Source organism: Agromyces sp. NPDC058104, assembly GCF_042884835.1.
Classification (GTDB): domain Bacteria; phylum Actinomycetota; class Actinomycetes; order Actinomycetales; family Microbacteriaceae; genus Agromyces.
In genome coordinates, this window is the sequence record NZ_JBHVTD010000003.1 from 629,749 (window position 1) to 687,419 (window position 57,671).

The following is a 57,671-nucleotide window of genomic DNA, read 5'->3' on the forward strand; positions in this document are numbered from 1 at the left end:
GCGCAGTCGCACCTCGCCCTTCCGCGACTGGTACGTGTGGCGGGACGACCCGCCGACGCAGCCGAACGCCGTCTTCCCCGGCGAGGAGCAGTCGGTCTGGGAGTTCGACGAGCGCACGGGCCAGTACTACCTGCACAGCTTCTACCGGCACCAGCCCGACCTGAACATCGCGAACCCCGCCGTGCGCGACGAGATCGCCCGCACGCTCGGCTTCTGGCTCCAGCTCGGCATCTCGGGGTTCCGCGTCGACGCGGTGCCGTTCCTCATCGAACCGCCCGACGGGGTCGACATCGGCGATCCGCACGAGTTCCTCCGCGACCTCCGCCGGTTCCTGCAGCGCCGTTCGAGCGAGGCGGTCCTGCTCGGGGAGGTGAACCTCCCGTACGACGAACAGCTCGACTTCTTCGGCCGCAGCGGCGACGCGGCCGAGCTCACCATGCAGTTCGACTTCCTCGGCATGCAGGCGCTGTACCTGTCGCTCGCGCGCGAGGACGCCCGCCCGCTCGCGGAGGCGCTCGCATCGAGGCCCCCGCTCGAGCCCGAGGCCCAGTGGGCGAACTTCGTGCGCAACCACGACGAGCTCACGCTCGACAAGCTCTCCGATGCCGAGCGCGAGGAGGTGTTCGACGCGTTCGCCCCCGAGGCGTGGATGCGCGTCTACGACCGGGGCATCGTGCGGCGGCTGCCGACGATGCTCGACGGCGACCCCCGCCGGATCAAGCTGGTCTACAGCCTGCTCTTCTCCCTCCCCGGCACTCCGGTGCTCTTCTACGGCGAGGAGATCGGCATGGGCGAGAACGGCGCGCAGGAGGGGCGGCAGGCCGTGCGCACGCCCATGCAGTGGACCGATGAGCGCAACGGCGGGTTCTCGCGGGCGGTTCCGTCGCGGCTGGTCGCCACACCGCCGGGCGACGGGTACTCACCCGAGCACGTGAACGTCGAGGCCCAGATGCACGACCCCGACTCGCTGCTGTCGTTCATCAGGCAGCTCGCGACGCGGTACCGCAGTTCACCCGAGATCGGCTGGGGCGCGCTCGACGTGCTGACCACCGGGCTCGACGGGGTGCTCGCCCACCGGATCACCGCCGACGTCGGCAGGTTCATCGCCGTGCACAACTTCGCGTCCGCGCCTGCGCTCGTGCCGCTCGAGCTCGGAGCGGTCGCGGAGGGTTCCGTGCTCTCCGACCTGTTCGCACCCGACACCTTCCCGCTCGACGAGCGCGGGCGGATCGAGGTGCACCTCGACGCGTACGGCTACCGATGGTTCCGCATCGTGGAGCCCGACGACCGCCGGCTCACCTGAGCGAGAGCTCACCCGAGCGAGAACTCACCCGAGCGAGAGCTCACCCGAGTGCGCTCGCGCGCGCCTCGGCTCGGCTCGGCTCGGCTCGGCTGAGCGTCAGCTGGCCTGCGCCTCGCGCTCCTCGCGCACGCGCTGCCCGACGACCGCCGAGACGCCGTCCTGGCGCATCGAGACGCCGTAGAGGGCGTCGGCGATCTCCATCGTGCGCTTCTGGTGGGTGATGACGATGAGCTGGCTGGCGTCGCGCAGGCTCTCGAACGTCGTGAGCAGGCGCCCCAGGTTGGCGTCGTCGAGCGCGGCCTCGACCTCGTCCATGATGTAGAACGGGCTGGGGCGCGCCTTGAAGATCGCCATGAGCAGCGCCACCGCCGCGAGCGATCGCTCGCCGCCCGAGAGCAGCGAGAGGCGCTCGATCTTCTTCCCCGCGGGCTTCACGCTCACCTCGATGCCGGTCGTCAGCATGTCGTCGGGGTTCGTGAGCGAGATGCTGCCGGTGCCCCCCGGGAACAGCACGGGGAACACCTCGGCGAACGCCGCCTTCGTGTCGTCGAAGGCGCTGCGGAAGATCGACTCCATCCGCCCGTCGATCTCCTCGATGATCGTGAGCAGGTCCTTGCGGGTGTTCGCGAGGTCGGTGAGCTGCTCGCTGAGGAACTGGTGGCGCTGCTCGAGCGCGGCGAACTCCTCGAGCGCGAGCGGGTTCACCCGGCCGAGCTGGGCGAGCTTCCGCTCCGCGCCCGCGAGCCGGCGCTGCTGCTCCTCGCGGCGGAACGGCCGCGGCTCGCCCTCCTCGTCCTCGGCGGGGATGAGCTCCTCGGGGCCGTACTCGTCGATGAGCACCTGCTCGTCGAGGCCGAGCTCCGACTCGGCGCGCTCGACGAGCCCGCCGACGTGCAGCTTCTTCTCGTAGATGCGCAGCTCGAGCCCGTGCACGTCCTCCGTGACCGAGTGCAGGCGCTCGCGCACCGCGGCCTCCTCGCGGCGCACCGCCTGGAGCTCCTCGTTGCGGCTCGAGCGCTCGGCCTCCGCCCGTCCGAGGGCGACGCGGGCCTCGGCGACCGAGGCGTCGACCGATTCGAGCGCGGGCGGCAGCGCCTCGGCGACGCGCCGCGCCGCCTCGAGCTGCGCCCGGCGGATCACCGCGCGGCGGGCGGCCTCGACCGCGGCCTTCCGCTCGGCGTCGTACTGCGCCTCCATCGTGCGGATGCGGGCCTCCTCGGCGCGCACGCGCTCCTTGGCGGTCTCGAGCCGAAGCTTCGCCTCGACCTCGGCCTCGCGGGCGGACTCGACGGTCGCGAGCGCCGCGTCGCGCACGGAGACGTCGAGCACCGGCCGCGGCACCGCGCGGGCCGACTCGAGCGCGGCCTTCGCCTCGCCCGCCGCCTGCTCGGCCTCGGCGACGCGCTCCTCGGCGTTCGTCGACGCCTGGCGGAGTCGTTCCGACTCGGCCTCGGCGGCCTCGGCCTGCACGCGGGCGCGGTTCAGCCGCTCGGTGCGCTGCGCGAGCTGCGCGTCGAACTCGCGGAGCGCGGCGAGCGCGCGCTTCGACTCCTCCTTCGACGCCTCGACGAGCTGCCGCTGCTCGGCGAGCTCCGCCCGGCTGCGCTCGATCTCGCCGCGCACCTCCTCGAGGCGTGCTGCAGCGCGATCGCGTTCGGCGATGAGCTCGATGCGGCTCTGCTTGCGACCCGAACCGCCCCGCACGACGTACCGGCCGATGACGGTGCCGTCTCGGGTGATCACGGTCGCCGGGCGGGATGCCTCGACGAGCGCCGGCTCGGCGGCCCGCGCCGCGGCGAGGTCGTCGGCGATGAAGATCTCGGCGAGCAGCCCCCGCACCCCGGCCGGTGCGGTGACGACGGAGGCGGCGGCGGTGAGGCCCGCGACCGAGGTCTGGGCGTCGGCCTCGCCGCCGGGTTCGGCGACGGCGAGTGCGACGCGGCCGAGCTCGCCCGACTCGGCCCGCCCGAGCGCGCGGTAGGCGGCGTCGCGGTCGTCGACGAGCACGGCATCGGCGAGCGAACCGAGCGCGGCCGCGATCGCGGCCTCGTAGCCTGCGGCGACCTGCATCGACTCGGCGAGGAGGCCGCGGACGCCGGGGACCCCTGCGGCGACGAGCGCGGCCGAGCCGTCCTTCTGGTCGAGGGCGAGCGAGAGCGCCTGGGTTCGGGCGCTGAGTGCGCCGTGCTCGCGCTCCCTGCCGTGGAGCTCGTCGCGGATGCGCTCGATCTCGGCCTCCGCCTCGAACAGGGCCCCCTGTGCGAGCTCGTAGGCCTCGTCGAGATCGGTCTCGGCGGTCTGCTCGATACCGGCGGCCGCCTCCGCCTCGGCGAGCGCGGCCGCGGCCGCCTCACGACGGCCGGCCGAGGCCGCGAGCGCGTTGGCGTGGCGCAGCACCTCGCCGCGCACGGCGGCGAGCTTCGAGGCGGCGGAGTCGGCCTGGCCGGTGAGCTTCGAGAGCTCGAGGTCGTAGGCGGAGACGAGCGCCGACTGCCGGGCGATGCCCTCGTCGACCGAGTCGAGTTCGGCACGGGTGCGCATCGTCGCCTCGTGGGCGAGGTCGAGGGCGGATGCCTCGGTGCCGATGCCGTCGCGGAGCCCGTCGAGCTCGGCGACCGCGCCGTCGATCATCTCCCGGGTCACGCTCGGCGCGGCATCCGATTCGTCGGAAGCGCCCTCGAGGAGCGCGATCCGCTGACGGGCGAGCGAGTCGAGCGAACGCAGGCGCGACTGGGCCTGCTCGAGCGCGAAGCTCGTCGAACGGGCGCGGTCGACGTCGTCGCCGCCCTGCGCCTCCTCGAGGCGCGTGACCTTGGCCTGGTGCTGCTCGAGGCGCTCCTGCAGCACGAGCCGCTCGGAGTGCCGCTCGTGCTCGCTCTTCCCGTGCTCCTCGAGCGCGCGCCGGAGGCCGACGACCTCGTCGGCGAGCAGTCGGGCCTTCGCATCGCGCACGACGGCGGCGATCGTCGCGGCCTCGCGGGCGACCTCGGCCTGACGGCCGAGTGGCTTCAGCTGTCGCCGGATCTCACCGGCCAGGTCGGAGAGGCGGGTGAGGTTCGTCTGCATCGCGTCGAGCTTGCGGAGGGTCTTCTCCTTGCGGCGGCGGTGCTTGAGGATGCCCGCGGCCTCCTCGATGAAGCCGCGCCGGTCCTCGGGGGTCGCGCGCAGCACCTGGTCCAGCTGGCCCTGCCCGACGATGACGTGCATCTCGCGGCCGAGCCCCGAATCGCTGAGGAGCTCCTGCACGTCGAGGAGGCGGCACTGGTCGCCGTTGATCGCGTACTCGCTCGTGCCGTTGCGGAACAGGGTGCGCGAGATCGTCACCTCGCTGTACTCGATGGGCAGCGCACCGTCGGAGTTGTCGATCGTGAGGCTCACCTCGGCGCGGCCGAGCGGGCCGCGCGTCGAGGTGCCGGCGAAGATGACGTCCTCCATCTTGCCGCCGCGGAGGGTCTTCGCGCCCTGCTCGCCCATCACCCAGGCCAGCGCGTCGACGACGTTCGACTTGCCCGATCCGTTCGGGCCGACGATGCACGTCACGCCCGGCTCGAAGGCGAAGGTCGTCGGCTGTGCGAAGGACTTGAAGCCCTTGAGCGTCAGGCTCTTGAGGTACACGTCCTACCCTCCCCTGTGCGCGAGAACGCTGCGGACTACCGTATCCGAGGATTCCGCCCCCGAAGCGCACGCGCGCCGCTCCCCGCGGGATTGCACCCTTGTCGCCGTCCGCGGTGCTCGGTAGTCTGGGCGGCTGCCCACCGGGCGGCGCATCGTCCGACGCACCACCGAGAGGAGTCGAGCATGACCGTCGAGATCCGACCGATCACGCTCCCCGAACGGCTCGGCACGCCCGAGGCGGCCGAGTTCGAGCGCTACGCCGACTTCGCGATCGACATCGAGGTCGAGCGCTGGGGCGACGACCGCTTCGCGTACACCCGCGAGGAGATGCTCGCCATGTACCGCGACGACGACTACGAGTTCCGGCAGGCGTTCGCCGCGTGGCACGGCGACGCCTGCGTCGGCCGCTCGATCACGTGGGGCGAACGCGACGCGGCCGCCGAGAGCGGCATCGTCATCGTCGAGGTGGCCCCGGCCTTCCGTCGCCGAGGCGTCGGGAGCCGTCTCCTCGAACGCGCCGAAGGTGTGCTGACCGACCTCGGCCGCCGGCGCAACACGGGCTGGATCGACTTCCCGCTCGATCAGCTCGACACCCCGGGCGAGCGGCTGCACCCGCCCGACGGCGACGCCTCCCTCCCGGCCGAGCTGCCCAGCGTGCGATTCGCGATCCGGCACGGCTACGTGCTCGGCCAGCTCGAGCGGGCGAGCGTGCTCGAGATCGGCGGCCGCACCGCGGAGTTCCGGGAGGCGTCGGCGCTGCGCGAGGCCGAGGCATCCGACTACCGGATCGTCACCTGGACCGACCACGTGCCCGACGACCTCGTCGACGGCTATGCGGCGGCCCGGGCGCGCATGGTGCTCGACGTCCCCGCGGGGGGCCTCGATCTCGACCCCGAGATCTGGGATGCGGAGCGTGTGCGCGTGCACGAGTCGCACGCGACGCGAGGCGGGCGCACCCTGCTCGTCGCCGCGGCGGTCGCGCCCGACGGCTCGATCGCCGGCTACACCGAGCTCGAGCTGCCCCCGGGCAAGCCGCTCGCCTTCCAGTCCGACACGCTCGTCGTCGCCGCGCATCGCGGCCACGCGCTCGGCATGCGGGTGAAGCTCGCGAACCTCGTGCGCCTCGCCGAGCTCGCGCCCGAGCGCACCGCGGTCTACACCTGGAACGCCGACGAGAACGACCACATGCTCGCGATCAACGTGGCGCTCGGGTTCGAGGTCCACGGCTTCGGCGCCGAGTTCCAGCGCGGCTGATCGGCCGATCAGCCGCCGGTTCGCGCGCCGTACCTGGCCACGATGGTCAGCGCCCCCTCATGCACGACGCGGCGCGTCTCGGCGTCGCTCTGCGACCAGCCGCCGTGGAGCAGTCTCGGCCAGAAGGCGACGGTCGAGATCATGCCGAGGAACTGCGCGGACGCCGTGTCGGGGTCCTCGACGAACGCGTCGCCGGCGGCGCTCGCGGCGACGAAGCAGCGCCGCACCGCCGCGAACAGGGGCAGGGTGCCGAAGTCGAAGATCCGTCTACTCGACGACGCTGGATTCGGTCTCGAGCGAGCCGACCCGCATCGAGCGGAGCTTCGACCCGGAGGCGGTCCGGCGACTCAAGGCCGAGTCCGATCACGACCTCTCGGTCGACGGCCCGAACTCACCGCTTACGCTGGCATTTCGGGCAGCGGTGCGAGGAGCGGTTCATGAAGGGCTCGCGCACCATCGCGGTGCCGCACCGCGGGCACGGCTTGCCCGCGCGCCCGTACGCGTTCAGGGAGTGCTCGAAATAGCCCGAGGCGCCGTTGACGTTGACGTACTGCGCGTCGAAGCTCGTGCCGCCTTCGGTGAGGGCGCGTCCGAGCACATCGCGCACGGCTCCGAGCAGTTCGCGCACGCGCCGGGGGCCGAGCGACGCGGCGGGCTGCTCGGGGTGCAGGCGAACCGCCCACAGGGACTCGTCGGCGTAGATGTTGCCGATGCCGCTCACGATGCCCTGGTCGAGCAGCACCCGCTTGATGCCCGTGCCGCGACGGGCCAGCTGCGCCGCGAACCCGTCGTCGGCGAACTCGGGATCGAGCGGATCGCGGGCGATGTGGGCCACCTGGCTCGGAATGAGCCGAGCCCACTCCCCCGTCGTCGCGGCCGAGAAGCCGCCGAAGCCGCCGTCAGCGGTCGGCAGCATGCGGTCGACGGCGAGCGAGCCGAAGATGCGCTGGTCGACGAAGTCGACGCGCAGCTCGCCGTGCGCCGGATGCTCGAGGTGCAGGCGAACCCGCGCATGGCGGTCGTCACCCGGGTGGTCGGGGGTGCGCAGCAGCATCTGCCCGCTCATGCCGAGGTGTCCGACGATCGCACGTTCGTCGAGCACGCCCTCGAGCGGCAGCCACAGGAACTTGCCCCGTCGCACCGCGGCCGCGATGCGCGCGCCCGTGACGAGTCGCTCGAAGTCGCCGATGAGCGGATCGTGCCGCTTCAGCGATCGCCGGTCGAGCACCTCGACCGCGCTGACGACGGCACCGGTCACCGCGGGCGCAAGCCCGGAGCGGACGACCTCGACCTCGGGGAGCTCGGGCACCTCAGGCCGCGCCGTTGATGCGCGTCCAGGCCTCGAGTGCCGCGGCCATCTCGGCCTGCTTCTTGCTCGAGCCCTCGCCCGACGCCTGCACGAGGTCGCCGACCGTCACGGTCGCGACGAAGTGCTTGTTGTGATCGGGCCCCGACTCCGCGACGGAGTACGACGGAGCGGGAGCGCCACGACGTGCCGCGATCTCCTGCAGGCTCGTCTTCGGGTCCATCGCGGCGCCGAAGCGCTCGGGGTCCTGCATGAGCGGGGTGATGAGACGCAGCACGAGCTCGGTCGCGGCGTCGCCGCCGGCGTCGAGGTAGACCGCGCCGATGATCGCCTCGACGGTGTCGGCGAGGATCGACGGCTTGTCGGCGCCGCCGGTCATCGTCTCGCCGCGGCCCAGCCGGATGTACGAGCCCACGCCGATCGTGCGACCGACCTCGGCGAGCGCGACGCTCGAGACGAGGCTGGCGCGCCGCTTCGCGAGCTCGCCCTCATCGAGGTCGGGATGGTCCCGGAAGAGCCTGACCGTGACGGCCTGGCCGAGGATCGAGTCCCCGAGGAACTCGAGGCGCTCGTTGGTCGGGATGCCGCCGTTCTCGTACGCGAACGACCGGTGCGTGAGCGCGAGCAGGAGCAGGGAGGGATCGATGTCGACCTGCAGCGTTCGCTGCAGCTCGTCGAGCGTACGATCCTCGAGCGCGGTGCGCCCGCCTCCCATGCGTTCCGTTCGCGTCACGACCGGTCGTCGGTGCGTCTCGGGCCGACTAGACGTCGGCGACCTTGCGGCCCTTGTACTCGAGGAAGAGCGGGGTGCCCGCGGAGTCCTCGACGACCTTCGCGCGGTGCGGGAGGCTGTAGGTGACCTTGCCGTTCTCGACGGTCTTGACGAGCGTGGGGACCTCGGCCTTCCACTGCGAACGGCGCGCGTGGGTGTTGGCGCGTGACTTCTTCCGCTTGGGAACAGCCATGACTATCTCTCTTCTCTCTGCTGGTCGGCGCCGGATGACGCATCCGGACCGTTGTCTTCGGAAGCCTGGAACCCTGCGAGCGCGGCCCAGCGCGGGTCGTTGTGCTCAGGGGTGACGAGTTCCGGATGATCGGCCAGTCGGAGCCCGGTCTCGGGGTCGAGACCCGGGCAATCCGGTCGGCACACCGGCTGGAACGGCAGTGACAGCACCACCGCATCTCGGATGAGTGGTTCAAGATCCACGTGGTCGTCTTGAACCTCATACTCGATGGCTTCCCCGCCATGATACCCGAAGAGCTCTTGGAACTCGACTTGGACGGGCACGGCGAGTTCGATCAGGCAGCGCCCGCATTCGCCGTCGGCGGTCGCGTCGACCTCGGCGGTGACGAGGATGCCCTCGTGCACGGACTCGAGCCGGACGTCGAGATCGATCGACGACCCCGCCTTCACGGCGACGAGTCCTTCGCCGAGCTGCTCGGGCGCGGGCGCGCTGAAGCGCTCCTCGCGCATCTCGCCCGGACGGTTCACGAGATCGCGCACGCTGAGGTCGAACGCGGAATGCTTGATGGCCACGATCGACGATTCTACGCGTCGACGGGTGGACGTTCGCCGAACGTCGGCCGTGCCCGATCGATGAGCGAACGCGGCACGAGCGTCGCACGCCATCTGACGAGCAGGGACTCCCCCTCCGCGAGCGCGGCGCAGGCGATCGCGAGCGCGTCCACGAGCCCGTCGGATGCCGCACCGCCGCCGTCGGCCCGACCGGCCGGCGCGGCCGCACCGGCACGGCGCGACGGCTCAGCCGGTCCGTAGCGCTCGCGCTCGACGGCGTCACGGAGCACCACGAGTGCCGCGCGCGCGTCGTCGTCGACGAAGCCCTCCCGCTCGTCGAGCCGCCGCGCGATCGCACGCGGGGTCGAGGTCGGTTCGAGCCGGATCCCGAGGTCGCGTGCGGTGGCGACGAGCTCGTCCCACGCGGCATCCGCCGGACGGTCGCCGCGTGCGATCCGCCGCCGTCGCGAGGCGCGCTGGCCCGCGCGCAGCGTCGCAGGCGCCAGGAGGAGGCCGGCGACGAGGAGCAGCGCGACGCCGCCGCGGAACCACCACGAGTCGGCCGGCGACGCCGAGCCGTTCCCGCCGGCGAGGTTGCGGTCGGGGTCGAGCTCGGGGCGCCCGCTCAGCGGGGCGCTCGCGCTGCCCGACGCGGGCGAGGGCGTCGCCGCCGCGTCGCCGGCCCCGGGCCGCGAGTAGTCGGGCACCGTGCCGCGACTCGGCGTGGGCTCGAACGGCACCCATCCCACGCCCTCGAAGTAGAGCTCGGGCCACGCGTGGAGGTCGTGCGAGTCGACCTCGACGCGCTGCACGCCGCCGACACGCTCCTGCGTCGAGGTGCCCTGGGTGTAGCCGACGGAGATACGCGACGGGATCCCGACCTCGCGGGCGAGCACCGCCATCGTCGAGGCGAAGTGCACGCAGTAGCCCGTGCGCTCCTCGAGGAACCGGGCGATCACGTCGAGGCCGCCGCCGTCGTAGCCCGCCTCGACGGGCGCCTCCGTCGAATACTCGAAGGCCGAGGAGCGGAGAAACGCCTGGATCGCGACGGCCGCGTCGTACTGGGTCGCCGCGTCGCCCGCGACGGCCGACGCGGTCTCGGCGATGACCTGCGGCGCGTCGTCGGGCAGTGCGAGGAAGTCGTCGTACTCCTCGCCGGCCCGTCCGCCCGCCGATCTCAGCTGCGACGGGGTCGGATCCACCTCGAGCCAGGTCGCGCGATAGCGCTGACCGCCCGTGTCGGCATCGACGCTCCGCACCGTCAGCGAGCCGGCGTCCCAGAACCACGATCCGCTGAGCCCCTCGACCTGCCGGGTGGGGTACGGCAGGGGCAGCCAGGTGGTCCGCACCTCGTCGACGACGATGTCGATGGGATGCTCCGTGGCGGAGACGTCCGAGTCGAGGCCGTCGGGAAGGGGCAGGGCGTCGACGGTGTTGTCGGCGTCGACCGGCCGCTCGGTGACACCCCAGGCCTGTCCTTCGAATCGATCGAGCGTCAGCACCGTGAAGTACGGGCGGTCGTTGTCGCGCGCGAAGTAGTGGAACGCCGGCCGGGGATCGGGCCGGCGCAGGTCGCGCCCGAGGTCGATGAACGGGCTCACGCCGCGCGCGAAGCTCGTCGCCGGCGCGCCCGACCCGAGCAGCAGGCTCGAGGAGATGCTCGGGGTCGAGGCGGTGAGCACCGCCGCCGTGAGGATGCCCACCGCGGTGAGGCCGAGCGTCGCGCCGAGGGTCGAGACGATCGGCACCCGCGCCGGCGGGATGACCGTGGTGCCGCCCGTCTCGTCGTTGCGCTCCGCCGCGGCGAGCAGCGCGCGGCGGCGGGCGCGCACGTCGATGCGGAGGAGCAGCAGGTAGGAGGCCGCCGAGAACACCAGCGTCGGCACCTCGGCGCCCGATTCGATGATGAAGCCCGGGATGAGGATCGGGACGAGCGCGGGCGCCGCGGCGAGGGCAGGCATGCGGACGGTCTGGACCAGCACGTCCATGCAGACCGCGAGCACCCCGACGCCGAGCGCCAGGACGAAGTTGAGCGCCGGGACGGGGATCGCGGGGACCGACTGCTGCTGGATGGTGCGCTGGGCGCCGTCGAAGAGCTCGCCGAAGTGCACGAAGGTGTCCTGGGTGGGCACGATGAGCGCGAAGCTCGTCGAGCCGCCGAAGAGGAGCGTCAGCAGGAAGAGCAGGACGACGATCTCGAGCACCGGCACGAGCGAGGCGGGCACCCGCACGGCCCGGAGACCGGCGCCGCCGAAGAGCGTCCCGGCGGCCACGAACGCGCAGAGCCACCACCACCCGCTGCCAGAGATGAGCGGGCCGAGCGCCATCGTCGCGACCGAGAGCAGGAGGAGGCTCGCCGCGGTGAGCGCGAGTCGCTGTCCGCGCGTGAGGGGCAGTGGCTCAGGACGCATCGCGTCCTCCTGCCGACGGCGTGCTCGGGCCGCGGCGCGCAGACCCCGACGCGCCGTCCGACACCGCCGCCGTCGCGCCCGTGCCGCTCATGGGATCGCGCTGCGCCGCACCGGCCCACGCGTCGCCGATCGCGGCGGCCCGCCGCACCCGCACCACGCGCCAGTCGGCCTGCTCCAGCGCGTCGACGACGCGCGCGGCGACGCCCTCGCCGACGAAGGCGACCGCGGGCTCGAAGCCGGTGCGCAGCGAGACGAGCGTCGCGGCATCCTGCTCGTCGGGGTCGACGAGCACGGCGAATCCCGGCATCCTCGCCTCCCGGGCGCGCACCTCGCCGCGCCCGGTGCCCTCGGCGATCCGGCCGCCGCGCGCGGCCGCGCCCTCGTCCCGGTCGACGCGGTGCGGGGAGTCGAGCCGGGCGAGGTCCTCGAGCAGCAGGTGGTCTCCGCCCGGCATGCGATAGGCGCCGGGCACCCCCTCGCCGACCCCGCCGCGCCCGGGGTCGCCCAGCGGGTCGCAGCGGACGCGGAACCCGCGCTCGAGCAGGTGGACGCCGATCGAGGCCGCCACCTCGACGCCGAGCTCGAAGCCGAAGTGCACCCGCTCGGCCGACTCGGGCCGCGTCCCGCCCGTGCGGAACTGCCCCGAGAGCGTCGTGTCGAGGAGGATCCGGACCTCGGGGTCGCCCCGCTGCTCCTCCTCGCGCACCATGAGCTCGCCGCGCCGGGCGGTCGCCGGCCAGTTCACGCGTCGCAACGGGTCGCCGTAGCGGTACTCGCGGGCGATGAGCTCGTCGGAGTTCGGGTGGGAGCGCCGCTGCAGCCCGTGCAGCACGCCGTCGACGCTCGCGGCCGAGCCGAGCGCACGCTCGAGGGGCGTCACCCGCGGGGTCACGACGACCTCGTGCCGCGGGCCCGCGTCGCGGTCGATCCGGGCGAGCCCGAAGGGGTCGGCCACGCCGATCCGCATCGGTCCGATGCCGTAGACGCCACGACGGGGCAGTCGCAGCCGGTACTCGAGGTGCACGGTGTCGTCGCCCGACGGCAGCACGCCCTCGTACGGCCCGAGCGCGGGCAGCACCGCCTCGGCGGGGGCGTCGAGCCCCTCGGGCACCCGGTCGCGCCAGTGCGCACCGTCGAGGGTGCGGCGCGAGCGGTTGCGCACCGCGATCGCGACGCCGGTCGACGAGCCGGCCGCGACGACCGGCGGCGAGAACCTGCGGGTCACGCCGAGCCGCGGCACGCGCAGCGTCACGAAGAGCGCGGCGACGCCCGGCATCGCGATCCCGACGAACGCGAGCAGCATGACGTCGCGCAGGTCGAACCAGAGCGAGACGGCGAGGAGCGCGGCTCCGACCATCAGCAGCGCGCCGCCGCGCCGGGTGAGTCGCGGCCAGGCCGCGACGCGCAGGGGACGGGGGCGCCTCATGTCAGTTCCTTCGTGCGCTGCCGACCGGAACCGGCGTCTCCCCCACGATGCGTCGGACGATGGCGTCGATGAGCGGGCCCGCATCGCGGTCGTGCGCGCCGAGCGCCCGGCTCGTCGGCACGAGCCGGTGCGCGAGCACCGGCACGGCGAGGGCGTCGATGTCGTCGGGCAGCACGAAGTCGCGGCCGTGCATCGCGGCGTGCGCCTTCGCCGCGCGCACGAGCTGGAGCGTCGCCCGCGGGCTCGCGCCGAGCCTGAGCTGGCGGTCCTCGCGGGTCGCTCGGGCGAGTTCGACCGCGTACTCCTGCACGGGCTGCGAGGTGAAGACCTGGTGCACCGCGGCGATCATGGCGCGGAGCTCGCCGAGGGAGACGACGGCGTCGAGCGCGTCGAACGGGCTCGAGGTCTCGCGCGTCGTGAGCATCGCGAGCTCGTCGGCCGACGCCGGGTAGCCCATCGAGATGCGCGCCATGAAGCGGTCGCGCTGCGCCTCGGGCAACGGGTAGGTGCCCTCCATCTCGACGGGGTTCTGGGTGGCGACCACGGTGAACGGCGGATCGAGGCGATAGGTCGTGCCGTCGGCCGTGACCTGGCGCTCCTCCATGCACTCGAGCAGGGCCGACTGGGTCTTCGGGCTCGCCCGGTTGATCTCGTCGCCGATGACGAGGTTCGCGAAGACGGGGCCGCGCTTGAACTCGAAGCGCCGGCTCGACTGGTCGAAGACCGACACGCCGGTCACGTCGCTCGGCAGCAGGTCGGGGGTGAACTGGATGCGGCTGACGCTCGCGTCGACCGACCGCGCGAGCGCCTTCGCGAGCATCGTCTTGCCGACGCCGGGCACGTCCTCGATGAGGAGGTGGCCCTCGGCGAGCAGCACGGTGAGGGCCGCGGTGACGGCGTCGCGCTTGCCGGCGATCACCGTCTCGACGTTCGCCACGATGGCCGCAGCGAGCGAACCGACCTCGTCGATGCCCATGGTCGCGGCGCGCGCCGCCGAACCCGACCCGCCCGTCACCGCGACCTCGCTGCTCATGGCGTCATCGCCACCGCGAGGTAGTCGGCCACGACGGCCGGCACGTAGGGAGCCACGTCGCCGCCGAGGGAGGCGACCTGCCTCACGAGCGAGCTCGACACGTGCGCGTTCGCCGGATCGGGCAGGAGGAACACCGTCTCGACGCCGGCGAGATGCCGGTTGACGATCGCCATCGGCGTCTCGTACGCGACGTCGAGCTGCGAGCGGACGCCCTTGACGAGCACGCTCGCGCCGACGTCGGTGCAGTAGTCGACGAGCAGGCCCATGCTCCAGGCGGCGACGACGATGCGGCCCTCGATGCCGGCGTCGGCGATCGACTGCTCGATCAACGAGACCCGCTGGGCGATCGGCAGGAGCGCCGACTTGTCGGGGTTGTGGACGACGACGACGTGCAGCTCGTCGTAGAGGCCCGCGGCCCGCGAGATCACATCGAGGTGGCCGCGCGTGACGGGGTCGAACGATCCGGGGACGACGGCGATCCGCTGCATACGCACCAGCGTAGCGCCAGCGGAGGCCCCGTCGGAGCCCGGCCGAGAGTCTCAGCCCTTGCTCAGGTAGCCGCTCGCCTCGTCGTCGAGCCGACGGCGGACGGCGGCGGCCAGCGCGGGGTGCCGCTCGAGCGTCGGATCGGCCGCGAGGATCGCCTCGGCCTCGGCCCGCGCGTCGGCGATGACCTCGCCGTCGCGGACCACGCGCAGCAGCTTGAGCGAGGAGCGCCCGCCCGACTGCATCGCCCCGAGCACGTCGCCCTCCTGGCGGAGCTCGAGGTCGACGCGGGCCAGCTCGAAGCCGTCGAGGGTCGCGGCGACCGCCTCGACGCGCTGCAGCGCGAGCGAGTTCGGCGGCGCACCCGTGACGAGCAGGCAGAGGCCCGGAACGGCACCGCGGCCGACGCGGCCGCGAAGCTGGTGCAGCTGGGAGACGCCGAAGCGGTCGGCGTCGACCACGACCATGACGCTCGCGTTGGGCACGTCGACGCCCACCTCGATGACCGTGGTCGAGACGAGGACGTCGAGCTCGCCGGCGGCGAAGGCGCGCATCGTGCGGTCCTTCTCGTCGGCGCTCATGCGACCGTGCAGCGGCGCGACACGAAGCTCGGCGAACCGGGGGTGGGACTCGAGCTCGGCGAGCACCGACGCGACGGATGCCACAGGGCCCGCGCCCGCGCCCTCGCTCTCGCCCTCCCCCGGCGCGACCTCGGCGCCGTCGTCTTCTGCGACGCGCGTCTCGATCGCGGGGCACACGACGAAGCCCTGCCGGCCGAGCGCGACCTCCTCGGCGAGGCGCTCCCACACGCGCGGGCGCCAGGCCGGGCGGATCGCGAGCGGCACCACCTGCGACTCGATGCCCGCGCGGCCGGCCGGCAGCTCGGCGATCGTGGAGACGTCGAGGTCGCCGAACACGGTCATCGCCACGGTGCGCGGGATCGGCGTCGCCGTGAGCACGAGGACGTGCGGCGGCTCGGCGCCCTTGAGCCGCAGCGCCTCGCGCTGCTCGACGCCGAAGCGGTGCTGCTCGTCGACCACGACGAGCCCGAGGTCGGCGAACGTCACCGTGTCGCCGAGGAGCGCGTGGGTGCCGACGATGAGCCTCGACTGGCCGGCCGCGGCGCGCAGCAGGGCCTTCTTGCGTTCGGCGGCGGGCAGCTGGCCGGTGAGCAGCGTCGGGATCAGCTCGGCGGAGAGCTCGGGCCCGAGCATCTTCACGATCGAGCGGAGGTGCTGGGCGGCGAGCACCTCGGTCGGGGCGAGCAGCGCCGACTGCCCGCCGGAGTCGGCGACCGCGAGCATCGCGCGCAGCGCGACGACCGTCTTGCCCGAGCCGACCTCGCCTTGGACGAGCCGGTTCATCGGCACGGGCTCGCCGAGGTCGTGGGCGATCTCGGCGCCGACCTGCTCCTGGTCGCCCGTGAGCGAGAACGGCAGCGCGGCGTCGAAGCGCTCGAGGAGTCCCCCGGGCACCGGGCGCCGGGCGAGGGCGTGGCGCGCGCGCAGGGCGGCGCGCCGCTCGAGGAGGGCCGACTGGAGCACGAACGCCTCGGTGAAGCGCAGGGTGCGCCGCGCCGCCTTCCAGTCGGACTCGCGCTCGGGGCGATGGACGCGTTCGAGCGCCTCGCGATGGCCGAGGAGCCCGCGGCCCTCGCGCACCGAGCCCGGCAGCGGATCGTCGACGCGGCCGAGCCCGTCGAGCAGCATCCCGATCGCCTTCGCCAGCTGCCAGCTCGCGAGCGTCGACGTCGCGGGGTAGATCGCGATGGGCGCCTCGGCCCAGCGCCTGGCCGCCGCGTCACCGACCTCGGCGGGCACCTCGTCGTCGAAGAGCTCGTAGTCGGGATGCGCCAGCTGGCGATTGCCGCGATAATCGCCGACCTTGCCCGCGAAGATGCCGCGGCGCCCGGGCCGCAGGTCGTTCTCGCGCCACCGCTGGTTGAAGAAGGTGAGCGTCAGCACGCCCGTGCCGTCGGTGATCTTCGCCTCGACGATCGACCCCCGGCGCTGGCGCATCTCGCGGACACGCACCTCGATCACCTCGGCGACGAGCGTCACGTTCTCGTCGAGCGGCAGCGACGCGAGCGCCGTGAGCTCGCCGCGCAGCGCGTAGCGGCGCGGATAGTGCGCCAGCAGGTCGCCGACGGTGACGTGGCCGAACGCCCGCTCGATCGCCTGCGCCGTGCGCCCGCCGAGGGCGCCGGCCAGCTTGGAATCGAGCGTGTAGCTGCCGGGGATCGCCTCCTCGGGGGCATCCGCTGGTCGTGCGGTCATGCCTCGATCGTAGGCGGCGCCTCCGTCAGCGCCGCGAGCTCGGCCTGCACGTAGGGGTCGTCGGGCCGCTCGGCCGCGAGCGCGCGCTGCAGCTCGAGCGCCTCCTCGGCGCGCCCGAGGCTGCGGAGGCACCGCGCGACCGACCACCTCGCGACGTGCCGCTGCTCGGCGGTGCCGTAGGCCTCGGCCGCCTTCGCGGCCTCCTCGAACTGCATGAGCGCGCCGGTGAGCCGGCCCGAGTCGTGCAGCGTCCAGCCGAGGTTGTTGTGGAGCGCGACGCCCCAGCGGAGCAGCCGCGGGTCGCGCGTGCCGTCGAGCACGTCGAAGCCCTCGGTCGCCCATTCCTCCTCGTGGCCGACGTCGTTGAGCGCGAGCATGTGCAGGGCGTCGAGCACGAGGAAGGTCGAGCCGGACAGGGCCGCCTCGCGCACCCCGCGGGTCAGCTCGGGGACGGCGTCGGCGGGCCGGCCGTCGGCCGCGGCGAGGCGGCCCCGCTCGATCGCGACGCGGGCGCGCAGCTCCCTCGCGAAGGCCTCGGGCTCGCGCTCGTCGACGGGCATGCCCGCGACGTCGTCGAGCACCGCGAGCGCCTCGTCGCGCCGGCCCAGCAACCCGAGGGCCCTGGCGAACTGGGTCTGCATGACCGCGCGCGTGTGCGGGGCCTGCGCCGCGTCGCCCGCGAGCTCGCGGAACCGTTCGGCGCTGGCGCCGGGGTCGGCGAAGTCCCACAGGCGATCGATCAGCTGCTGCTCGCCTCCACGGTGTCGGGACGGTTCGGCGGGCACGTGGTCGGTCGAACCGGTCTCTTCGTCAATCGGGGCTGGCACCCCTCCATCATGGCAGCGCTCGGCGGGCGTCGATATGCTGCCGGGAGCATGACCCGCATCATCGCCGGATTCGCCGGCTCACTCAGCCTCCAGGTCCCGCGCTCCGGCACCCGTCCCACGAGCGACCGCGTGCGCGAGGCGATCTTCTCCGCGCTCGAGGCGCGCGACGCGATCCACGGCACGCGCGTGCTCGACCTCTACGCGGGCTCCGGCGCGCTGGGCCTCGAGGCGGCGAGCCGCGGCGCCGCCGACGTCGTGCTCGTCGAGCGCGCGAAGCCCGCCGCCGACGTCTGCCGGCGCAACGCCGACGCCGTGGCCCGCGCCGACGGCGGGAGGCACGCGGTGCGCGTGCGCGTCGTCGCGCGCGCCGTCGCCGCCTACCTCGAGGGGGCGGCCGGGCCGGTCGACCTCGTGTTCATCGACCCGCCGTACGAGCTCTCGGAGCCCGCGCTCGCGCACGACCTCGAGCTGCTCGTCCCGCTGCTCTCCGACGACGCGGTCGTCATGGTCGAGCGCAGCAGCCGCTCGCCCGAGCCCGTCTGGCCGGCGGGGCTCGCCCCCGGGCGGCGCCGCGACTACGGGGAGACGACCCTGTGGTGGGCGGCGGCCGATCAGCCCGCGCGGCCGTCCCAGCCCGAGTAGGGGTCCCACCCCTCGGCCGCGATCGGCCCGCCGTCGACCCGCAGCTCGCCCGGCGCGTCGATCACGCGGCCGATGACCTCGAAGGGCGCGGGCACCGCCGTGCCGGCGGGGAAGGTCGCGAGCAGGCCGTGGTCCTCGGCGCCGGCGAGGGCGAGGCGCACCTCGGCGCCGAGCGCGGCGCCGTCGAAGTCGAGGCCGACCCCGCTCGCCTCGGCCAGCCGTCGCGCGTCGCGCGCCAGCCCGTCGGAGACGTCGAGCATGGCGGTCGCGCCCGCCTCGGCCGCGGCGACGCCGGCCCCGACGGGCGGCGCGGGCGCGAGCTGGGCGGCGATGAGACGCGGATGCCTCGCGCGGAGCGCGGCGGTGCGTTCGGGATCGGGCTCGCCCGAGGCATCCACGCCCTCGGCGAAGAGGAGGGCGAGCCCCCGCGCCGCCTCGCCGCGGACGCCGGCGTGCGCGACGAGGTCGCCGACGCGCGCACCCGACCGCGTCACCGGGGTGCGCCCCTCGAGGTCGCCGAACGCGGTCACGGCGATCGTCAGCACCGAGGAGGCCGAGAGGTCGCCGCCGACGACCCCCGCTCCCGGAGCGAGCGCCGCGAGCCCCTCGCGCAGCCCGTCGGCGATGCCCTCGAGCACCCCGACGGCGAGGCCGGGCGGCGCCGCGATCGCGACGACGAGCGCGGTCGGCCGGGCGCCCATCGCGGCGACGTCGGTGAGATTCGTCGCCGCCGCCTTCCAGCCGAGCTCGAACGGCGTCGACCACGCGAGTCGGAAGTCGGGACCGTGGATCATCATGTCGCACGTGACGACGAAGCGGCCGTCGGACGCGGCGAGCACGGCGGCGTCGTCGCCGGCGCCGAGGAGCGCCGCGTCGCCGGGCCGCAGCCGCGGCAGGATGCGGGCGAGCACCGCCTGCTCGCCGAGCGAGCCGATCGTCTCGAGATCGGCGTCGGTGCTGGGGCGATCGTCGGGCATCCCCTCAGCGTAGGTCACGGGCGAGCGTCGGATGATGTGTAATGGTTCTTTACGAATTCGGCGTCGATGCCTACGCTGGGTTCGCGAACAACCCGATCGCGGTGGACGAACTCGCCCACCGCCCTGCGATGGAGCAAGCGTGAGTCGACGGAGCGAACGAGCAGCGAACCGTCGACGGCGTCGCCGGACCACGATCGCGGTCGCGGCCGTGTCGTCCACCGTCGCCCTGGTCGCGGTCGCCGGCGTCGCAGGCGTCGCCTGGGCGAGCGGCGAGTTCGAGCGCTGGCAGAACCCCGAGATCCCATGCACCTCGCCCGCCGAGCTCAGCGTCGTCGCCGACCCCGCGATCGCCGCGACCGTGAAGGCGATCGCGGCCGACTACGACGCGAGCGAGAAGTCGTGCTCCCGCACCGAGGTGGTCTCGCAGGCCTCCGTCGACACGGCCGCGATGCTCGCGTCGGGCAACGCCGCGGGGCTCGACGCCTGGATCCCCGACTCCCCCGTCTGGCTCGTGCGCATGTCGAGCACCGCGCGATCGCTCGGCCGGCCGGTGCCGAACTTCGCCCTCGAGCGGTCGATCGCCTCGAGCCCCGTCGTCTTCGCTGGCGCCGCGGAGCGGGCCGGCGAGCTCGGCGATGCCGCGCCGGGGTGGAACGCGCTGATGAAGGGCGAGTTCACGGCGCTGCTCGCCGACCCCGAGGCCTCGTCGGCGAGCCTCAGCGCGCTGCAGGCCATGGAGCGCCGCGCCGACATCGGCGCGCCGCGGCAGTTCCAGACCGCGATGATCGGGCTCAACGACACCGTGCTGCCGACGGCCGCCGACGCCTTCGCCGCGCTCGGCTCGCGTCCGGCCGGCACCTTCGCGATCGCCAGCGAACAGCAGATCGCGCTGCACAACCGAGAGGCCGGCTCGTCCCCGCTCGTCGCCCTCTACCCCTCCGACGGCACCCTCGCCCTCAACTATCCGTTCCTCCGGGCCCTCGACGAGGCCGAGCTCGCGAAGAACCTCCCCGCTTCCGACGCCGAGCACGCACCCGAGACGGCCGAGTCGCGGGCGCTCGCGCTCCGGGCGCGCGAACTCGACGGCCTGAAGCTCGCGCTCTGGGGCGCGAAGGACGCCTTCGCCGCCGACGGCTTCCGCGACGGCGTGGGCTCGGGCGAGCTCGAACAGGAGGGCGTGCTCGCCGAGGCCGTCGCGGTCGACACCGCCGCCGCGGGGGCGCAGGTCTCGATCCTCCGCACCTGGGGCGTCCTGAGCCTCCGCTCCCGCATCCTCTCGGTCATCGACGTCTCGGGCTCGATGGAGGAGCCGACCGTCACCGGCCTCCGGCGGATCGACCTGCTCACCCAGGCGACGAGCTCGACGCTGGCCCAGTTCTCGGGCGACGTCGACCTCGGCATGTGGGTCTTCTCGACCGAGCGTGCGGGCGACCGGGACTGGGAGGCCCTGGCACCCATCGAGCGCCTCGGCGACGAGGAGCACAAGGCGGCGCTCGGCAACGCAATCGCCTCGCTGCCCGGCCGCCTCGGCGGCGCGACCGGTCTCTACGACACCGCCCTCGCCGCGGTCGCGCACGTCCGGGCGAGCTACGACCCCGGCAAGGTGAACTCCGTGCTCCTGCTCACCGACGGCCGGAACGAGGACGAGAACGGCATCTCGCTCGACCAGCTGCTCGCCCAGCTCGCCGAGATGGACGACCCGGCCAGGCCGGTGCCCGTCATCATGGTCGGCATCGGACCCGACACCGACGTGAAGGCGATGCGGGCGATCGCGAAGGCCACCGGCGGGGCGGCGTACTCGGCGGCCAAGCCGCAAGACCTGAGCGTCGTGCTCACCGACGCCCTCTCGCAGCGCGCCTGCCGCCCGAACTGCTGACCGGCGTCGCAGCCGGCACTCGGGATGGGCCACTACCCTGAAGGGGATGGAACACCCGACCGGCCGCCCCCACCGATCCCCGCGACCCCGCCGACTCCGCTTCGCCGCGCTGTTCGTCGCCGGCGCCGCCGCCCTCGCCCTCGCCGGGTGCAGCCAGGCGGTGCCGATCGACCCGGCGGCCGGGGCGAGCGACCCCGACTGCGCCGCGGTCGTCGTGCGCCTTCCCGACTCGATCGCCAAGGACACCGGGCAGGAGCAGGGCGAGCGCGAGACGAACGCGCAGGGCACCGGCGCGTGGGGCTCCCCCGCCTCGGTCCTGCTCCGGTGCGGCGTGCCCGAGCCCGGCCCGACGACCGATCGCTGCGTGAGCGTGAACGGGGTCGACTGGGTGATCGACGAGTCCGACGCGCCGAACTTCCGCTTCACGACCTACGGGCGCACCCCCGCCGTCGAGGTGCTCGTCGACAACGACGTTGTCTCGGGCACGACCGCGATCACCGAGCTCTCCTCGGCCGTCTCGGTCATCCCCGCCGACGGCGGCTGCACCGACGTCGACGAGGCGACGGCGGGCTGACGCGCGCCTGATGCCGGGGCGACTCCAGGACGACCTGGACGCCGGGACGCGCGGACTCCGGACGCCCGGCTCCGGTCACACCGCAGCGCTCCCGGGCCCCGCTAGCGCGGACCGGTCGCGAAGCCGACCTCGATGAGCTCGGTGATGAGCTCGGGGTAGCTGAGCCCCGAGTTGAGCCAGCACGTCGGGAACATCGAGATCGGGGTGAAGCCCGGCATCGTGTTGAGCTCGTTCACGACGAAGCCCTCGTCGGTGAGGAACACGTCGACGCGCGCGAGGCCCTGGCCGCCGATCGCCTCGAACGCGCGGCGCGCGATGCGCTGCAGCTCGAAGAGCTCGCCGTCGCCGAGGTCGGCGGGGCACACGAGCTCGACGCCCGGGGCATCCAGGTACTTGGCCTCGAAGTCGTAGAACTCGCGGCCGGTGACGACGACCTCGCCCGCGACGCTCACCCGGGGGGCGGTGCCGTCGCGGCCCTCGAGCACCGCGCACTCGATCTCGCGACCGACGACGCCCGATTCGATGAGCACGCTGCCGTCCTCGGCGAAGGCGACGTCGAGCGCCGCGTCCAGCTCGGCCCAGTCGCTCACCTTCGTGACGCCGACCGAGGAGCCGGCCCGCGCCGGCTTCACGAACACGGGCAGGCCGAGGCTGCGCGTGCGGCGCTGCCAGAGCTCGGGGTCGGCGGCGAGCGCCGCACGGGTCACGGTGACCCAGGGGGCGACCGGAATGCCGGCGCCCTCGAGCACGGTCTTCGTGAAGTGCTTGTCCATGCCGAGCGAGGAGGCGAGCACGCCGTTGCCGACGTAGGGCAGCCCGACCAGCTCGAGGAGCCCCTGGATCGTGCCGTCCTCGCCGAAGCGCCCGTGCAGGATCGGGAACACGACGTCGACGTCGCCGAGCGAACGGGTGCCCGAGGCATCCGTCACCGTCAGCTCGCGCGACGCCGTCGACTCGGGCCAGTGCACCCGGGTGCCGTTGTCGACGACCTCGGGCAGGTGCGCCGGGTCGAGCGCGAACCGCGCCGGATCGTCGGTCTCGAGGATGTAGGCGCCGTCGCGGGTGATCCCGACGGGGATCACCTCGAAGCGGCTACGGTCGATCGCCCCCAGTACTCCGCCCGCCGTTGCGCAGCTGATCGAGTGCTCGCTTGAACGCCCGCCGAACAGCAGAACCACCCTGAGCTTGTCCATCGTTCGTCCTTTCGCCCTGGGGCTCGTCGTCGGTCGTGAGGTGGGGCGCGATGTCCTTCGGGTCGAGCGTGCCCGCGAGCACCTGACGCACCTGTTCGACGATGGGCATCTCGACGCCCTTCGCCCGCGCGAGTTCGAGGATCGGCCCGACCGAGGCGAGCCCCTCCGTGGTCTGCTGCATCTGGTTCACCACGTCGTTCAGGTGATACCCCTGGCCGAGCAGCCGGCCCGCGGTGTTGTTGCGCGAGAGCGGCGACTGGCTCGTCGCGATGAGGTCGCCGAGCCCCGCAAGGCCCGACAGGGTCTCGGGGTGGGCGCCGAACGCGACCGCGAAGTCGGTCATCTCGACGAGGCCGCGGGTGATGATCGAGGCCTTCGTGTTCTCGCCGTAGCCGGCGCCGTCGACGATGCCGATCGCGACGGCGATGAGGTTCTTCAGCACGCCGCCGAACTCCGTGCCGATCACGTCGGTGTTCACGAAGGAGTGGAAGTAGCGGTTTCGGGCGACCGAGGCCACCGCCTGGGCGGTCTCGAGGCTCGTCGACGAGACCACCGCGGCCGTCGGCTGCTCCTTCGCGATCTCGAGCGCGAGGTTCGGGCCGGAGATGACCGCGATCTGCGACTCGTCGATCCGCAGCACCTCGGCGATGACCTCGCTCATGCGCTTGCCCGTCGACTTCTCGACGCCCTTCATGAGCGAGATGACCGTCGCCTGCGCGTGCAGGTGCGGCGCGATGAGCTTGAGGTTGTCGCGCAGCGACTGGCTCGGCACCGAGACGTAGACCAGCTCCGCACCCGCGAGGGCGAGGTCGAGCCGGTTCGTCGCGCGGAGCCCCAGCGGCAGGTTCACACCGGGGAGGTAGTCGCTGTTGCGCTTGGCCTCCTGGATCTCGCGCGCCATCTCGGGCCGGCGCGCCCAGAGCACGACGTCGGCGCCGCCGTCGGCCAGGATCTTCGCGAAGGTCGTGCCCCAGCTGCCCGCGCCGAGGACGGCGACGCGCTTGCCGACGGGCTTTCGCGCGGTCTGCTTAGTCTTCAAGGCGCCCCGTCTCCTTCTGGCCGTGGGCCACCGGATCCCAGCGCTCGGCCGGGGCCGGCTCGTGGCGGACCTCGGCGAGGAGTGCGGCGATCGCGTCCATCAGCTGCGCGGTCGCGGCGAGGAGGGCCGCCTGGTCGACGGGCTTGCCCCGGTACGCGCTCAGGTCGAGCGGTTCGCCGATGATGACGTCGATCGTCTTGCGCGGGAAGAGGCTGATCTTCTTGCCGTAGCGGGGCATGAGTGCCTGGGTGCCCCAGTGCGCGGCGGGCACGATGGGGATGTCGCGCTCCAGCGCGATGCGCACCGCCCCCGTCTTGCCGCGCATCGGCCACAGGTCGGGGTCGCGGGTGAGCGTGCCCTCGGGGTAGACGACGACCATGCGCCCCTTCTCGACGAGCTCCTCCGCGGCGCGGAGCGCCGCGTGGCCGTTGCTGCCCGCGCGCTCGACCGGGATCTGCCCCGAGGTGCGCAGGAACCAGCCGAGCACGGGGTTCTTGAAGAGGGAGGCCTTCGCGAGGAAGCGCGGTGCGCGCCCGAGCTTCCAGCTGGCGGCGCCCATCACGACCGGGTCGATCTCGCTGTAGTGGTTCGGCGCGAGCACGAAGGCCCCCGCCGCGGGCATGCGCTCGCGGTGGTGGAACCGGTACCGCACCGCCAGGTTGATCACCGGCAGGATGAGGACGGCGAGCACCCAGAAGAACGAGGGGCGGCGGGTCTCCGAACGCACCTTCGCGGTGGTCGTCGGGGACGAGTCGTCGTGTTGCACTCCCCTATTATCCTTCGAGTTCGAAGTCCGCCCCGAGCAGCTCGAGCTTCGTGATGAAGTCCTCGTACCCGCGCGCGATGATTCCGACGTTCGAGACGGTCGAGCGACCCTCTGCGGTGAGCGCGGCGATGAGATGGCTGAAGCCACCGCGGAGGTCGGGCACCTCGACGTCGGCGCCCGCGAGCTTCGTCGGGCCCGAGATCACGGCGGAGTGCTGGAAGTTGCGCTGGCCGAAGCGGCAGGGCCGCCCGCCGAGGCACTCCTTGTGCACCTCGATCGACGCGCCCATCTCGACGAGGGCGTCGACGAAGCCGAAGCGCTGCTCGTACACCGTCTCGTGCACGATCGAGACGCCCTTCGCCTTCGTGAGCGCGACGACGAGCGGCTGCTGCCAGTCGGTCATGAACCCGGGATGCACGTCGGTCTCGATGATGACGGGCTTCAGCTCGCCACCGGGGTGGTAGAAGCGGATGCCGTCCTCGGCGATCTCGAACGCGCCGCCGACCTTGCGGAAGACGTTGAGGAAGGTGAGCATCTCGGCCTGACGCGCGCCGCCGACGAAGATGTCGCCGTCGGTCGCGAGGGCGGCGGCCGCCCAACTGGCGGCCTCGTTGCGGTCGAAGAGGGCGCGGTGCGTGTAGCCGTTGAGCTTCTGCACGCCCTCGATGCGGATCACCCGGTCGGTGTCGACCGTGATGATGGCGCCCATCTTCTGCAGGATGTTGATGAGATCCATGATCTCGGGCTCGATCGCCGCACCCGAGAGCTCGGTGATGCCGTCGGCGAGCACTGCCGTGAGCAGCACCTGCTCGGTCGCGCCGACGCTCGGGTACGGGAGGGCGACCTTCGCGCCGTGCAGGCCGTTCGGCGCCGACATGCGGATGCCGCTCGGGAGCTTCTCGACGATCGCGCCGAAGTTGCGCAGCACCTCGAGGTGGTAGTCGATCGGCCGGTCGCCGATGCGGCAGCCGCCGAGGTCGGGGATGAACGCCTCGCCGAGCCGGTGCAGGAGCGGCCCGCAGAAGAGGATCGGGATCCGGCTGGAGCCGGCGTGCGCGTCGATGTCAGCCATGTGCGCCGTCTCGACGGCCGAGGGGTCGAGGATGAGCTCGCCCACCTCGCCCTGGGTCACCGTGACGCCGTGCACTTCGAGGAGGCCGCGCACGATGCGGACGTCGCTGATGTTCGGCACGTCCTTCAGGACGCTCGGGGTGTCGCCGAGGAGCGCCGCGACCATCGCCTTGGTGACGAGGTTCTTGGCCCCCTTCAGTTCGATCCGGCCGCGGAGCGGTTTGCCGCCGTTGATCGTGATCTTGTCGACGTTCAACCCGACTGCCGTCCCGTGGTTCTTGGCATCCTGCCCGAGTGTGTTCACAGACTCCCTGATTCCGCCGGCTCCCGGATGGGGAGCGTCTTGGGCCGCCACGCCGCTCGATGGGTCTCGAATTCGGCGATGGCTGCTTCGTCCCGGAGAGTGAGGGCGATGTCGTCCAGACCCTCCAGAAGCCTCCATCGAGTGTAGTCGTCGATATCGAAGGCCACTGTGAGCGCGCCTGCGCTCACCGTTCGTGCAACGAGGTCGACCGTCACGTCTATTCCCGGGTCGGCCTCGACGACCTCCCACAGGCGCTCCACGTCCTCGTACGCGACCTGCGCGGCGACGAGACCCTGCTTGCCCGAGTTTCCGCGGAAGATGTCGCCGAACCGCGAGCTCACGACGACGTCGAAGCCGTAGTCGCGCAACGCCCACACGGCGTGCTCCCGACTCGAGCCGGTGCCGAAATCGGGGCCGGCGATGAGGATCTTCGCACCCTGGTACTCGGGCCGGTTGAGCACGAACTCGGGGTCCTGCCGCCAGCCGTGGAACAGCGCGTCGTCGAAGCCGGTCTTCGTGACGCGCTTCAGGAACACGGCGGGGATGATCTGGTCGGTGTCGACGTTCGATCGGCGCAGCGGCACGGCGACGCCGGTGACGGTCGTGATCTTCTGCATCAGCGCGCCTCTCCTTCGTTCTGCAGATCCCAGGGGCTCGAGAGCGTGCCGCGGATCGCGGTCGCCGCCGCCACGAGCGGCGAGACGAGATGCGTGCGGCCGCCCTTGCCCTGGCGGCCCTCGAAGTTGCGGTTCGAGGTCGACGCGCAGCGCTCGCCCGGGGCGAGCTGGTCGGGGTTCATGCCGAGGCACATCGAGCAGCCGGCGAAGCGCCACTCGGCGCCGAAGTCGGTGATGACCTTGTCGAGCCCCTCGGCCTCGGCCTCGAGGCGCACCCGCGCCGAGCCGGGCACGACCATGACGCGAACGCCGTCGGCCTTCTGCTTGCCCTTGATGATCGAGGCGAACGCGCGCAGGTCCTCGATGCGGCTGTTCGTGCACGATCCCATGAAGACCGCGTCGACCTTGATCTCCTTGAGGGGGGTGCCCGCGGCGAGGTCCATGTACTCGAGCGCCCGCTCGGCGGCGGCGCGCTCGTGCTGGTCGGCGATCGTCGCCGGGTCGGGAACCGACTCCGAGAGCGAGACGCCCTGGCCGGGGTTCGTGCCCCAGGTGACGAACGGCTCGAGGGCGTCGGCGTCGATCGACACCTCGGCGTCGAAGGTCGCGCCCTCGTCGGTCGCGAGCGTGTTCCAGTACTCGACCGCGGCATCCCAGTCGTCGCCCTCGGGCGCGTGCGCCCGGCCCTTCAGGTACGCGTAGGTCGTCTCGTCGGGCGCGACCATGCCGGCGCGGGCACCGGCCTCGATCGACATGTTGCAGATCGTCATGCGGCCGTCCATCGACAGCGCGCGGATCGCGGATCCGCGGTACTCGAGCACGTAGCCCTGCCCGCCGCCCGTGCCGATCTTCGCGATCACGGCGAGGATGATGTCCTTCGCCGTCACACCGGGGCGCAGGGTGCCCTCGACGTTGATCGCCATCGTCTTGAACGGCTTCAGGGGCAGCGTCTGCGTGGCGAGCACGTGCTCGACCTCGCTCGTGCCGATGCCGAACGCCATCGCGCCGAAGGCGCCGTGGGTCGAGGTGTGCGAATCGCCGCAGACGACCGTGATGCCGGGCTGCGTGAGGCCGAGCTGGGGGCCCACGACGTGCACGATGCCCTGCTCCTTGTCGCCGAGCGAGTGCAGCCGGATGCCGAACTCGGCGGCGTTCCTGCGGAGCGTCTCGATCTGCGTGCGGCTCGTCAGGTCGGCGATCGGCTTGTCGATCTCGAGCGTCGGCGTGTTGTGGTCTTCGGTGGCGATCGTGAGGTCGGGCCGGCGCACCGGGCGCCCCGCCATGCGCAGGCCGTCGAATGCCTGCGGGCTCGTGACCTCGTGCACCAGGTGCAGGTCGATGTAGATGAGGTCGGGAGTGCCGTCCTCGCCCTGCTTCACGAGGTGTGCGTCCCAGACCTTCTCGGCCAGGGTGCGGGGGCGGTCGGCGCTCGTCTGCGCAGTACTCATGCGTTCGTCTCTCTTCGTTCCGGGGGGATCGACTTCGATCCTGAGAAATCGGCCGACGACGGACTCCGCGACGGGGACGGCCTCAGTACGAAGCCCCGTCGCGGCGACGAAGGAGAAGTCGTGGCGCGCGCATGGTTTCAGGCTACACCGTCGAACGGACGACCCGATCCACGCGCAGGCCGAGCTCGCCCAGGTAGATCGCCGAGCCCGCGGGCGCCTCGCCCGGTTCGCCGGGCACGAGCTCGGTGAGCGGCGCCCCCGGCGCCTCGACGCGACTGCCGTTCGTCGAACGGAGATCGGTCACGCGGACCCCGCCGGCCGTCGGCTCCATGACGGCGTGTGTCTTCGACACCGTCCGGGTCGGGTCGTCGATCGCGACCGCCCGTGCGTCGGACGCCGCGGCGGCCACCGGGTCGCGCCCGAGCACGAGCACCCCGTCGAGCACGATCTCGAGCCCGGATGCCCCGACGAGACGCCACACCGGAGCCGCCGGCTGCGACGGCGCGACCCCCGCGGCTGCGTCGGGTCGCGGCGCCGGCGAGGGGATCGCGTCGGGCGCGACCCGCCCCGGGACGAAGGTCGGCAGCGCTCGAGGCGGCACCGCCCGCGAGGGTGCGGCCCGCACCGTCCGGTCGGGCGCATGCGCGGGCGGGGCCGCGGGCGCGGCCTTCTCGGGCACCGACGGGACGAGGCCCGGCGGCGGCACGATGAAATCGGACTCGGCCACGCCCCCAGCCTAACGACGAGAACGGATCCGGTACCGGCTGATCAGCCGGCGCGCCCGGCCGACCGCGGCCGTCACCGCGGCGGTCGCCGCCTCCGCCTCCGTCCAACGGCGAGCCACGACCTCGTCGGAGACCGCGCCGCCGTCGAACACGTCGCGGTCGATCGTCGTCGCGAGGGTCGAGAGCGGCACCGGCGCCGGGGCATCCGCCCCGCTGCCGTGGAGCGCCGCGGCCAGGCCCTGCTCGCCGACCTGCCGCTCGAGCACTCGGGCCGACTGCAGTCGCGTGCCCTGCGCGGGCGGCTCGAAGCCGAGCTCGGCCCAGCGGTCCATCAGCTCCTCCCAGGCCGCTGCGGCTTGGCGGTCGTTCGGCCCGGAGCGGCGCCGGCGACGGCGGGCCGCCTTCACGAGCATGACGGCCAGCATCGGGAGGAAGACGATCGCGGCGGGGATGCCGATGGCGCCGAGCGTCACCCACACCCAGCCGGGGATCTGGAACGGACGGTCCTTGTCGTCGTCGTCGGTCTCGTCGATCTCGACGGTCGCGAGCAGCTCGTCATCGGTGTGCTCGGCCCGCGGGGGCTGGCGCACCTGCGGCTGCGGCTCGGATTTCGGCTTCGGCGTCTCCTCCTGGGGGACGTCGACCTGGTCGGGGGTGGGGCGGAAGCTCACCCAGCCGACGCCGTCGAAGGCGACCTCGACCCAGGCGGTGACGTCGTCGCCGACGACCTCGACCTCCTCCTGTCCCTCGGAGATCTCGGGCGCGAACCCCATCACGACGCGCGACGGGTAGCCGAGGTCGCGGGCCATGAGCGCCATCGCTGCCGCGTACTGCTCGGCGTCGCCGACCATCTGCGTGCGCGTGAAGAGCTCGTCGATGCGGTCGGCGCCGTGCCCGGCGCGCGACGGCACCGCGTCGGAGGCGAGACCGTGGCTGAGGAACCCGCCGGTCTTCAGGGCGCGCTCGATCGCGCGCAGCTGCTCGATCGGGCTGACCGCGTCGCCGGCGAACTCGCCCGCCTTCGCCTCGGTGACGTCGGGCGAGTTCTCGACGATCGGCAGGGTGAGGTCGGCCACCGGCACGTCGAGGAGGTCCTCGGTGTCGGGTTCGCGCTGCACGTTGGCCGTCAGCGCGTAGTGTGCGCCCTCGCCGACCCCGCTCGTGAGCACCGCCGTGCCGGCCGCGGGGTTGTAGCGCAGGTCTCCGGCGCGGGCGGCGCTGCCGCCGTCGAGGAGTTGCAGGGTGCGCCCGTAGCCGACCGTCGGCAACCAGACGTCGGAGTAGGCACCGACCTCGACCTCGATCTCGCGCGCCGACCCGAGGTCGGCGAGCTCGGGCTCGGGCAGCGACTCGCCGACGATGCCGTAGCCGCCGCCGTCGGCGCCGACGTCGTCGGGGCCGGCGACGTTCCAGAGGCGCCCGGTGTACGCGTCCATCGTGGCCAGACGCAGCGTGTCACCGGGCTCGAGCCCGCGCACCGTGAAGAGCGTCTCCTCGGCGAGGTCCTTCGTGTACTTGCGGAACCCCGAGAGCGGGCTCGGGAACTCGAGCGGGTCGAACGGCGGCACGATCTCGTCGCGCAGCACGAAGCGGTCGGGGCTCACCGGTGCGACCGCGAGACCCGCCACCGCACCGATCGCGACGGCGCCCGCCACGACCACGGCGGTGCCCGTGATCTTCTGCCTGCGCAGCCGCTTCGCCCCGTCACCGGCTGCCTCGACGGTCGTGCCGCGGCGCCAGGCGATCCAGACGAGCGCGATCACCGCGAACGCGACGCCGCGGACGCCGGCGAAGTAGGCCTCGTCGGTGCCGAGGAGGATGCCCGACAGGTAGAGCAGGGCCGGGCCGATGACCAGCACGCTCGTGCGCAGCGCGGTGCGCCGCTTCGGCAGCCAGCGCAGCACCAGCAGGCCGCCGACGAGCGAGACGAGCCACGCCGCGAAGTACGGCAGTGCCGCGATGTAGTACGGCGCCTCGACCGGGGTACCGATCGTGACGATGTCGGCCCAGCCGAAGACCGCGCCGTAGGCCAGCCCGGCGAGCGAGCCGAGCGAGGGCAGGACCCCGAAGATGCCGGTCTCGGGCATCGTGAACGGGGTGCCCACCAGGAAGTAGGCGACGATCGCCATGAGCACCGTCGTGACGACGCCGAGTCGCAGGAGCGTGCCGGCGAGCGCGGCGAGCGTGCCGACGACGAGGCCGGCGACCGCGGCCACCAGGAAGTTCAGGTCGCCGAACGAGGTCTCGTAGCCGAGGATGCCGAGCAGCGAGAGGAGGCTGAGGACGAGGAGGTCGCTCACCGCCGTGCGGGGAAGCCGGGTCACGGGCGCAGCCTCCTCATGATGCGGGGCAGGTCGCCCAGGGAGCCGACGGTCGCGACGGTCGTGCCGGCGACCTTCGTCAGCGAGCTCGTCGCGCCGTCCTCGACGCGGATCGCGATGGTCTGGGTGTCGCTGCCGAACACCGTCTCGACCGAGCGGAACTCGGCGAGCGGCAGGAGCGACCCTCCGACCGAGATGACGACGCTCGGCGCCGGCAGCCGCTTCGTCGACTCGCGAACGAAGTCGCGCATCGTCGGGTACGCGCCCTCGACGGGTTCGATGCGGGAGGAGTCGTCGAGGAGCACGGTCGGCGTCGCGGTGCGCAGCCCGAGACGCTCGGTCACGACCGCGAGCCTCGTCGCGTCGCGGATGACCTGGACGCCGATCGACGCGAGGACCGAGACCCCGAGCTCGAACTCGTCGTCGGAGGCGTACTGGGCACGCTCCGTGGACTGCACGAGGATGAGCTGCGAGCGCCGCGTCTCCTCGTACTGGCGCACCATCAGCTGGCCGGTGCGTGCCGACGTCCGCCAGTGCACGTTGCGCAGGGCGTCGCCCGGCTCGTAGGCGCGCAGCGCGTGGAAGGAGATGTCGTTGTCGGTGATCACCTTCGTGATCTCGCCCTCGAGGTCGCGCACGAGGCCCGCGGCGGAAGGACGGAGGCGCGCGGTCACCGGGTGCACGAAGAGCTCGACGGGGTCGGTCCAGCGCACGGTGCGTCGCAGGATGCCGAGCTGGTCGCCGCGGACCGAGATCGCCGGCCCGGCGACGATGACCGCGCGGCGATTCGTCGGCACGGCGAAGAGCTCCTCGTGCTCGTCGCCAGCTGCCAGCTGCGGCACCACGAACTCGGCGAGGCCCGCGCCGACCGGCAGTTCGATCCGGGCGGGCGCCGACGGCGCCGTGCCGGCGTTGCGCACGAGCAGGCGGCCGAGCGCCCGCTCCCCCGCGACGACGCGAGCCGGCTGCAGCTCGATGCCGACGGCGAAGTGCATGCGCCCGAAGACGAACGCGATCGAGACGAGCACCGCGGCGAGCAGCGTGAACCCGAGGAACGCGAACTCGATCCAGCCGAAGGCCCATGCCAGCACGAGCGAGACGGCCGCGGCGGCGAGCACGAGCCATCCGGTCGTGGAGACGAGCCCCGTGACCGGCTCGCAGAAGTCGGCCACCGCGCGCCAGGCGCGCGCGACAGTCGCTCCGAGCGAGCGGGCGGATGCCGCGAGCGAACGTGCGACGGCGCGCACCGCGATGCGCGCCTGCGAGGGAGTCTGCGGCGCGCCCGTTCCGGCGCTCATGCCGCCCGGTAGGCCGGGGGCGCCACCTCGACGAGGACCCGACCCACGATGTCCTCGGCCGTGACCCCGGCGAACTCCGACTCGGGGTCGACGATGATGCGGTGGGCGAGCACGGGCACGGCGAGCTCGCGCACGTCGTCGGGCGTCGCGAAGGTGCGCCCGTGGGCGATCGCCCAGGTCTTCACCGCGCGCGCCAGCGCGAGCGCGCCGCGCATGCTGACGCCGAGCGCGGCGTCCTTGTGGTCGCGCGTCGCCGAGACGAGCTCGTTGAGGTACGACAGCACCGCGGCGTCGACGTAGACCTCGCTCGCGAGCTGCGACATCGTCGTGATCGAGCTCGGGGCGATGATCGGCGACACCTTCGACGCGCGCGCGCGGTTGGCCGAGTCGAGCAGCAGCGTGACCGCCGTGTCGTGGTCGGGGTAGCCGAGCGAGGTCTTGATGAGGAAGCGGTCGAGCTGCGCCTCGGGCAGCGAGTAGGTGCCCGCCTGCTCGACGGGGTTCTGCGTCGCGATGACCATGAACGGGCTGCCGACCTCGTAGCCGACGCCGTCCACCGTGACGCGTCCCTCCTCCATGACCTCGAGGAGCGACGACTGCGTCTTCGGCGAGGCGCGGTTGATCTCGTCGGCGAGCACGATCGACGCGAAGATGGGGCCGCGGTGGAACTCGAACTGCCCCTTGCCCTGGTCGTAGATCGTCACGCCGGTGACGTCGGAGGGCAGGAGGTCGGGCGTGAACTGGATGCGCGAGTTCGTGCCGTCGAGCGTGTTCGCGAGGGCCTTCGCGAGTACCGTCTTCCCGGTGCCCGGGAAGTCCTCGAGGAGGACGTGCCCGTCGGAGAGCAGCGCCGTCACGACGAGCTCGATGACGTCGCGCTTGCCGAGGATGGCGCGGTCGACGTTGTCGACGAGCTTCGAGAAGGCGTCCTGGAACCACAGGGCCTGTTCTTGGGTCACTGACATGTGTGCTGCTCTCTCCTGCTGATGACGAGTCGATTCATGCGTGGGGTCACCACGAGTTGAAGGGGATGCTGTTCCACTGGGAGCCGCTGATCGCGCCGAGCGTCTTCGACGTGCCGCCGCTGACGTTCTCGAAGCGCACCGCGATCGTCTCGCCCGCGGCGCGGCGTCCGAGGTGGTTCTGCAGCTCGAGGTTGCCGCTCGCGCCCACGTCGTAGGTGCCCTTCCAGTTGCCCCACGAGCCGTTGACGGTCACGTAGACCTGGTAGCGACCCGGATCCATGTTCGCCCAGCTGATGCGGACGTTGGCGCACCCGCTGCCGCCGCTGTCGCAGGCGCGGCTCGGGCCCTTGCCGATCGAGCCCGACGCCTGCGGGGGCGGGGCGTTCTCGACGGTGAAGCGAGTCGATCCGGCGGGGCCGATCTGGCCGCTGCCGTTGTTCCTCGCCTGGACCTCGACGGTGTACGTACCGGCTCCCAGTCCGCCGAACTGGCGCGACTCACCGGACTGCCAGCCCGACCATCCGCCGCTGTTGATCCGTGTGCGGTACTGCACGCCGCCGCCGCCGGTGTCGTTCGGGGCATCCCAGGCGACGTCCACCGTCGCGTTGGCATAGCCGACCGATCCGTGGCGCACGTTCGTCGGCGCGGTCGGTGTGCCGTACGGCGTGGAGCTCATCGAGTTCGACGCGGGCGAGGTGCCCTTGTCGTTCACCGCGCGCACCGTGAAGGTGTACGCCCTGCCGTTCGTCAGGTTGCCGATCGTCTGGGGCGAACCGGCTTTCTCGGGGCCGAAGTTCCAGGGGCCGCCGCCGCCCGAGGTCGCCTCGACCACGTAGCCGGTGATGGGCGAGTTGTTCGTCGCGTTGGCGCGCCACGTCAGCTTGATGTTGCCGTCGCCGCTCGCGATGTTCGTGAGAGTCGGCGCGTCGGGCTTGTCGCGCACCACGATCGTCACGCGCCCCTGCACCTCACGGGCCGGGTCGAGGGTCGCATCCCCGATGCGGTAGATGACGCTGAGCTCGCCCGTGAACGTCGGGCCCGTGCGCACGGTGAGGTCGGAGGCGGTGTGCGTCACGCTGGCGTTCGCACCGACGTTCTGCGAGTCGATCTCGGCCGCGACGATGCGGAGCGGCTCGCCCTCGGCGTTGAACGGGTTGAAGTCGTTCGCGAGCACGTCGAAGGTCTTGGCGTCGGCGCGCACCATCTCGTACGGCCCGTCGTCGACCGCCTGCGGCTTCGCGCGGGTCGACGACACGACCTTGACATCGACGTACCCGGGCACCGTGAACGCCTCGAACTTCAGGTCGAAGCTGAGCCGCGTCTCGGTACCGGGCTGCACGCCACGAGGCGACGAGACGGTCATCGTGCCGCCGTCGATCGAGGCCGTGATGTCGTTCGAGGTACCCGAGAGGTTCGTGTACTCGACGCGCTCGATGTTGTCGGGGTTCGGCTGGTACGTCGACGAGCGGAGGTCGATCTGGAGCGGGGCCTCGCCGGCCTCGAGCGTCTCGGAGCGCGGCGTGAACGTCGGCGGCGTGTCGTTGAAGTTCGGGTCGCCGACCGTGATCGGGATCGTGAGGAGCGCGACGCGGCCGATGGGGTCGGCGGCGCTCTCGCCGTCGGTCACCTGGAAGGTGACGGCGGCGGAACCCCGGTAGTCCTGTTCGGGCACGTACTGCAGGGTCTGCCCGTCGACGAGCGGCGACTCCTTCGCGTTCGTCGCCGAAGCCGAGAGGAGCAGCGGCGGCTTGCCCGACGGCACCACCACGATGTCGTTCACGTCCCAGGTGATGCTGCCGTTCATCGGCACGACGATCTCGCCGAGGTCGGCGAGGTGCGGCGCGGGGAACTTCGCCTTCTCCTCCGCGGCGAGCTCCTCGGGGGTCTTCGGCCGCTGGGTCTCCTCCGCCGTGGGCGCGTCGTCGCCGCCGGGGATGGGCGGCACGATGACGAACGCCTTCGCGTCGAGCTCGTCGAGCTCGTTGGTCAGGCGGAACGCCACCGCGAAGCGCTCGCTGCGCGGCTTCACGTCGATGCTGCCGTCGGGCAGCACCTCGGCGCGGTCGGCGTTGGGGCCCTCGAGCGACACCTTCAGGTCTTCGACGAGACCTCCGGGATTCGTCGCATCGTTCAGCGGGCGCACGTTCACGCGGTCGACGTCGACGACCTCCTCGGGCTCGATGACCTGGTCTTCGGCCGTCGGCGGCTGGATCTTGGCGTTCTTCGACACCTTCACCTGGATGAAGGCCGTGTCGGCGCCGCCGTGCCCGTTGGACGCCTCGTACCGCAGGGTGTAGGCGCCCTCGGTCTCGGGGGCCGTGACGACGACCCGCCGGCGGTCGCGGATCTCGGCCTCGATGCCCTCGTCGATGTCGGGCAGCTTCGCGACGTGGAGCTGGTACCCCGAGGGATCGGAGTCGTTGAGCAGCACTTCGACGCCGACGGTGCGGCCCGGCTTCATCTCGATGGTGTCGTCGACCGCCTTCGGCGGGAGCTGCACGGCCGGCCGCGGGATCACGCCGACGCGCACGACGCCGGTCGCCGTGGCACCCGACGTGTCCTGCACCTCGTACTTGAACGAGTCGGTGCCCGCCGATCCGGTGAGTGCCTCGTAGGTGATCGAGGTGCTCGTTCGCTCGACGATGCGACCGAGCGCGGGCGGCGACGAGATGCCCGTGAGCACGACCGAGTCGCCATCGGGATCGAGCCCGTCGAGCGGCACGTCGATCTTCACCTGCGACCCCTCGAAGGTGCGGGAGGTGAGCGGCGTCGGCAGCGGAGCGCGGTTGTTCTCGTCGTCGGGACCGATGACCGTGAAGCGCACGGTCGCCCGCGCGGTCTGCTCGAAGTCGTCGCCGATCGTGTAGACGACGCTGTACGTGCCGGGCGTCTTCGGGGCCTGGAAGCGCACCGTGTCTTCGCTGACGAAGGCGAGCCCGCCCTCGGTGACGGGGTCGATCAGTTCGGGCAGCACGCGGAACGCGGCGGCATCGGGGTGGTAGTCGTTCTCGGTCACCGGCACGGTGACGATGTCGCCAGCGCGCACGTTCACGCTGTCGTCGGCGGCCACGGGCGGCTGGTGCTTCACGAGCGGCGGCACCGGCACGACCGCGACGGACGCCGTCGCCGTGTTGAGCCCGTCGGACACGGTGTACGTGAACTGCAGCTGTCGATCGATCGCCTCGGACGCGGTGACGCGGGCGACCGTGTTGGTGAGGATCTCGACCGAGACGAGGCCCTCGGTGCCGGCGTCGTCGACCGACTGGACCGCGAGCACCTTGCCCGACGGCGAGACGTCGTTGACGAGGAGCGGCACGATGGTCGGCTCGCCCGGGCGCAGGTAGGCGGTGTCCTTCACCGCGATCGGCACCGGCGCCTCGGCTGGCGGCTCGGTCACCTGGACGCGGATGAGCCCGACGCTCACCGCCGTGTCGGCGCCGAGGTTGTAGAGGAAGACGTACTCGCCGGGCTCGTCGGCCGAGAAGGTGATCGTGCCGCGCTCGAGGTTCGGGGTGACGGTCGGACCCTCGGGCACCTCGTCGACGCCGACGAGCGTGAGCGGGGCGCCCGACGGCGTCAGGTCGTTCGCGAGCGGCTCGATCGCGACCGACTCACCGACGAAGACCTGGGCGAAGTCGGGCGTGCCGACGGGGTTCAGCGTGCCGCTCGGCTTCACCTCGACGGTGAGGGTGCCCGCGGCCTCGGTCTGACCGTCGGAGACGACGTACTGCACCTCCTTCGTGCCGATCTCACCCGACTGGTGCGCGAAGGTGACGAGTCCGTCGGGGCTGAACCGCACCGAGTCGCCGCTCGTCGGCGAGGCGTTGACGAGATAGACGTCGTCGCCGTCGGGGTCGTTCCAGTCGCCGAGGACGTTGTAGGAGATCTGGCGGCTCTGCTCGACGCTCGTCGCCGCGTTGCGCAGCGACACCGGCGGCTCGTTCGCACTCACGGGCCGGATGCGCACGTTCACCTGGGCCTCTGCGCGACCGCCGCGACCGTCGTCGACGGTGTAGCGGAACGACGTCGTGCCCGCGGCACCGGAGTCGGGCGTGAACTGCAGCGCCCGCCCGCCGTCGATGAGCTCGAGGCGCCCGGGGGCGCCGCTCGGCGTCGGGAGCTCGGCGACGGTCAGCACGTCGCCGTCGGGGTCGGTGTCGTTCTCGAGCACCTCGAGGATCGTGGTGCGCTCGGGGCGCACCCCGTACTCGTCGTCGCGTGCGAGGGGCGGCCGGTTGACGGGGCCGCGTTCGGCGAGCGTGTCCTCGAAGTTCTGCTGGGAGCTCTTCTCGTCGCCCTCCTCGTCCTCCGACTCCTCGGGCGGCGTCACCTCCTCCCAGTTGTCGACGAGCCTGAGGTCGGAGTCGACGAGCCAGGCGTTGCCGTTGGAGAGGTTGTTCAGCACGATCACGTCGCGGTTGACGCGGAACTCGAGCCGCGAGCCCGCCGTCGGCTGCTCGATCTGCTGCGATCTCGGCTCCTGCCCGTCGCACGCGAGCAGGTACCGCGACGCACCCGCCCACGCGCCGTGCGCGCAGCCGTCGAGCCAGACCGGTGCGGCGACCTCGCTGGCCTTCGCGGCCGCGGCGTCGCCGCCGTTCGGGATGGTGCGCACCTCGCCGCCGCCGAGGGGCACCTCGAGCAGAGCGTCGGCGGTTGCGACGAACGCCGAGTCGTGCTCGCCGCCGGACTGCTGCAGTCGCAGCCCGGGCTCGGGAAGCTCGATCGCGCGCCCCTCGACGACGAGCTCGTCGCGCTCCTCGTCGAGGATGACCGCGCGTTCGCCGACGGCCGCGAGCTGGTGCCCGTCGAGCTTCGGGAGCTCGCTCTTCGCGGGCTCGGCGTCGATCGCGACCGTGTACAGCGTGCGCTTCGACGGTTTCGTCGCGAAGACGGTGCCCTCGCTCGAGACCGCGACCTGGGCGCCCTTGCCGAGCTCGAGGAGCGGGTCGGTGCCCGAGGGGTCGAACGACAGGGCCGACCCGGCGGGCACCGTCCAGAGCTCGCCCTTCGGGGAGAGCACGGCGAGCACCTCGCCGCCGTACGCCACGGTCGAGCCGGGCGGCACGTCGATGCGCTCGGTGAGCGTGGTGAAGGAGGGATCGATGCGATCGATCGTGCCGAGGCTGCGGTCGTAGAGGAAGGCGTCGTCGCCGTTCTGGAAGACGTCGAACTCGTTGGTCGCGGTGCTCACCGCGGCGTCGAGCTCGCCGATCGGGCGGTTGAGCCGGCCCGCGAGCAGGTCTTGCGCGTTCGTCACCCAGACGTCGCGAGCGCGGAGGTCGGGGTCGGTCACGGGGAAGCCCTGGTGCAGGACGGCGAACGTCAGCGGCACGCCCGCGATGAGGCTCAGGGCCAGGGTCGTCGCGGTCGCTTTGCGCGTGCGCACCCACGTGCTGAAGCTTCCCACCACTGCTCCCCGAATAATCCGTCATCGACCAGGGCGGCAATGCCCACAACGGGGTACACGGTAACACGGCCCTGCGACGAGCTCACATGGGGAGTCATCCCCATGACGGTGCGCGGCCCGCGGCCCGCAGCCGGGCGGCGATCAGGCCTTCGCCTCGCCGCCCTCGTCGTCGCGGTCGAGCATCGGCAGGTCGTCGGCGCTCACCAGGCGGGTCGCGACGGCGTACTCGACGAGCCGGGCGCGGCGGTTCGTGGCGAGCTTGCCGCGACCGCCGCGGAGCCCGTCGACGCCGATCCGGTCGAGCTTCTCGCAGACGTTGTCGAGCTTGCGGTTGAACGTGGTCATGCTCCAGCCGAGTCGCGCGGCGGCCTCGACCGAGCTCGGGACCGCGGCGCGGCCCGCGGCCGGCTGGGCGAGCACGTTCTCGGCGAGCGCGACGACGAGCAGGCGCTGGCTGGTGGTGAGCGTGACCGGCATCACCGTGGTGCCGCCGTCGGCGGGCGTCGCCGTGAGCGAGGTGTTGTAGAAGTCCTCCTCGGCGTGCACGGTGAAGTCGTAGGTCGTCGCGCCGGCGCTGAACATGACGTGCACCGTCTGGAAGACGAGCGGCAGCTTCGCGCCGGGGGCCACCCAGGCCTGCACGCTGCCGGTCGCATCGGAGACGGTCGCCGAGAGCAGCTGACCGACGTTCGAGAGCCACCAGAGCCCGTACTCGGCCGAGAGGGTGAGGAAGGTGCGGTGCAGGTAGGGGTTCTCGTCGATCGTGAGGTCGGAGTCGCGTCCGATCGTGAACGGCGCCCCCTCCTCGACGGTGTACCACTCCCCGCAGTACTCGACGCGCAACGGCCTCATTCGGTGCACCCCCGTGCCTCTTCGGACGTCTTGCTGCCGCGCTGGACCTGGACGTCGATGCACACGACGCCCCCGGTGTTCTCGACCGTCACGGTCGGCCCCTCGGAGACCTCGATGCCGCCCGAGCCGTCGGCGCGCTTCCAGCGGTAGCGATCGCCCTCCTCGGCGTCGTCGTGCGACAGCGCGAAGGTGACGGACGCCCCGTCGACGCTCGCCACCTCGACGGCGGGCACCGGCACCTGCTCGCCGAGCAGCGCGTCCTCGCCGCTGCCGCCCGGGTTCGGTTCGGAGGTCGGCTCGGGGGCCGGCGCACCCGAGAGCGCGATCGCGAGCGTGACGACCGCCGCGACCACGATCGCCGCGACGATCGCGATGACCACGCCGAGGCGGGAGCGACGGGGCGCCCGCGTCTCGGTCGGCGCGGCGCTCGGCTCGTACGGCACCGGCCCCGCGGGCGCCGCAGGCCGGACGACGGTGTGGTCGGCCGCGGGCGACGGAGCGGACGCCGACCCGCGCGGCCGCAGCACGGTGGAGTCGTCGACGGGGCGTGAGGCCTGCGGCGCCGGCGGCTGCGCCGCGATCTGCTGCGGCGCGCGCACCTGCGTGCGGTCCTCGTCGACGGGCGGCGGCGCGACGCGCGGCGGCACGGCAGGCGCGGGCGCGACGGGCGCCTGCGCCTGGACGGTCTGCACCGAGCGGGCGCGCGTCGCGTCGACGCCGTCGTCGTCGCCGGACTCGGCATCGCGCTCGGCGGCGAGGTTCGGCACCTCGATGTTCGTCGCGGAGTAGCCGAGCTCGAGCTCGACCCGCTGGAGGGCCCTCGCGAACTCGACCGCGCTCGGATACCGGTCGTCGCGACGGGTCGCCATGCCCTTCGCGAGGACGGCCGAGAGGCTCGCGGGAACGTCGCTGCGGCCGATGGGCGTGATCGCGCCGCGCTCGATCCGGCCCATGAGGTCGAGCGAGCCGTTGGAACGCCCCGGGATCTCGAACGGGGTACGCCCGGCGAGCAGCGTGTGCACCGTCGCCGCGAGCGAGAAGACGTCGCTGCGGGGGTCGGGTGTCGGGTCGTCGTCGAACATCTCGGGCGGCGACCAGGGCACGCTGAGCCCGACCGCGGACTGCCCCGTGCCGGAGGCCGAGCCGGTCGCGCCGAGCTCGGCGGCCGTGACCGTGTGCACCGGCAGCTCGCCCTCGAGGTTCGACGAGATGCCGAAGTCGGTGAGGGCGGGCCAGCCGTAGTCGTTCGTGAGCACGTTCGCGGGCTTGATGTCGCGGTGCAGGATGCCGGCGGCGTGCGCGGTGGCGATCGCGCCGGCGAGCCGCACGCCGGTGCGCAGGGCGTCCTCGACGGAGAGCGGCTCCCGCTTGTAGCGCTCGGCGAGGCTCGGCCCCGAGCAGTACTCCATGACGAAGTACGGCCGGCCGTCGGCCGAGACGTCGGCGTGGAAGATCGTGACGATGAAGGGATGCGCGGACAGCTGCGCCATGAGGTTCGCCTCGGCGACGAACTGGGCGCGGGTGTCGCGGCCGAGCTCCTCGGTGAGCAGCACCTTGACCGCGACCTTGCGGCGCGGCAGGCGCTGCTCGTAGAGGAAGACGTCGGCGAAGCCGCCGGAGCCGAGCAGGCCGAGCGAGGTGTAGCCCGGCAGCTCGGGCGGGGTCGAGGTGGCCCTGCGCATCAGTCGCCGACCACCTGGATCGTCCAGCCGCCGCCGAGGTCGACGACGGTGCCGATGAGCACGGGCGTCGGTTCGCCGGCGCGGAGCTTCACGGGCGCCCGGCCCGGGGCGACCACGAGGGTGCCGTTGCGCGAGTGCAGGTCGGTGACGACGACGGTGCCGCCCTCGAGCGCGAGGCGGACGTGACTGCGCGAGATGTCGGGGTCGCCCTGCCCGATCGTGACGAGTCTCGGCAGGCGGCCGCCGGAGACCTTGCTGACGCTCGGCGAGCGACCGAGCACGATCTCGTGGCCGAGGGGTTCGAAGCTGCCGTCGGGCATCCGCACGCGGACGCCCGACGAGGTCGTCGCCGGCGCCGACGCCGGCTGCGGCGCAGCGGGGCGGGATGCCTCGCGCTCGGCCCGGAGGCGCCGGATGTCGGCGCTCGCGACGGTCATGCCGTCGTGGTCGCCCGCCGCGAAGGCGGCGGACGCCCCGTCGCCCACCGGTCGGGCGACGGTCTCGCCGACGTCGACCGCGGGGATCGGCACCGCGCTCGGCGTCGTCGGCGGAACCCCGGTCGCCTCCGGCGGGCGGATGAAGTCGGTCACGCCGACGACGGTCTCCTCGATGGGGGCGATGGTGTGCTCGGGCGCCGCGAGGGCCTCGACGTCGACCCGCACCGGGGACGCCGGCGCGGGGGCCTCGATCACCGGGGCCGCCGGCGCGGGTTCGGCCACCGGGGTCGCCCGGGCCGAGGCCGCGTCGACCGCTCCCCCGCTCGCGGCGGCACCCGGCACCGCGACCGCGGCGACACCGGCGACACCGTCGACGAGCGGCAGCCACGGGCCGCCAGCCGCGGCGCCGGCGTGCACGATCTCGACGCGCTCCGCGTCGTCGACGACCCGCTCGGCCCACGTGGAGACCGCGGCGCCCGAGACGACGACCTCGCCCGCGGTGACCTCGAACGCACCGCGTACGATGATGCGGACGCCGCCGAGGCGCTCGCCCTCGGCCTGCCAGGTCAGGAGCGCGAAGTCGGGCGTCCGCCCGAGCCCGTCGGCCGTGAGCCGTTCGAGCACGGCGGTCGTCGACTCGGGCCCGAGCCCGGCCCACAGCTCTGCGGCCACGGCCCCCGCCGACCCGCCGGCGACCACGAGCGCGGCCCCCGGTCGGACGGCGGCGATCGCACCGCTCACGTCTGCGCGATACTCAGCCATCGCGTGCCCCCTCGTCCCTCGGCCTCGTGACCTCGATGCCCTCGTCACCGCGGTCGCGCGTCGCGTCGGGGTCGCCCTCGTCGCCGCCGATCTTCGACTCGACGACGACGACGCTCACGTTGTCGCGCCCGCCGTGGGCGAGCGCCGCCTCGACGAGCTCGCCCGCCATGCCCGCGGGATGGGCCGCGTCACCGGCCAGGATGGCGGCGATCCGGTCGTCGTCGAGCTCCTTCGTGAGCCCGTCGGAGCAGACGAGGAACACCTGGCGCCCCGCAGCGGGGATGAGCCACACGTCGGGGTCGACGACGTCGTCGGCGCCGAGCGCCCGCGTGATCACGTTGCGCTCGGGATGCCGCTCGGCGTCGGCGGGGCTGATCAGCCCGGCGTCGACGAGCTCCTGGACGGCCGAGTGGTCGACGCTCAGCTGCTCGAGCGTGCGGCCGCTCCACGAGTAGATGCGGGAGTCGCCGATGTTGAACGCCATCCAGTGGTAGCCGCCCGCGTCGCCGGCGTCGACCAGGGCGACCCCCGCGAGCGTCGTGCCCGCGACGGCCGTGCCCTCCTCGCCGTGCTCGCTCAGCGCGCGCACGGCCTCGTTCGAGCTGTGGATCGCGTCGAGCACCTGTTCGGGCGACGGAGGGGTGCCGGGCTCGACGTGACGCCGGAACGTCTCGACGACCGCCTGGCTCGCCGCGTCGCCCCTGGCATGGCCGCCCATGCCGTCGGCGACGAGGAAGACCGGCGGCTCCGCGAACACCGCGTCTTCATTCACGCTGCGAACGCGCCCGAGGTCGGTGCGGGCGGAGTGGGCGATGAGCGCCGAACCGCGGGTCAGGGCGACGACGCCCTCGACATCACCTGGCACGGTACTCCTCGATAGGGCGGGGTGTGATCGGGACGGCAGCCCGAGCGACGCCGCCGGGCGCCGCCCGTCCACGGTAGCAAGTCCGGCGGCCGAGCGCGGTCACCTGTGGAGAACGGCGCCCGCGGTCAGCGGCCCGGTCGCTCGGCGTCGTCGGTGAAGTGGGGCACCTCGTCCATGAGCTTGTGCCCGCGGCGGTTGGCGTCGACGCGCGCCTTCACGAGGCTCGCCACGGTCGCGACGGCCATCGCGGCGAGGATGACGCCCAGGGACATCCATGTGGAGATCTCGGGGGCCCACTCGATGTGCTCGCCGCCGTTGATGAACGGAAGCTCGTTCACGTGCATCGCGTGCAGCACGAGCTTCACGCCGATGAAGGCGAGGATGAAGGCGATGCCGTACTTGAGGTACTCGAGACGCTCGAGGAGGCCGCCGAGGAGGAAGTAGAGCTGGCGCAGGCCCATCAGCGCGAAGACGTTCGCGGTGAAGACGATGAACGCCGACTGGGTGATGCCGAAGATCGCGGGGATCGAGTCGAGCGCGAAGAGGAGGTCGGTCGTGCCGATCGCCACGAACACGATGAGCATGGGCGTGAAGAAGCGCTTGCCGTCGATCGTGGTGCGGAGCTTCACGCCGTCGTACTCGTCGGTGATGCGCACGCGCTTGCGCAGCATCCGAACGACGAAGGTCTCGCTGTCCTCGTCCTCGTGGTCGCCGCGCACCTGCTGGATCGCCGTCCACACGAGCCATGCGCCGAAGATGTAGAAGATCCAGCTGAAGTTCTCGATGAGCTGGGCGCCGAGCAGGATGAAGATGCCGCGCAGGACGAGGGCGATGATGATGCCCACCATCAGCACCTCCTGCTGCAGCTTCCGCGGCACGGAGAACCTCGCCATGATGATGACGAACACGAAGAGGTTGTCGATCGAGAGGCTGTACTCGGTGAGCCAGCCGGCGAGGAACTGCCCGCCGTGCTCGGCGTCGCCGAGCCAGAACATCATGCCCGCGAAGATGAGGGCGAGCACGACGTAGAAGACGACCCAGAGCGTCGACTCCTTCATGGAGGGCACGTGCGGGCGCTTCAGCACGAGCAGCAGGTCGCCGATGAGGATGAGCGTCAGGACGATGAGCGAACCGACTTCGAACCAGACGGGGAGTTCGAGCACGTTGAACCTTTCGGAGTTCGGGGACGACGGAATCCGAAAGTCTCTCCCAGGCTGCTCGCACAGCTTCCACGACCGGAGCGGCTGCGACGGCGCTCGTACTGACGATCGTGGGCCGAGGCACGGCCTCGCGGGATACTCCCCTTCGCTCCGGCGAGTCTAGTCGAAATCACGGCCACGTAGACTCGTACCCCCGATCCGAGGAGAGAACTTGAGCGCCAAGACGACGCCGCCCCCCGCCCGCCAGTACCGCCCGACGCCCGGCTCCGCCCTGATCGGCTACGCGATCTTCGCGAGCCGGTGGCTGCAGGCTCCGCTCTACCTCGGGCTCATCGTCGCCCAGGCGATCTACGTGGTCGTCTTCCTCGTCGAGCTGTGGCACCTCGGCGAGGAGGCCCTGCACGACCTCACCCACATCGACGAGGCGACCATCATGCTCATGGTGCTCGGCCTCATCGACGTCGTCATGATCGCGAACCTCCTGATCATGGTGATCATCGGCGGCTACGAGACCTTCGTCTCCCGCATCAGGGTCGACGGCCACCCCGACCAGCCCGAGTGGCTCTCGCACGTGAACGCGAACGTGCTGAAGGTGAAGCTCGCGATGGCGATCATCGGCATCTCCTCGATCCACCTCCTCAAGACCTTCATCGAGGTCGGCGATCTCGGCTCGCCCAAGGCCGAGAACAAGACCGGCGACATCTACACGAGCGACGGCGTGATGTGGCAGGTGCTGATCCACCTGACGTTCATCCTCTCCGCGGTCGCCCTCGCGTGGATCGACCGCATGTCGTACCACAAGGTCGCCCCGCACGAGGTGCACGACGGCGTGCCGGTGGCCTACCCCGACGCGCGCTCCGGGCTCGCCGATCGCGACGACGAGCTCGAGCCGACGGCCGGCCGGCGCTGAACCGCGCGGGTGCCGCCTCGTGCGGCACCCGCGTCGGCGCTCGGCGCATCGGATGCCGCGTGGCGGGCGCCGCACGAGGCATCCGGCCCGGAGACGACGAATGCCCCCGCCGAAGCGAGGGCATTCGTGACTGCGAAGCACCACGGTCGTGACCCCAGCGGGATTTGAACCCGCGCTGCCGCCGTGAGAGGGCGGTGTCCTAGGCCGCTAAACGATGGGGCCGTGCTGTGCAGAACGGCACGTTCTGCGACGAATGCCCCCGCCGAAGCGAGGGCATTCGTCTGTTGTCGTACTTCACAGTCGTGACCCCAGCGGGATTTGAACCCGCGCTGCCGCCGTGAGAGGGCGGTGTCCTAGGCCGCTAAACGATGGGGCCGTGCTTCTCAGAACTTGGCGTTCCGATTTCGACAACTTGAAGAGTATGACACACGTTTCCGGCACTTTCCAAATCGAGCGCCGGGTCCGATCCGACGGCTCAGGCGAGCACCCGGAGCGCCCCCGGGACGACCCTGACGGAGACCGGCGGAGCACCGATCCGCTCGCCGTCGGCGTAGGCGACGACGTCGTTCGCCTCGATGGTCACCTCGCGCGCCGTGACGAACTCGACCGCCGGATGATCGACGTGCTCCCCTGCGAAGACCTTGGGGAAGACGCCGACGAACGCCGCGCGGGAGAGCGGGTGCACGATGAACACGTCGAGCAGCCCGTCGGTGAGATCGGCGTGCGGCGCGATGCGCATGCCCCCGCCGAGCGAGGAGTTGTTCGCGACCGAGACGAGCATGGCGCGCTGCTCGCGGCGGACCCCGTCGATCGTCAGCACGTAGTTGCGCGGCCGGAACGTGGCGAGCTCGCGGAGGATCGCGAGCGTGTACCGGCTGGGGCCGCGAGGCCGGGTCATCCGGTTCGCCCGCTCGTTGACGACCGCGTCGAAGCCCGCCGACACGACGCCGGCGAACCACGTGTCGACGCTGCCCTGCCGCACGACCCCGGCGTCGATCGTCCTGGCGGGCGCCCGCAGCTGCGCGACGAGACGCTCGGTGCCCGCGGCGGGGTCGTCGACCGGCAGCCCGAGCCCCCGCGCGAGATCGTTGCCCGTACCCGCCGCCACGATGCCGAGGGGCACCGCCGTGCCCGCCACGAGGTTCACGCCGAGCGACGCCATGCCGTCGCCGCCGACGACCACGACGCCGTCGGTGCCGTGCGCGAACGCGCGCTCGGCCTCGCGGCGGAGGAGCTCGAAGTTCGCCTCCCTGAGCATCGCCACCTCGTAGCCCTCGCGGACGAGCCGCTCGGCGACCGCGGGGCCGACGGCGCGGTTGCGCCCGAACGACGCCGCGGGGTTCACGGCGACCAGCAGGCGCTCGGGGGCTCGATCCATGGGCCGATTCTGGCAGCGATTCGGGCGCCGAGGCGGCTTGCGCGCCGGAACGGCGGGGTGTTGGCTCGGAGCATGCGCCTCACGAAACTCGAACACGCCGCCCTCGTCATCGAGCACTCGGGCGACAAGCTCTACATCGACCCGGGCAAGTTCACGACGCCGATCACCGAATCGGCCGGCGCGGTCGCCGTCGTCGTCACGCACGAGCACGACGACCACTGGACGCCGGACCAGCTCGAGCGCATCATCGAGCAGAATCCCGAGGTGCGCCTCTTCGGCCCGGCCGGCGTCGCCGCGGCGGCCGCCGGCCTCCCGGTGGAGGTCGTCGCGGCGGGCGACGAGGTCGAGGTCGGACCGTTCCGCCTGCGGTTCTTCGGCGGCCGGCACGCCGTGATCCATCCGTCGATCCCGGTCATCGACAACCTCGGGGTGCTCGTCAACGACGGGCTCTACTACGCGGGCGACTCGTTCACCGTGCCGGAGGGCGTCAGCGTCGACGTGCTCGCGGCCCCCGCGGGCGCGCCGTGGATGAAGATCAGCGAGGCGATGGACTACGTCGAGGCCATCGCGCCGAGACGCGCGTTCCCGACCCACGAGATGCTGCTCTCGACCGCGGGCAAGGCGCTCTCGAACGCTCGCCTGACCTGGGCGACCGAGCAGCACGGCGGCGAGTACCTCCCGCTCGAGCCCGGCGACACGCTCGATTTCTGAGCGACGGCCGACGGCCGCGCGCCGCACTGTAGGGCGTCCACAAACACATCCGACTCCCGCGCGCGAACCGTTGTCGATCGGCACAGAGATTCCGCGGCATCCATTGAGGGATTCTCGCGCGCTGCTACGTTCGGGGCACCTCAGGCGCACCGCGCCATCGCGGCGCCACGGCGGCACCGCACCGGCGCGGCGTCGGCTCCCCTGAGTCAGCGTGCGCGACCCGACCAGACAGCGCCCGCAACCGATGACCTGCACCGTCATCGTCCTGCACCCTCCACTTCCGGGCACGCGGCCGCGCGCCGTCTCGACGTGCCGTCGCGCCCGGGCGACCACAGGAGTCTCAATGACGAGAATCGACCCGACCGCGCATCGCCACGGCACCGGCGTGAAGATCACCGCCGTGATCCTCGCGATCGCCCTCATCTCCCTCGCGGCGTTCTTCCTGATCACGACGGGAAAGATGGATGCCGGAGCGACCCAGCTCGCCGACGGCGCGAGCCGGGCCGACGACGGCTCGGTCACCCTCGCCGACGGCGCCGAGACGCTCTCGGGCGGGGCCGGTGACCTCGAAGCCGGGGCCGCGAAGGCAGCCGCGGGGGCCGAGAAGGTCTCGGCCGGCGCAACCTCGGCCTCGGCGGGAGCCGAGCGCCTCAAGGCCGGCGCCGAGAAGAGCGCCGCGGGCGCACTGAAGGTCTCCGACGGCGCGGCTCGCACCGCGAGCGGAGCCGCCGAGCTCGATGCGGGGGCCGGGCGTCTCGTGGTCGGTGCGGGCGATCTCGACGCGGGCGCCGTGCGCCTCGAGAACGGCACCGACCTCCTCGTCGCCGGGGCCGGCACGCTCAAGGGCGGGTCGGCCGCTGCCGCGGCCGGTGCGACCCAGCTGAGCGCCGGGGCCGGCACCCTGAACACCGGCGCCGATGCACTCGCCGCGGGTGCCGGTCAGGCGGCCGGCGGTGCCGCGCTGCTGCAGGCCGGTGCCGGCACGCTCGTCGAGAAGACGAACCTCCTCTCCGCCGGCAGCACCGCACTCGCGGACGGGGCGACCTCGCTCGCCGCCGGCGCCGCCCAGGTCTCAGGCGGCATCGGGAAGGCGAAGGCGGGGGCCGACCAGGTCGCCGACGGGGCCGCGACGCTGAGCACCGGGGTCGGCACCCTGAAGACGAGCGGCGAGGACCTCGCCGCAGGCGCCGCTGCGGCCCACACTGGCGCGAAGTCGGTGGCCACGGCGAACGCGAACCTCGCTGCCGGCCTGTCGGGCCTCTACGATCAGCTCGCCGAGTCCGGCGCCGACGCGACCCTCCTCGGCACCGTCGCGCAGCTTCGCGACGGCGCGGCGGCCGCGCGCGACGGCGCAACCCAGGTCGAGGCGGCGACGGGCGCGATCGCCTCCGGCTCGACCGCGCTCAGCGCAGGCATCACGAGCGCCAAGGGCGGCGCCGATGCGGTCCACGCCGGCTCGACCGGTCTCGCGAGCGCGCTCGGCACCCTGGCAGCCGGCGGGGCGAACCTGGCCGGGTCTTCCGAGTACCTCGCCGGCAAGGCGGCGGAGCTCGCCAACGGTTCGAAGCAGATCGCCGCGGGTACCGGCACCCTCGCGACCAAGTCGGGCGAACTCGCCGCCGGCACCGGGAGCGTCGCGAGCGGCGCCGCGACGCTCGCCGCGGGGACCAGTCTCCTCTTCGCCAAGTCCGGCGAGCTCGCCGCCGGCAACGTGAAGCTGCTGAGCGGCACCGAGCGCCTGCTCGCGAGCTCCGGCCTGCTCGCCGCCGGCGCCGACAACCTCGCCGCGGGAACCGGCCGCCTCGTCACGAAGTCGGGCGAGCTCGCCGCCGGAACCGCCCGCCTCACGGAGGGCGCGCAGACGCTCTCGACGGGTGCGGGCGAGCTCTCGACGGGAGCGAGCACCCTCAGCGCCGGAGCGGGCAACCTCGCCGCGGGCGCGGCGACGCTCGCGAACGGCGCGGGCGACCTCGCCGACGGCACTGAGGAACTCGCCGAGGGCAGCACCACGCTGGCCTCCGGGGCCGACGAACTGGCGGCAGGCGCCGGCGAGCTCAGCACCGGCAACGGCAAGCTCGCCGACGGCACCCAGGAGCTCGCCGAGGGCACCGCGACGGTGTCGCCCGGATCGGTCGCGCCGTGGCTGCTCGTCCTCCTCGGCCTCGGCGCCGCGGCCATCGCGGCCTGGATCGTACACCGCGTGCGGTTCCGCAGGGCGGTGACGAACGCCGAGGCGGCCGCCGCCTAGGCGCACGCATGACGATGGGGCGGCCGAGCACAGCTCGGACCGCCCCATCGTGGTCGTCTAACCGCCCCGGCCCCCGCCGCCGCCGCCGCGATCGCCGCCCCCGTCACGACCACCGCCGCCACCGCCCTCGGTCCGGTCATCGCGGCCGCCATCCCCCGGTCCGCCGTCGTCGCCCTCGAAGCCGCCGCCCGCGTCGGCGGGCTCCCCTCCGCCCGTGCCCGCGGGCTCCGCGGTCTCGGCGGGCTCGTCGTCGTCGTCGTCCTCGTCGGGCGACTGCAGGTTCGGCGGCGGCGCGACCACGGGCCCCGGTCCGAGCTCGCGGAACGAGTCTCCGCCGTACTTCGCCGCGGCGACGGACATCACGGCGGGCCACATGCGATGCCGCGCCGTCGCCGCTTCGCCGCTGTCGAACGAGATCCCGCGCTGATTGGCGTCGCCGTTCACGCTCACGACGGCCGCGACCGTCGCGACCTCGGTGCTCGCGCCCGCCATCCAGGTGTCCTTCGCCCCGTCGGTCGTGCCCGTCTTCCCGATGAGCGGCACGTACGGCACCGTGTTGTTGTTCGACTCCCGTGCCGTGCCGTCCGTCATGACGCGACTCATCCCGTAGTGCATTCCGGCGGCCACGTCGGGCGACACCGCGGCGGTGCACGCCGACTTCGGGACGGGGACCTCGGCACCGTCGCGGACGATGCGCTCGATCGCGATCGGCGTGCAGGTGACCCCGTCGTTGGCGATGCCCGCGAACGCGATCGCCAGGCTGAGCGGAGCGATCTCGTTCGTCCCGATCACGGTCGCGGGGCTCTGCCCGAGCGGATTCCCGTCGGCCCGGTGCATCCCGAAGGCCTCGGCCGTCTTGCGGATGCCGCAGAGGTCGAGCTCCTTGGCCATGCCGAGGAACCCGGTGTTGATCGACTGGGTCGTCGACTGCAGCGCGGTGTACGCGCCGCCCGACTCGCCGGCGTCGTTCTTCGGGTTCCACCCCTCCCCCGAGACGTCGATGTCGCCGAGGCAGCTGTCGTGGAAGACCCCCCAGTTGGACCGAGGCCGCGAGTCGACGCGCTCGCTCAACCCGTGCCCCTCCTTCAGCCACTGCGCGAGCGTGAACACCTTGTAGGTGGACCCGGGCTGGAATCCGCGGGATCCGCCCTGCGTGAAGTCGGTGTTGTAGTTGATGCTCGTGTACTGGGCACCTGAGGCGAGGACCGCCGGATCCTGGCTGTACACCTTGTTCTGGGCCATCGCGAGCACGCGCCCGGTGCCGACCTGCACGCTCGAGATGACGCCGCCGAGGTCCCAGCCGGGGAAGGTCTGCGGCACGTTGTCGGCGATCGCCTTGACCGCGGCGGACTGGAGGTCGAGATCGAGGGTGGTGTAGACGTCGTAGCCGCCCCGGCGGAAGTTCAGCATGCGGGTCTCGGCGTCCTCGCCGAAGGTCGGATCGGTCTGCAGGATGTTCTTGACGTAGTCGCAGAAGTACGCGCTCGCGCCGGCGGTCTGGCAGCCGGTGCTCGGCTCGGTGATCTTCGGCTCGACGGGCGTCGCGATCGCCTCGTCGTATCGCTCCTGCGTGATCTTCCCGAATGCGAGCATCCGGCCGAGGATGTAGTCGCGGCGGCCGTGGTTGTCGGCGTAGCCGTCGGCCGCGCCGTTCCGCTCGTTGGCGGGCTTGTCGATGCGGAACTTCTCGGGGTTGTTCACGATCGCGATGAGCGAGGCCGCCTGGGCGAGGGTGAGATTCGACGAGGAGGCGCCGAAGTAGTAGTTCGCCGCCGCCTCGATGCCGTAGACGGTGCCGCCGAATCCCGCGATGTTGAGGTACCCGAGCAGGATCTCGTCCTTCGTGTACCGTTTCTCGACGCCGATCGCGAGCCGCATCTCCTTCACCTTGCGGTCGATCGTCGTCTCCGTGACCGAGTCGTAGCAGTCCGTCTTCACGTCGGCGACGATCTGGTCGCGCTGCTCGCTGGTCAGCTCGGTGCCGGCGGCCTCGGCCGCGGCCTCGGCCGCGTCGACCTCCGCCACGCCGGACTCCAGCTCGCACTGCTGCACCCGCACGTTCTTGACGTACTGCTGGGCGATCGACGACCCGCCCTGGGTGTCGCGACCGCTCGCCGTCGTCGCCGCCGCGCGGAGGGTGCCCTGCATGTCGATGCCGCCGTGGTCGTAGAAGCGCGGGTCCTCGCTCGCGATGGTCGCATCCTTCACGTCCTGGTCGATCGCCTCCCAGCGGACCTCGACGCGGTTCTGGTCGTAGAACGACGCGAGCAGCACGGACTTGCCGCCGGCGCCGGTCGCGTAGATGTTGCTCTTCTCCGACAGCTCGCCGATCGCGAGGTACCCGGGGAGGTTGTCGAACATGCTGATCGTGCTCGAGGCCGCGAGGCCGACCATGGCGATCGACGGGGTGACCGAGACGGCCACGAGGGCGGCGGCCGCAGCGCTCGCGACGATCAGCCCGACGAACCCGCCGATGACGCCGCCGAGGGTGCGCGTCTCGGCGAAGTCGCGGTTCCGCTTGTTCCGCGCCGGATTCTCCTCGACCACCCGACCGCCCTCCAACCCCTGCGCTCAGCAGTGCGTTCGAGCCCCGACGAGCAGGGCCCCTCCTGCGCTGTCACTCAATGACACCTCAGCCGGCCCGAGTTGTCCAGCATCGACACGACGCGGCTCGTCAGCTCGGCGCCCCGAACGGCGGGAGTACCGGCGGGAACAGCGGCGCGCCGCCCTCGGCCAGATGGTCGCGCTCGCCGTACGCCGCCTTCAGCCGGTCGAAGATCCGCTGTCCGTCCTCCCTGAGCCGGTCGAGGTCGATGCCCGGGATCGCCCCGTCCCGGAGCACCGTCCGTCCGCCGACCATGCTGAACCGGGCGTCCCGCGCCGACCCGGCGAGGACGAGCGTGCGCAGCGGGTCGTCGACCGGACCGGTCCGCACGTCGTCGAGCGCGAACGCGCTGAGGTCGGCGGTCGCACCGACGGCGATGCGGCCGAGGTCGGGTCGGTGCAGGGCCCGGGCTCCGCCGCTCGTCGCGGCGTCGACGTACTCGGCGAGGAGGCCCCGGCCGAGGTCGGCGTGCTGCGCCTTCGCGAGGTGGACGCCGGCGTCGATGCCCCGGATGAGGTCGGGCGGGAACGAATCGCTGCCGAGCGCGATGTTGACGCCGGCGTCGAGGTACTGCGAGAGCTTCTCGAGGAGGAAGGCGTACCGCTGGTTCGTGAGCGGGCAGTGGATGACGGAGACGCCCGCCGCTGCGAGCTTCGCGAGGTCGCCGCGGTCCTCGCCGTGCACCTCGGGGTGCACGTCGAGGTAGACGCCGTGGGCGAGCACGAGCCGCTCGTTCAGCAGCCCGACGCGTTCGAGGAGTCCGAGCGGAGTCGTGCCGTGCGCCGTCGCGAAGAGCTCGCGCTCGGCGAGGTCCTGCAGGGCGTGCGCGCGCACGAGCGTGCCGCGCTCGGCCGAGACGCGGGCGGTCGCCTCGAGCAGTTCGGCCCTGACCGTCTCGATGCGGCACGGCGCGAGGACGCCGGTGACGAGCGGGTCGCCGAGCGACTCGACGGTGTCGAGGAACCGGACCGCCTCCGCGAACGCGCGTCTCCCCGACTCGTCGTCCCAGGCGATGGTCGACCCGCCGTCCTCGGTCGTGACGTGCACGCCCGAGCGGTACGACGGCCCGAGGAAGGTCCGCAGGCCGAGCTCGCCGGCGATCCGGGCGACGTCGAGCAGGTCGTCGTGCGTCTCGGACCACGCCGAGTGCACCTCGGAGGCGATCGGCATGAACGTCGTGATGCCGTGCAGGGCGAGCTGCGCGAGGGCGAATCGGCGCATCGTGCTGCGCTCTTCCGCCGTGAGCACGTCGTGCCGCCGGGCGAAGTAGTCGGCCGACCAGTCGAGGCGCCGTTGCGCGGGGCCGTCGCACCAGGCGTCGAGGGTGAGGTGGTCGACGTCGGCGAGCGCGTCGAGGTCGATGAGCCCGGGCATCAGGATGCTCCGTCCCAGCGAGATCCGCTCGTGCTCACCGGCACCGGCCGGGACGTCGTCCGCCCGGCCGACCCACGCGATGCGATCGCCGTCGACCAGGACGGCCCCGTCGCGGAGCTCGGTGTGGCCGTGACCGTCGTGGGCGACGACGAAGTCGGCGGTGACGAGCGTCGTCATGCGGTGGCCTGCGCCGCGAGGCGCTCACGCCGGACGGGCTTCCAGCCGGGGCGCGGCACCGCGGCACGCAGCGAGCGCGTGTACGGGTGCACCGGGTCGGCGAGGAGCTCGGCCGTGCGACCGCCGTCGACGACGCGGCCCTGCTCCATCACGATCATCCGGTCGGAGATCTGGTTGACCACCGCGAGGTCGTGCGAGATGAACAGGTAACTCACCTCGCGTTCGGCGCGGATGTCGGCGAGCAGGTTCAGGATCTGCGCCTGGATCGAGACGTCGAGCGCCGCGACGGCCTCGTCGAGCACGATGACCGCGGGGTCGGCGGCGAGCGCCCTGGCGATCGCGACGCGCTGGCGCTGCCCGCCCGAGAGCTGGTGCGGGAACTTGTCGGCGAACCGCTCGCCGAGCCCGACGGACTCGAGGATCTCGCGCGCGCGCCCACGGGCCTCCTCGCGGGTCGCCCCCTTGCCGGCGTGCAGGGCGACGCTCGTCGCGACGATCTCGCCGACCCGCTGCCGCCCGTTGAGTGAGGAGTACGGGTCCTGGAAGACGTACTGCACCTCCCGCGCCCAGCGCCGCCGGTCGGCGAGGTGCTTGACGCCCTTCGCCCGCGACTCGCCGCGCACCGAGAGCTCGCCCTCGGTGACGGTCTCGAGCCCCACGAGCATGCGGGCCACGGTCGTCTTGCCCGAGCCCGACTCGCCGACGATCGCGAGGCACTCGTTCGGGTACAGCTCGAACGAGACGTCGTCGACCGCGATGACGGGGTCGTCCTTGACGGGGCCGGGGAACACCTTGCGCAGCCCGCGCGCGACGACGATCGGGTCTCCGGCCGGGCCGGTGCGGTCGATAGGGTCGATGGGGTCGGCCGGGTTCATGATGCCTCCGCCTTCAGCAGCTCGTGGGTCGCTCGGTCGTAGCGCAGCACCGGCAGGCGGTCGACGCGCTCGTCGATGCTCGGGCGGGCGCCGAGCAGTTCGATCGTGTAGGGGTGGGTGGGCGTCTCGTAGACGTGCTCGCCCTGCTCGACGATCTGCCCCGCGTACATGACCGCGAGCCGGTCGCAGCAGGCGGCGGCCAGTTCGAGATCGTGCGTGATGAAGAGCAGCGCGAGCCCGCGCGCGCGGCGCTGCTCCTCGAGGATCGCCATGACGTCGGACTGCGCGGTCACGTCGAGCGCCGTGGTCGGCTCGTCGGCGAGGATCAGCCGGGGCTCGGCGAGCAGCACGCTCGCGATCATGACGCGCTGCAGCAGGCCGCCCGAGAGCTCGTGCGGGTACTGCCGCAGCCGCTGCTCGGGGTTGCGCACGCCGACCTCGTCGAGCAGCACGACCGCCCTGCGCTCGGCGTCGCGGCGGTCGACGCCGCGATCGCGGACGAGCGACTCGGTGAGGAAGTCGCCGACCCGGTGCACCGGGTTCACGTGCGCCCGGGGGTCCTGGAAGATCATGCCGACGTCGCGCGAGCGGTAGCGGCGCAGGGCGGCCGGGTTCATCGAGAGCACGGATGCCCCGTCGAACGCGATCTCGCCGGTCACCCGGAAGGCGGGGTCGAGCATCCTCGTGATCGCGCGGGTCGTGAGGGACTTGCCCGATCCCGACTCGCCGACGAGGCCGAGCGACTCGCCCTCGCCGATCGTGAGGCTGACCCCGTCGAGCAGGGTCTGCTCGCCGCCGCGGAGGCGCAGCGTCGCGCGCACGTCGTCGAGACGCAGCAGGGTGTCGGTCATCGCATGCTCCTTGCACTCGGGGTGAGCCGGTCGCCGATGACGGTGACGCACCAGACGATGAGGACGATCAGGGTGCCCGCGGCGATCGCCTCGGTGGGGTGGCCGCGCAGCACCGAGTCGAAGCCGCTCTTGACCATGAGGCCGAGGTCGGCCGTGGGCGGCTGCACGCCGAGCCCGAGGAACGACACGGCGGCGAGCTCGATGACCGCGAAGCCGAGCGAGGAGACGGCCTGGGCGACCACGATGGGCTGCACGTTCGGCAGGATCTGGGTGAAGGTGATGCCCGTGCCCGACTGGCCCTGGAGCCACGCGGCCGAGACGTACGGCATCCGCCGTTCGCGGAGCGAGGCGCCGCGCACGACCCGCGCGACGTAGGGCACGTAGGCAATCGCGAGACCGCCGACGACGGTCGCGAGGCTCGGCCCCCAGATCGCCACGGCGATGAGCGCGAACACGATGCCGGGCACCGCGAAGAGGATGTCGAGCACCCACGCGACCGCGGTGTCGGTGCGCCCGCCGCGCCACGCGGCGAGGAGGGCGAGGAGCGTGCCGACGACGGTCGCGATGAGGATCACGAGTCCGGGACCGGCGAGCGTGATGCGGGAGCCCCAGATGAGCCGCGAGAGGATGTCGCGGCCGAGCGCGTCGGTGCCGAGGAGGTGCGCCGGCGACGGCCCGCTGAGCGAGGCCAGCAGGTCGGGGTAGTCGGGGTCGTACGGCGCCACGACCGGCGCGAAGATCGCCGCGAGGGCGATGACGAGCAGGATCGAGGCGGCGATGCAGCCGACGACGCCGAGGCGGTCGGCGATGCGGCGGGCGCGGCCCGTGCCGCGTCGCTCGCGCACGCTCGCGACGGCGAGGCTCATGGTGGAGGGGGTGGTCATTGCCGGCTCCCGAGGGTGATGCGCGGGTCGATGAAGGTGTAGAGCACGTCGACGATCGCGTTGACGACGACGAAGGCGACGACGAGCACGAGGATCACGGCCTGCACGACCGCGAAGTCGCGCTGCAGGATCGCCCGGACGAGCAGCGAGCCGAGCCCGTCGAGCGCGAAGACGTTCTCGACGACGACGGCGCCCGCGATGAGCGTCGCGATCGTGAGGCCGAGCACGGTGACGATCGGGATGAGCGAGTTGCGCAGCACGTGGTGCCGCACGATATGCCCTGACGCCAGCCCGCGGACGGTCGCGGTCTGGACGTGCTCGCGCCCGCCCTCCTCGAGCACCGCCGCGCGCGTGATGCGGGCGAGGTACGCGGCGCTCGCGACGCTGAGGGCCACCGCGGGAAGGGCCAGGTGATACAGGGTGTCGACCCCGCCGGTCCCCGACCCGAAGGTCGGGAACCAGCCGAGGCCCACCGCGAAGACGCTGATGAGCGCGACGCCGACGACGAACGACGGCGTCGAGAGCCCGACGGCGGCGAGCGTCGAGGTGAGCTGGTCGCTCCAACCGCCGCGGAGCGCGGCGAACGTGCCCGCCGCGATGCCGACGACGGCGATGATGATCGCCGCCATCGACACGAGCGCGAGCGTCGTGCCGACGCGTCCCGAGATCAGCGCCGAGACATCCTGCCGGTAGACGATCGAGTAGCCGAGGTCGCCCCGCAGCACGTCGCCGAGCCAGGCGACGTAGCGCAGGAGGAACGGGTCGTCGAGGTGGTACTGCTCGGTGACCGCGGCGATCTGCTCGGGGGTGCCGCCCCGGGGCCCGAGGATGAACGCCAGCGGGCTTCCGGGGGCGAGGTAGAGCAGCCCGAACACGATGAACGACGTCACGAGCAGCACGAGCAGGAGCCCGCCGAGCCGCCGCAGCAGGTATGGAGCGAGGGACATCGAGACTACTCCACCCCGCCGATGGTCGCGGCCCACGGCGCGTAGAGGTACGCGAACGAGGCGGTCGCGCCCGAGATGCGGTCGTTCTGCACGAGCGTGACGGGCTCGTACGCGAGCGGGATCCACGGCAGCTCGGTCGTGATGATGCGCTGCGCGTCGATCACGAGGTCGGCGCGGGCGGCCGGGTCGGTCTCGGCGCGGGCGGCGAAGAGCTGCTCGTCGGCGCTGTCCCAGCCGGTGTAGTTGTGGCTGTCGGTCGACGCGAAGAACTGGT

The 57,671-nt window shown here is 72.4% G+C and carries 44 protein-coding genes, 2 tRNA genes and 1 pseudogene (2 of these 47 only partly in view); 8 read left to right on the plus strand and 39 right to left on the minus strand.

Going from position 1 to position 57,671, the window contains the following annotated elements; all coding sequences use genetic code 11:
• Positions 1-1,303, plus strand: the 3' portion of a protein-coding gene (locus tag ACFVTH_RS16840; protein WP_387093326.1) for an alpha-amylase family protein. Its footprint begins 359 nt before the window's first position; only the last 1,303 of its 1,662 coding nucleotides appear in the window; its start codon lies beyond the left edge, outside the window; its stop codon occupies positions 1,301-1,303.
• 96 nt (positions 1,304-1,399) lie between these two features.
• On the opposite strand, the gene smc is transcribed toward ACFVTH_RS16840, so the two are convergent.
• On the minus strand, positions 1,400-4,918 hold the full coding sequence (gene smc / locus ACFVTH_RS16845) for a chromosome segregation protein SMC (RefSeq protein WP_387093329.1): 3,519 nt from the start codon (positions 4,916-4,918) through the stop codon (positions 1,400-1,402).
• Positions 4,919-5,101: 183 nt separating this feature from the next.
• Between smc and ACFVTH_RS16850 the strand changes: the two genes are divergently transcribed.
• The gene (locus ACFVTH_RS16850) at positions 5,102-6,172 is read left to right on the plus strand and encodes a GNAT family N-acetyltransferase (protein WP_387093332.1); all 1,071 of its coding nucleotides are present in this window, start codon (positions 5,102-5,104) and stop codon (positions 6,170-6,172) included.
• Positions 6,173-6,180: 8 nt separating this feature from the next.
• Here ACFVTH_RS16850 and ACFVTH_RS16855 read toward each other — a convergent pair whose 3' ends face one another.
• The 11 genes from ACFVTH_RS16855 to ACFVTH_RS16905 form a co-directional block, all read right to left on the minus strand.
• Entirely contained in the window at positions 6,181-6,399 is a 219-nt protein-coding gene (locus ACFVTH_RS16855) for a TetR/AcrR family transcriptional regulator C-terminal domain-containing protein (RefSeq protein WP_387093335.1), read from the minus strand.
• Between the two features lie 164 nt (positions 6,400-6,563).
• On the minus strand, positions 6,564-7,481 hold the full coding sequence (gene mutM, locus ACFVTH_RS16860) for a bifunctional DNA-formamidopyrimidine glycosylase/DNA-(apurinic or apyrimidinic site) lyase (RefSeq protein ID WP_387093337.1): 918 nt from the start codon (positions 7,479-7,481) through the stop codon (positions 6,564-6,566).
• Position 7,482: 1 nt separating this feature from the next.
• The gene (gene rnc, locus ACFVTH_RS16865; RefSeq protein ID WP_387093676.1) at positions 7,483-8,193 is read right to left on the minus strand and encodes a ribonuclease III; all 711 of its coding nucleotides are present in this window, start codon (positions 8,191-8,193) and stop codon (positions 7,483-7,485) included.
• 46 nt (positions 8,194-8,239) lie between these two features.
• Positions 8,240-8,443: a 50S ribosomal protein L32 gene (gene rpmF / locus ACFVTH_RS16870; RefSeq protein ID WP_022887809.1), complete on the minus strand. Its 204-nt coding sequence runs from the start codon at positions 8,441-8,443 to the stop codon at positions 8,240-8,242.
• A gap of 2 nt (positions 8,444-8,445) precedes the next feature.
• Positions 8,446-9,015 (minus strand): YceD family protein, encoded by a 570-nt coding sequence (locus tag ACFVTH_RS16875; protein WP_387093340.1) that lies wholly within the window; start codon positions 9,013-9,015, stop codon positions 8,446-8,448.
• Between the two features lie 11 nt (positions 9,016-9,026).
• Positions 9,027-11,405 carry a DUF3488 and DUF4129 domain-containing transglutaminase family protein gene (locus tag ACFVTH_RS16880; protein WP_387093343.1) on the minus strand — a complete coding sequence of 793 codons (2,379 nt, stop codon included), beginning with the start codon at positions 11,403-11,405 and terminating at the stop codon, positions 9,027-9,029.
• Positions 11,395-12,831: a DUF58 domain-containing protein gene (locus ACFVTH_RS16885; RefSeq protein ID WP_387093346.1), complete on the minus strand. Its 1,437-nt coding sequence runs from the start codon at positions 12,829-12,831 to the stop codon at positions 11,395-11,397. The genes ACFVTH_RS16880 and ACFVTH_RS16885 overlap by 11 nt, the downstream gene beginning before the upstream one ends.
• 1 nt (position 12,832) lies before the next feature.
• On the minus strand, positions 12,833-13,864 hold the full coding sequence (locus ACFVTH_RS16890) for an AAA family ATPase (protein WP_386940701.1): 1,032 nt from the start codon (positions 13,862-13,864) through the stop codon (positions 12,833-12,835).
• Positions 13,861-14,352, minus strand: coding sequence for a pantetheine-phosphate adenylyltransferase (gene coaD, locus ACFVTH_RS16895; protein WP_157423978.1), 492 nt, complete (start codon positions 14,350-14,352; stop codon positions 13,861-13,863). Before coaD ends, ACFVTH_RS16890 begins: the two co-directional genes overlap by 4 nt.
• A gap of 51 nt (positions 14,353-14,403) precedes the next feature.
• Complete coding sequence (locus ACFVTH_RS16900; RefSeq protein WP_387093349.1) at positions 14,404-16,626, minus strand: ATP-dependent DNA helicase RecG; 2,223 nt, start codon at positions 16,624-16,626, stop codon at positions 14,404-14,406.
• The gene (locus tag ACFVTH_RS16905) at positions 16,623-17,453 is read right to left on the minus strand and encodes a hypothetical protein (protein WP_387093352.1); all 831 of its coding nucleotides are present in this window, start codon (positions 17,451-17,453) and stop codon (positions 16,623-16,625) included. Before ACFVTH_RS16905 ends, ACFVTH_RS16900 begins: the two co-directional genes overlap by 4 nt.
• A 48-nt stretch (positions 17,454-17,501) precedes the next feature.
• On the opposite strand from ACFVTH_RS16905, the gene rsmD reads away from it, so the two are divergent.
• Positions 17,502-18,095 (plus strand): 16S rRNA (guanine(966)-N(2))-methyltransferase RsmD, encoded by a 594-nt coding sequence (gene rsmD, locus ACFVTH_RS16910; protein WP_387093354.1) that lies wholly within the window; start codon positions 17,502-17,504, stop codon positions 18,093-18,095.
• Here the strand turns inward: rsmD and thiL are convergent.
• Positions 18,065-19,072, minus strand: a complete 1,008-nt coding sequence (gene thiL, locus ACFVTH_RS16915; RefSeq protein ID WP_387093356.1) for a thiamine-phosphate kinase — start codon at positions 19,070-19,072, stop codon at positions 18,065-18,067. The genes rsmD and thiL overlap by 31 nt on opposite strands.
• A 208-nt stretch (positions 19,073-19,280) precedes the next feature.
• On the opposite strand from thiL, the gene ACFVTH_RS16920 reads away from it, so the two are divergent.
• On the plus strand, positions 19,281-20,948 hold the full coding sequence (locus ACFVTH_RS16920) for a substrate-binding domain-containing protein (RefSeq protein ID WP_387093359.1): 1,668 nt from the start codon (positions 19,281-19,283) through the stop codon (positions 20,946-20,948).
• Positions 20,949-20,994: 46 nt separating this feature from the next.
• The gene (locus ACFVTH_RS16925) at positions 20,995-21,522 is read left to right on the plus strand and encodes a DUF3515 domain-containing protein (RefSeq protein ID WP_387093361.1); all 528 of its coding nucleotides are present in this window, start codon (positions 20,995-20,997) and stop codon (positions 21,520-21,522) included.
• A 101-nt stretch (positions 21,523-21,623) separates the two neighbouring features.
• On the opposite strand, the gene ACFVTH_RS16930 is transcribed toward ACFVTH_RS16925, so the two are convergent.
• The 16 genes from ACFVTH_RS16930 to ACFVTH_RS17005 form a co-directional block, all read right to left on the minus strand.
• Complete coding sequence (locus tag ACFVTH_RS16930; RefSeq protein WP_387093364.1) at positions 21,624-22,715, minus strand: D-alanine--D-alanine ligase family protein; 1,092 nt, start codon at positions 22,713-22,715, stop codon at positions 21,624-21,626.
• Entirely contained in the window at positions 22,615-23,754 is a 1,140-nt protein-coding gene (locus tag ACFVTH_RS16935) for an NAD(P)H-dependent glycerol-3-phosphate dehydrogenase (protein ID WP_387093366.1), read from the minus strand. Before ACFVTH_RS16935 ends, ACFVTH_RS16930 begins: the two co-directional genes overlap by 101 nt.
• Positions 23,744-24,520: a lysophospholipid acyltransferase family protein gene (locus ACFVTH_RS16940; RefSeq protein WP_387093369.1), complete on the minus strand. Its 777-nt coding sequence runs from the start codon at positions 24,518-24,520 to the stop codon at positions 23,744-23,746. The genes ACFVTH_RS16935 and ACFVTH_RS16940 overlap by 11 nt, the downstream gene beginning before the upstream one ends.
• A gap of 7 nt (positions 24,521-24,527) precedes the next feature.
• On the minus strand, positions 24,528-25,895 hold the full coding sequence (murA, locus tag ACFVTH_RS16945) for a UDP-N-acetylglucosamine 1-carboxyvinyltransferase (RefSeq protein WP_387093372.1): 1,368 nt from the start codon (positions 25,893-25,895) through the stop codon (positions 24,528-24,530).
• Entirely contained in the window at positions 25,892-26,512 is a 621-nt protein-coding gene (leuD, locus tag ACFVTH_RS16950; RefSeq protein WP_386940681.1) for a 3-isopropylmalate dehydratase small subunit, read from the minus strand. Before leuD ends, murA begins: the two co-directional genes overlap by 4 nt.
• Positions 26,512-27,960 carry a 3-isopropylmalate dehydratase large subunit gene (gene leuC / locus ACFVTH_RS16955; protein WP_386940679.1) on the minus strand — a complete coding sequence of 483 codons (1,449 nt, stop codon included), beginning with the start codon at positions 27,958-27,960 and terminating at the stop codon, positions 26,512-26,514. Before leuC ends, leuD begins: the two co-directional genes overlap by 1 nt.
• A 142-nt stretch (positions 27,961-28,102) precedes the next feature.
• Positions 28,103-28,687 carry an FHA domain-containing protein gene (locus tag ACFVTH_RS16960; protein ID WP_387093375.1) on the minus strand — a complete coding sequence of 195 codons (585 nt, stop codon included), beginning with the start codon at positions 28,685-28,687 and terminating at the stop codon, positions 28,103-28,105.
• Between the two features lie 9 nt (positions 28,688-28,696).
• The gene (locus ACFVTH_RS16965) at positions 28,697-31,009 is read right to left on the minus strand and encodes a transglutaminase family protein (RefSeq protein WP_387093377.1); all 2,313 of its coding nucleotides are present in this window, start codon (positions 31,007-31,009) and stop codon (positions 28,697-28,699) included.
• On the minus strand, positions 31,006-32,304 hold the full coding sequence (locus ACFVTH_RS16970; protein ID WP_387093380.1) for a DUF58 domain-containing protein: 1,299 nt from the start codon (positions 32,302-32,304) through the stop codon (positions 31,006-31,008). Before ACFVTH_RS16970 ends, ACFVTH_RS16965 begins: the two co-directional genes overlap by 4 nt.
• Positions 32,301-33,269, minus strand: coding sequence for an AAA family ATPase (locus ACFVTH_RS16975; protein ID WP_386940671.1), 969 nt, complete (start codon positions 33,267-33,269; stop codon positions 32,301-32,303). Before ACFVTH_RS16975 ends, ACFVTH_RS16970 begins: the two co-directional genes overlap by 4 nt.
• Before the next feature lie 46 nt (positions 33,270-33,315).
• Positions 33,316-38,679, minus strand: a complete 5,364-nt coding sequence (locus ACFVTH_RS16980) for an Ig-like domain-containing protein (RefSeq protein ID WP_387093382.1) — start codon at positions 38,677-38,679, stop codon at positions 33,316-33,318.
• Between the two features lie 141 nt (positions 38,680-38,820).
• Positions 38,821-39,531, minus strand: a complete 711-nt coding sequence (locus ACFVTH_RS16985; RefSeq protein WP_387093385.1) for a hypothetical protein — start codon at positions 39,529-39,531, stop codon at positions 38,821-38,823.
• On the minus strand, positions 39,528-41,213 hold the full coding sequence (locus ACFVTH_RS16990) for a protein kinase (RefSeq protein WP_387093387.1): 1,686 nt from the start codon (positions 41,211-41,213) through the stop codon (positions 39,528-39,530). Before ACFVTH_RS16990 ends, ACFVTH_RS16985 begins: the two co-directional genes overlap by 4 nt.
• Positions 41,213-42,412 carry an FHA domain-containing protein gene (locus ACFVTH_RS16995; protein ID WP_387093390.1) on the minus strand — a complete coding sequence of 400 codons (1,200 nt, stop codon included), beginning with the start codon at positions 42,410-42,412 and terminating at the stop codon, positions 41,213-41,215. Before ACFVTH_RS16995 ends, ACFVTH_RS16990 begins: the two co-directional genes overlap by 1 nt.
• Entirely contained in the window at positions 42,405-43,277 is an 873-nt protein-coding gene (locus tag ACFVTH_RS17000) for a PP2C family protein-serine/threonine phosphatase (RefSeq protein WP_387093392.1), read from the minus strand. The genes ACFVTH_RS16995 and ACFVTH_RS17000 overlap by 8 nt, the downstream gene beginning before the upstream one ends.
• 125 nt (positions 43,278-43,402) lie before the next feature.
• Positions 43,403-44,440: a TerC family protein gene (locus ACFVTH_RS17005; RefSeq protein WP_387093394.1), complete on the minus strand. Its 1,038-nt coding sequence runs from the start codon at positions 44,438-44,440 to the stop codon at positions 43,403-43,405.
• Between the two features lie 208 nt (positions 44,441-44,648).
• Here ACFVTH_RS17005 and ACFVTH_RS17010 point away from each other — a divergent pair, with 208 nt between their 5' ends.
• Positions 44,649-45,347: a TIGR00645 family protein gene (locus ACFVTH_RS17010; RefSeq protein WP_386940660.1), complete on the plus strand. Its 699-nt coding sequence runs from the start codon at positions 44,649-44,651 to the stop codon at positions 45,345-45,347.
• A gap of 149 nt (positions 45,348-45,496) precedes the next feature.
• Here the strand turns inward: ACFVTH_RS17010 and ACFVTH_RS17015 are convergent.
• The 3 genes from ACFVTH_RS17015 to ACFVTH_RS17025 form a co-directional block, all read right to left on the minus strand.
• Positions 45,497-45,569 (minus strand) — tRNA-Glu (locus tag ACFVTH_RS17015).
• 81 nt (positions 45,570-45,650) lie between these two features.
• Positions 45,651-45,723 (minus strand) — tRNA-Glu (locus ACFVTH_RS17020).
• A gap of 99 nt (positions 45,724-45,822) precedes the next feature.
• Positions 45,823-46,725, minus strand: coding sequence for a diacylglycerol/lipid kinase family protein (locus tag ACFVTH_RS17025; protein WP_387093397.1), 903 nt, complete (start codon positions 46,723-46,725; stop codon positions 45,823-45,825).
• 72 nt (positions 46,726-46,797) lie between these two features.
• On the opposite strand from ACFVTH_RS17025, the gene ACFVTH_RS17030 reads away from it, so the two are divergent.
• Together ACFVTH_RS17030 and ACFVTH_RS17035 are read left to right on the plus strand one after the other, a co-directional pair.
• Positions 46,798-47,436: an MBL fold metallo-hydrolase gene (locus tag ACFVTH_RS17030; RefSeq protein WP_387093399.1), complete on the plus strand. Its 639-nt coding sequence runs from the start codon at positions 46,798-46,800 to the stop codon at positions 47,434-47,436.
• A gap of 343 nt (positions 47,437-47,779) precedes the next feature.
• Positions 47,780-49,684 carry a hypothetical protein gene (locus ACFVTH_RS17035; RefSeq protein WP_387093402.1) on the plus strand — a complete coding sequence of 635 codons (1,905 nt, stop codon included), beginning with the start codon at positions 47,780-47,782 and terminating at the stop codon, positions 49,682-49,684.
• A 57-nt stretch (positions 49,685-49,741) separates the two neighbouring features.
• Here the strand turns inward: ACFVTH_RS17035 and ACFVTH_RS17040 are convergent, their stop codons facing one another.
• The 7 genes and pseudogenes from ACFVTH_RS17040 to ACFVTH_RS17070 all read right to left on the minus strand — a co-directional run.
• Complete coding sequence (locus ACFVTH_RS17040; protein ID WP_387093404.1) at positions 49,742-52,231, minus strand: transglycosylase domain-containing protein; 2,490 nt, start codon at positions 52,229-52,231, stop codon at positions 49,742-49,744.
• Positions 52,232-52,358: 127 nt separating this feature from the next.
• On the minus strand, positions 52,359-53,840 hold the full coding sequence (locus ACFVTH_RS17045) for a chlorohydrolase family protein (RefSeq protein WP_387093407.1): 1,482 nt from the start codon (positions 53,838-53,840) through the stop codon (positions 52,359-52,361).
• Complete coding sequence (locus ACFVTH_RS17050) at positions 53,837-54,715, minus strand: ABC transporter ATP-binding protein (RefSeq protein ID WP_387093409.1); 879 nt, start codon at positions 54,713-54,715, stop codon at positions 53,837-53,839. The genes ACFVTH_RS17045 and ACFVTH_RS17050 overlap by 4 nt, the downstream gene beginning before the upstream one ends.
• A 314-nt stretch (positions 54,716-55,029) precedes the next feature.
• Positions 55,030-55,566: pseudogene (locus ACFVTH_RS17055) on the minus strand (ATP-binding cassette domain-containing protein); the annotation flags it as partial.
• A complete protein-coding gene (locus ACFVTH_RS17060) occupies positions 55,563-56,450 on the minus strand; it encodes an ABC transporter permease (RefSeq protein WP_387093412.1) in 888 nt (295 codons plus the stop codon). The gene ACFVTH_RS17060 and the pseudogene ACFVTH_RS17055, both read right to left, overlap by 4 nt.
• Positions 56,447-57,397: an ABC transporter permease gene (locus ACFVTH_RS17065; protein WP_387093414.1), complete on the minus strand. Its 951-nt coding sequence runs from the start codon at positions 57,395-57,397 to the stop codon at positions 56,447-56,449. The genes ACFVTH_RS17060 and ACFVTH_RS17065 overlap by 4 nt, the downstream gene beginning before the upstream one ends.
• Before the next feature lie 5 nt (positions 57,398-57,402).
• On the minus strand, positions 57,403-57,671 hold the final stretch of the coding sequence (locus ACFVTH_RS17070; protein WP_387093417.1) for an ABC transporter substrate-binding protein. Its footprint extends 1,432 nt past the window's final position; 269 of the gene's 1,701 nt are visible here — the last part of the coding sequence; the start codon falls outside the window, past its right edge — the gene reads right to left on this strand; the stop codon is at positions 57,403-57,405.

Excerpts from the sequence above, each read along its gene's own strand:
- rnc (WP_387093676.1), bottom strand. The coding sequence starts at position 8,193 with ATGGGAGGCGGGCGCACCGCGCTCGAGGATCGTACGCTCGACGAGCTG.
- ACFVTH_RS16890 (WP_386940701.1), bottom strand. The coding sequence starts at position 13,864 with ATGAGCAGCGAGGTCGCGGTGACGGGCGGGTCGGGTTCGGCGGCGCGC.
- coaD (WP_157423978.1), bottom strand. The coding sequence starts at position 14,352 with ATGCAGCGGATCGCCGTCGTCCCCGGATCGTTCGACCCCGTCACGCGC.
- ACFVTH_RS17045 (WP_387093407.1), bottom strand. The coding sequence starts at position 53,840 with ATGACGACGCTCGTCACCGCCGACTTCGTCGTCGCCCACGACGGTCAC.
- ACFVTH_RS16990 (WP_387093387.1), bottom strand. The coding sequence starts at position 41,213 with ATGCGCAGGGCCACCTCGACCCCGCCCGAGCTGCCGGGCTACACCTCG.
- ACFVTH_RS17030 (WP_387093399.1), top strand. The coding sequence starts at position 46,798 with ATGCGCCTCACGAAACTCGAACACGCCGCCCTCGTCATCGAGCACTCG.
- ACFVTH_RS16880 (WP_387093343.1), bottom strand. The coding sequence starts at position 11,405 with ATGCGTCCTGAGCCACTGCCCCTCACGCGCGGACAGCGACTCGCGCTC.
- ACFVTH_RS16850 (WP_387093332.1), top strand. The coding sequence starts at position 5,102 with ATGACCGTCGAGATCCGACCGATCACGCTCCCCGAACGGCTCGGCACG.
- ACFVTH_RS17025 (WP_387093397.1), bottom strand. The coding sequence starts at position 46,725 with ATGGATCGAGCCCCCGAGCGCCTGCTGGTCGCCGTGAACCCCGCGGCG.
- leuD (WP_386940681.1), bottom strand. The coding sequence starts at position 26,512 with ATGCAGAAGATCACGACCGTCACCGGCGTCGCCGTGCCGCTGCGCCGA.
- thiL (WP_387093356.1), bottom strand. The coding sequence starts at position 19,072 with ATGCCCGACGATCGCCCCAGCACCGACGCCGATCTCGAGACGATCGGC.
- leuC (WP_386940679.1), bottom strand. The coding sequence starts at position 27,960 with ATGAGTACTGCGCAGACGAGCGCCGACCGCCCCCGCACCCTGGCCGAG.
- ACFVTH_RS17065 (WP_387093414.1), bottom strand. The coding sequence starts at position 57,397 with ATGTCCCTCGCTCCATACCTGCTGCGGCGGCTCGGCGGGCTCCTGCTC.
- ACFVTH_RS17050 (WP_387093409.1), bottom strand. The coding sequence starts at position 54,715 with ATGAACCCGGCCGACCCCATCGACCCTATCGACCGCACCGGCCCGGCC.
- ACFVTH_RS16985 (WP_387093385.1), bottom strand. The coding sequence starts at position 39,531 with ATGAGGCCGTTGCGCGTCGAGTACTGCGGGGAGTGGTACACCGTCGAG.
- rpmF (WP_022887809.1), bottom strand. The coding sequence starts at position 8,443 with ATGGCTGTTCCCAAGCGGAAGAAGTCACGCGCCAACACCCACGCGCGC.
- ACFVTH_RS16900 (WP_387093349.1), bottom strand. The coding sequence starts at position 16,626 with ATGACCGCACGACCAGCGGATGCCCCCGAGGAGGCGATCCCCGGCAGC.
- ACFVTH_RS16925 (WP_387093361.1), top strand. The coding sequence starts at position 20,995 with ATGGAACACCCGACCGGCCGCCCCCACCGATCCCCGCGACCCCGCCGA.
- ACFVTH_RS17035 (WP_387093402.1), top strand. The coding sequence starts at position 47,780 with ATGACGAGAATCGACCCGACCGCGCATCGCCACGGCACCGGCGTGAAG.
- ACFVTH_RS16995 (WP_387093390.1), bottom strand. The coding sequence starts at position 42,412 with ATGGCTGAGTATCGCGCAGACGTGAGCGGTGCGATCGCCGCCGTCCGA.
- rsmD (WP_387093354.1), top strand. The coding sequence starts at position 17,502 with ATGACCCGCATCATCGCCGGATTCGCCGGCTCACTCAGCCTCCAGGTC.
- ACFVTH_RS17060 (WP_387093412.1), bottom strand. The coding sequence starts at position 56,450 with ATGACCACCCCCTCCACCATGAGCCTCGCCGTCGCGAGCGTGCGCGAG.
- ACFVTH_RS16975 (WP_386940671.1), bottom strand. The coding sequence starts at position 33,269 with ATGTCAGTGACCCAAGAACAGGCCCTGTGGTTCCAGGACGCCTTCTCG.
- ACFVTH_RS16970 (WP_387093380.1), bottom strand. The coding sequence starts at position 32,304 with ATGAGCGCCGGAACGGGCGCGCCGCAGACTCCCTCGCAGGCGCGCATC.
- ACFVTH_RS16885 (WP_387093346.1), bottom strand. The coding sequence starts at position 12,831 with ATGAGGCGCCCCCGTCCCCTGCGCGTCGCGGCCTGGCCGCGACTCACC.
- ACFVTH_RS16930 (WP_387093364.1), bottom strand. The coding sequence starts at position 22,715 with ATGGACAAGCTCAGGGTGGTTCTGCTGTTCGGCGGGCGTTCAAGCGAG.